The sequence below is a fragment of the Flavobacterium panici genome, from assembly GCF_903819335.1.
GTDB lineage: Bacteria > Bacteroidota > Bacteroidia > Flavobacteriales > Flavobacteriaceae > Flavobacterium > Flavobacterium panici.
In genome coordinates, this window is record NZ_CAIJDE010000059.1 from 1 (window position 1) to 48,951 (window position 48,951).

Below are 48,951 nucleotides of genomic sequence, written 5' to 3' on the forward strand. Positions count from 1 at the left end.
GTCTTATATTGATATTATCTGAACTTTTAGTGGCGGTATACTGATTTTTAACATGGTAAATTGGTTTAATTAACTTATAACCAAAAAACTATGAGAACAAAATTTAAGAATGCAGCAAGATTAATTGTCGTTTTTACGATTTTAATCACTTCTACAAAGTGTCAGACAGATGATCATTTAGAACAGGCAAATGATAAAACCCTTTTATCTGCCAAACAATGGTTTAAAAACTATGAAACCGAAGGAAATAATTATGCATTATTTCAGAATTTAAACTACAACTGGAGCGATGCAGCAATAACAAATTCAGAAGATGGGACAAAAATAATTATAGTTCCCATTAATGAAATCAAAAAAGACCCAAGAGAAACCTGGGAACAAAAACTGTATATTTATAAGCTAGGCGAAAATAATTACGAAGCTTCATTGATTGAAATATATCCTGATAAAAATAACACAGATTCAAATAGTTCGTTAATCGAAAGTGGAATTTTTTCTGGTTATATAAGTGTTGGGGATATCAAAAAAGGATTTCTAAAAGTGGCTAAGTTTGAAAATGGTCAACTTGTAGAAAATGGTATTATTAACCTGCGTTCTAAAAGTAAAACTGCTAAAGCCCCTTCAAATCAAGTTCCGTGTCCTGTAGGAACAGACTGTGATACAGATACAGGCGGTGGAGCAATAGATTTAAAAGAGGTAGTTGTAAACAATAACTATAAAGACCCATCAGGATATATTATAACATATAATTATGGCGGTGGTGGTTACACAGGTGGCATAACTCCCGCAGATTATACAAATCATGGAACTGGTGCCAGTGGTATTACAGCGCCAACACCTGCGGAAATTGCGGATGCTTTACAAAAGAAAATTGACGGTTCTAAACTAGATCCATGCCCTAAAGCTGTTTTAGAGCAATTAAAAAATGCAACAAATGTTGATATTGCAGCTATATTAGAAAAATTAGGGTCTAGTAAAGTATTTACAGTTACTATAGCATCAAGCTCAGTGATTTCTAGACCAGCATCAGCTTCTTCTACTGGGGTTCCAAATAATTATAACATTAGTATAAGTTCAAATTACACAAGTGCTACACGATTATTTAGAGCTTCAAATTTATTGCATGAAATGATACACTGCTACTTTTTTAGCCTAGTTGATGACTATACAGCTAAAAACAACCCAGCAATATTTAATGATTTTCCAACGTTATTTCAGAAATTTGTTGACAAAAAATATCCCGGCTCTAAAGCTTCTGCTCATCATGACGAAATGGCAAATACATATGTAAATGCAATTGGAGCAGCATTACAAGAATTTCAAACTGGATTACCAGTCCCTTATGGAGAAATTCCTAACCAAATCTATACAGATTTAGCTTGGGGAGGATTACAGGAAGCTCCAATATTCCAAGCAAAATTTCCTGAGGGAAGTTTAGAGTATAATAGAATTATTGGAAGATATAATGGTGAGAGTGTTAATTCTACTATTAACGGACAAGTTCCTATAGGAAAACCATGTACCATTAATTAATTTACAATATCATGAAAAGACTTTTTTTTTACTTAATTACAATAATAACATTATCAATTTATAGCTGTTCTTCAGTTAAGGAAGGCCTTTCACCTGTTAATGTATATTTAAATTTTAAATTTAAAAATAATGATACAGTTTTTGTCATTGAAAATAAGTTAAATAATAATTATGCAATAGATCTTCTAAAAGAAAGGTCTATTGCTGTAGTAACTAATAATACCAATGAAAATAGTGTTGGTTTGAAACCCCCACTATACACTGAAGAAAATTGGAATGCGATGAACCAAAAATACAGGCTTAAAAACACTGATGAAATTTGGTTAAAAAATACATTTTGGAATCAAAATGATTTTAAAAATGTTAAGATCAAATTTATAAAAGAAGATGTTTTTCCAAAACCATTCCTTTTTAATGAATACATGACAGAGAAAAAGAATGAAGTTATTGTGTTTTCATTTTCAGAACCAATTTTTTATAAAAATTCAGAGTATGTAATATTTGCAAAATCTGAAACTACTACTAAAAAACAATTTATTCAACCTAATTCTATTGTTGTTATGAAAAAAGAAAATGGGAAATGGATATTATTTCAAGAGATATATGATGGGAATTATTATTAAAAACAATACCTTTTTGAGTCATGAAAACATACATTATAATCATATCCTTTTTCTTTTTCGTGAGCTCTTTAATTGCTCAGGAAAAAGAAAAAGACACGCTTTTTTTTGGTATAGATAAATATTATACCATATCACCTACAATAACTCCAAATCTTAGTTACAAAACTTATTCTGACTGGATTGAAGTTACAAAAGAACAAATGGATCATACAAAAACTAATGGGTACATATCTTTTATTGGCGACGGTTATTTGACCAAAAATTTAAAGCCCAAAAAGATTCTATCAATAAAAGAATATATAGAAAACAGAAAATTCTATTATGATGGAAAATACAATCAAATAGTTGACAAATGGAAACTGAAAGATTCTTTGACTGATAAATATATTATATATTTTGTTAAGGGAGATGAATTTATACAGCCTAGAATTTTAGAATACAAGTCTTATTATCCAAGACGTGATAAAGATTGGAATGCTGTTCAAAACAAAGTAAAAGACACACTTTTTTTTAAGTTAGACAATGAATATGTTTATCATTGGGAAGATACACCGGAAGAATATTTCATTAAAGATTCGATGGGTAACGAGCGTTTTTTTTTCAAAAAAGCAGAAATATTAAAAACTTTAAAATCAAAAAAGTTGCTTAATCTTAAAGAGTTTGTGCAATCTTCCAGGTTTTATAATAAAGATAAACAACAAAAATTAAGTGATCACGATTTAGCTGATTTTCTTAGTGATTACATTATTTTTTTTGTTAATGAAAATAAATCTGAATTTATTCATGTAAATCCAACGCTGGTAGTTTATGATTAATATACAGTTGGTAAATCTTGTAATTAATTTAATTATGAAAAATTTTAAATATTTGTTTTTAATTATTTTTTATTGCAGTTGCTCGGTTTCAAAAGACGCGAATGTCTCAATAAATGATTATTTAGACTCTGCAATAAAAGATAAAAATGAAGAAATTATTGTAGTCAAAGAAAAAATCAATACTAATTCTATAATACAAATTTTTCAGGGTAATATATTAGTAGATAACAATACTAAAAAAACAGAAAGAGAAGGAGGAGTTCCTATTCCGTTATATAATGAAAATGACTGGTTAGTAATGAAAAAGAAATATGAAAATCAAAATACTGAATTTTGGCTTAACGTAGAAACATGGGACAGTAAAAACTTTGATTCAAAGAGAATTATTTTTGAAAAGCTTAAAAATTGTGTTGGCTCTTCTGTAATTGATAAATATTTAATAAAAGAAATTCCTGTTTATTCATTCTCGGAACCAATTATTTACAAAAATAAAAACATAGTAACTTTTGCTACTGCAAAGGGAACTACAAAATCATTTGGACTAGGTAGCGTCTATATTATTGTAATGAAAAAAGAAAAAGGAAAATGGATGGTAATAAATAAAACAGAAGAAAATGCTTTTTATTGAGAAATCTAAATAAACAAGAAAACCATTCAATTCGAATGGTTTTCTTGTTTATTTAAAGTTAGATAAAGTTCTATAATTATATTTTATGGAATAACTCTGCTATTTCAACATTCAGCGCTTTACTGATACGAATAAGCTTGTCAATACCCATAATTTGCTTTCCTAACATATACCTCCTTAATGCTTCGATATCTAAATCAGAATCGTGCGCAACGTGTCTTACTTTAAGATTTTTTACTTTAATAATCTCTTTTATATTATTTCCGACAGTTTTGACAGATTCAGGTACTTCAGTTTTTCTCATTTTCGAAGTTTATTCATTTGAAAATGGAGGTAACTCAAAATTAAATAAATCGCTAAGCGGTACTTCTAACGCTCGAACAATTTTAAATATAGTACTTACAGTAGGATTTGTTTTTACAGTTTCAATTCTGGCAATTTGTGATAATGTCATTTCAGCACGATAGGCTAGTTCTTCTTGTGATATACCCTTTTCAGCGCGTATTTCTTTTAGTCGCTTGGCCAGCAACTGTAAACCCTCTTTATCGAAGATTAATTTTCTAGGTTTAATATCATTCTTTTCCACTTATCAAAAAGAAGATATAAATAAGAAAAATATTATAGCACATGTGCTATAATTTGTATATTTGCTCATATTTTAAAAAATAAAAATATTATGGAAAAAAATGAAATGGAAAATGAAGAGAAATTTAAAAAATTAATGCGTTACTATTTTAAAACCTTAAAATCGGCGAATAAAGAAAATGAACATTATGTTGCTGAGGTTAAGTTCTCGAGTTACTACGAGCTTGGATGTGTTATTAATGAGATGCTAAAACTATGTATTTTGTGCGTGGATCATGACGTGCATAAAACTTCGGAAACTGATATAAGAACAAGTATTAATTTGTCTTTAATTTTAGAAGTTGTGCATCAGCTTTTTCCTCTAGATACATTTGAATTTTTGGATGAAATCGATGAAATGTTCCTTAAAAAAGTTCAAAATATAAAAGAATAATGAAATGTTTTTTGACTATTAAAAAAAGCCTTTCCTGATTTCGAATAATTTTTTTAGAGAGTATCAAATTTTGTATATTTATATATGTATTTATTTGATTGTTAAATATTTATAATTATTTTAAAGATATGAAAAACAATAATAAAACCTTGCCAAATGAAACGGATGAAATATTTTTAACAGACGGCGGACTCGAAACTACATTAGTTTTTCTCGAAGGATTTGATCTTCCGTATTTCGCCGCTTTTGATTTATTAAAAAATCAGGAAGGATATAACGCACTTAAAAATTATTACATCCGATATTTAAAAATCGCAAAAAAGTATCAAACCAATTTTATTCTGGAAACCCCAACCTGGCGCACAAATCCAGATTGGATCGAAAAGATTGGTCATCATAAAAACGAATTAGCCTTACTGAATGAAAAAGCCGTTATTCTTTTAGAAAATTTAAGAACAGAATTTCAAAACGATATAAATTCTATTTTAATAAGCGGCTGTATTGGTCCTCGCGGCGACGGTTATGTACCAGAAAATTGTATGAGAATTGAAGAAGCACAGCAATATCATACAGCACAAATAGAAGCTTTTAGTAAAACCTCAATAGATTTTGTTTCGGCACTTACCATGAATTATATTGAAGAAACTATTGGAATTGTTAAAGCTGCAGCATCTTTTAATTTGCCTGTGGTTATTTCTTTTACAGTCGAAACAAATGGCAAACTTCCAACGGGAATGAGTCTAAAAGATGCTATTGAAAAAGTAGACGAAAGTGTCAATATTCCGCCAATATATTATATGATTAATTGCGCGCATCCAACACATTTTTTAAATGAATTAAGCGAAAACAAAAACGAAAACTGGGTAAAACGTATCAAAGCTATTCGTGCCAATGCATCCTGCAAAAGCCACGCCGAATTAGACGAAGCCACAGAACTAGACAGGGGAGTACCCAAAGAATTAGGAAAAGAATATAAAACATTAAAAGATTCTTTCCCGCATTTAAATGTTTTTGGCGGCTGCTGCGGAACCGATGAAGAACATATTGTTGAAATTGCTAATGAATTAAAAAATTAAACTCCACTATGAAAAATAGCAGGAAATTTATCTTGGTTCGCAAAAACCAATTTCACTAATTCATAATTAGTATCCGAATCCAAAAGCGTATTTTCAATTTCTTTTACTTCGGATACTGTAGCCATTTTTCCAATCTTTTTTCCATGTTTGCGGAAAGAAGTACGAGTAAAACCATAAAGAATCCCATTTTCGATTATTGAAAATTGAAATTCATCATTCATTTCTCTTTTTTCGAGATCATAATTTCTCAACTCATAACGCTGTATGCTGAAAACCGAATCAAAATATTCTCCGGGCATGACATAGTCCGTATATTGTTTGATGAAACTATCTATGGTAAAGTTTGTCAATAAAGGATTAAAACTTTGAAATTCGATAAAATGTTCACCCGAAATTTTTTCAAGAGTATGAGCCGTTATCAAATCTGATTTTATGTCTTCACCAATTAATGATTCCGGTCGGTCAATTATTCTTAATCTGCCGTTCCATTTGCAATATTCTTTAACTTCCTCAGAATCGGTGTTGATTACAATACTTTCAAATTGAGTGAATTTCAGTAATTTTTCAATCATATACTCATACATGGGTTTTCCATTAAATGGAAGAAAATTTCTATTAGGTAAAACATGCAAAGGATACTCTTTTTGTATTGGTAAAAGGGCAGTAAGAAAATTGCTCATAGTGTCTTTATAAAAGAATTAAAAATGACGTTCATTTTATAAGGCTAATTTATAAAGATAGAATGAACTGGTTTTAGGTAGAAATACTTGATTTGAAGTAAGGACCTAAAGAATAAAAATAGTAAATTATTGGTTGTGTATTATCGGGTTGTTGAATCGATGAAGAACATATTGTTGAGATTATTGGTCAGTTGAAAGTTGTATAAAGTGTTTTCTTCGAATTGAATGTTTGTAGAAAATGAATATATTTGAAAATAAAGTTGACAACATTTTTAAAGAAAATAAATGCACACAATAAAACAGCGAAGATTATTTACGAAAAGAGAATATAATATTCTTGACAATAAACTGAATTATAAAACATCTTATATAGGAGGTGAAAGTGAAGGAATGGTTGCCTTTGAAAATTTGTCAAAAGAAAAAACGACTTACAAAACATCCAATAATATCATATTAGTACTTTCACTGCTTATTTTTGGAATTGCAGGAATCTCTTTTTATTTCCGCAATGATAAAGATTCTGACCCAGACGCATGGATAGTTTTTACATTTATAGCAATTGTTTTATTTACCGTATATTTTTTTATGAATGAAAATTCATGGAAAATTAGAACTCATAATAATGGATATCTCATTCTATTTAAAAAACACCCCAATCAAAATTTTGTTGATGAATTTATATCAACATTGTTTCTTGAGAGAGATAATTATTTGCGAGAAAGATATCTAAGCCTTGATCCTAATTTAAACTACGAAACACAGGTAAATGATTTGAGATGGCTGCGAAACGTTGAAGCAATTTCTAAAGATGAATTTGATAAATACTATTCAGATTTAAAATTATTATACGCACCAAAAAGAGGAGCAATTGGCTTTGATAGATAACATGAGAATTAGCACAAACTCTATTAAAAATAATCATCCTAATAAACAATCATTTCCCTTATGAAAATTACGCTCCAAATTTTAATAATCAGTATGCTGTTATTCTCTTGTCAAGAAAATAAAAAGGAGCTAAGTGAAAAACCACATAAAAAAGAAATTGTAAGTAAAAAGAAAGAAGATTTTGTATCGCCTGGAGAAAAAGTAAATGACGCAATAGCAGATCTTACCATTAAATTTTCTGATTTAACGATTTCAATGAGAGACGATGATACAAGCTGGAAAGATGAATATGAAGAAACCGATAATATTTATGAAACCAGAAAAGATACAGCCGTTTTTTATCTTGATCCGGGTTACTCTCTTGAAAGATCATTTAAAATTGATCAAGCTGAGTTTGATGAAATAGAATTGTATGGACAATTTGAAATAAACGTGGGAATTGATACAGAACGAGAACTTGATGTGCCGTTTTGCCTTATAGAAGATTGGAAAAGCTACACTTCTGAATGGACTAAATTTAAAGTCAATAAAAATGATTTGCAGCTCCCAATGATTGATGATAGAATAGACCGCCCAATAGATTTTACTATTGATGAACTCAAAACTGCTGTAGGGAAACACTGCGGTCCTGAATGGTTAGATGAAATCAAGAATATTAAATCTCTTGATAAAATAAGAACCAGCTTTTTTACAACAAGATACATTTATAAAATTAGAGCAAAGAATAGTAAAACAAACGCGATAGTTGAAAAATTCATTGTCTTTTATGCACCTACAAGCTGTTAGAATTTAACATCACTATTAGATTCAGTTCTAAAAACATCTAAAAATGAAAAACCTTATTTCGATATTTATTATTTTACTTTTAATGAGCTGTAGAAATACGGCAGAAAATGTTTCTTCAAAAAAAGATCGCAAAGATGAGGTTTCGGTAAAAGAACTTTCTCAAACTAAAATAGATACTTCTGTAAAAGTAAGTCCACCATTTATTCTTAATAATATAAAATGTAACTGGAAACAAATTGATTCTGTTTCAGGAGCAATTACAATAGAATTAAGAGACTATAAAACACAAAGGATTTTATTAAGCTATTCTGATTATTTTAAATCAGGAAATGATGTTAATGCAGAGGATTATTTTAACGAACATTTTCAGGATTTAAATTTTGATGGTTTTAAAGATTTTTTGATCACAAGCAGTGGAAGTACTGCCATGACAGATTTGGTAAACATATATTTGTTTAACGAAAAAACGAAATCATTTGAATTTTCTGAAGAGCTGTCAGACAATACAATAGACGAAGTAGATAAGGTTAATAGAAAACTTTCGACAAGTTCATTTACAATAGATAATGAAATTAGAAAAAAGCATTATTTTAATAAAAACGGCACAATAAAATATTCTGAAATTATAACCAGATTAGATCTTAGTCAAAACGATTCAGTTGGATATTATAAAGATAAATATGAAAAAATAGTAAACGGTAAAGTGGTTATCACAAAAGAATATACTATTATCAACTAACTAAGTTACATCATTTTCCCTTCTTTAGCATATTCCTTTTTAATTCCCTGAAGCAAATGATTCAGGTTGATACTTTTATTTTGATCTTCTAAAGTTCTCAAACAGGCATATTGAATTATATTTACAATATTCGCGCCTGTAATATCGTATTTTTTTGAAAGTTCGCTAAGATTTACATCTTCGGCAATCTTAATTCCTTTTGGCAGATTATTTTGCCACAGTTTTAAACGTTCGCCGTAAGAAGGCACTTCAAATTCAATTATAGATTGAAATCTTCTAGTAAAAGCGGTATCAATATTTGCTTTAAAATTAGAAGCCAGAATAACCAATCCCGGATGATTTTCGATACGTTGCAGCAAATACGAAACTTCCTGATTGGCATATTTATCGTGTGCATCTCTCACATTGGTTCTTTTTCCGAAAACGGCATCGGCTTCATCAAAAAACAGAATCCAGTCTTTATCTGTGGCTTTGTCAAAAAGAGAAGAAAGATTTTTTTCGGTTTCGCCAATGTATTTCGAAATCACCATTGATAAATCAATTCTATAAACATCTCTTTGCGTATATTTTCCTAAAAGTGAAGCTGTAAGCGTTTTTCCAGTTCCCGGCGCACCGTAAAACATCACTCTAAAACCGGGTTTTATCTTAGATTTCATATTCCATTCATGAAGTAAAATATCATTGAATTTAAGCCACGTTTCTATTTCTTTTATCTGATTTAAAGTAGAAGAATTGAGCACCAAATCATCCCAGTCTAATTGGGTTTCAATTAATTGAGCAGGGAAAATACTGCTAAGCTGTGGTTTTAGAATTTTTCCGGTAATGAATTTCTCGATGTATTCATCTTCTAAAATCAATAAACCGCTCAGTTTAGGTTCACCATTTGGAACAGCTTCTACTTTGATAATTCTTTTTTGATAAAGAAAAGACTGATTGTGCAGATAATCATAAAATGAAATTCGTTTATCGAGATCATTTCCCGCAATTAAAAACTGAGCCGTTTCGCCAGTTGGTAAAATGCCGCGATGGTTTTTGGTTTTTATTCCTCCAAATTCGGGCAATTCACCGCCATTTGGTAAATATTCGGCAATAACCGAACTTAAAAAATCGGGTTTCATATGAGGAACAAGAGCGAGTACCAACAAAAGAGTATCGATTTCTGTCAGGTTATTTTCGATGATGAATTCGTTTATAAACCCATTCGAATCAACTTGATTCAAAACAGGTTTTTCCATTGGGTTTTCGGTCTGAAAAAGGTTATCAAGCTGAAATACGAATTGGTTTTTTAGATAAGTGAATACATTTTCCATTTTATACTTATAATTCGATTGAAAAAAAAATCAAGTTTTGATATAGCTATAAATTAACATTAGGGAAAAGAAAGATCGGTACTTTTATTTTGTTAGCTTTTTAATCTAATTTAGCTAATTTGGTAAAATGCATTAAACTCTCCTTATCAATACTGCCATAATCATATTGGTCTTTTTTAATTATTTCTTTTACTACTTCATATTCAATAGGATCAAGTTTAAATAGTTCATTTAAAAGTCTTGAAATAAAAATGGGCTCATTGTGATATTTAATAAATAATTCATTAAAAATAATTACAACATAATCTCTATATTTTGAACTCTGTAATGCAAATTCGACCAGTACCTTAAATATAACAACTTTAAAATCCCATTCAATTTTTGGGTTTTTTATAAATTTTTCTAAATCTGGAATTATATCAAACCCCATCAATACAAGGGCTTTTGGCAATTCGGAACGAAAATCAAAAGCCTCTTCATTTTTTTCGTCAATTAATGCATCCAATAAAATAGGAACTGATTTTGTAATTTTTAATTGACCTAAAGCTCTCCATGCATGTCTTGAAGCAAAATCTTTTATAGTAAATCCTGAAATTGCATGGCTTAAATTTGAAGTTTTTACAATGTCGATTAGTTCGTTGGCATTTTTTTCTCCAATGTTCAATTCTTGAGCATAATTTGGCCAGTCTTTAGACAAATCTGTTTTTCCGAATTTGAATAATTTTTCTACTTCTTCTGAATATTTCTTTTTCATCTTACATAATAGTTATTACCTTCTTTGATTATTACATCATCTATTAAATTATTGATTGCATCTCTTATTATTGCATCTGTTCTGGAAAGATCTCTGGCTATTTCTCTATATCCTGTATAACTTGTTTTTTTGTAAACCTTTCCGTCTCTTTTAATTTGTCCTGAAATTTTGTTTCTCTTTAATAAATCTGTTACTAATTGCTCTGGCGGAGTAGCGGCTATACCTGTAATATTTGGAAAACTACCTGTTAAAGTCTGCGAATAGACTGAGTTAAGAGTAGTTCCATTTATTTCATCAATTTGGGCAGTTATAGATTGCGCAATATAAAAACCAAGTGCTAAAGTTAACTGTGCATTACTAGGAGATGGTAATGCAAAAATTGAATCATTTTTAGAATCTTGATAATAATTAACAGTCATTGAGTATTTTAAAATTTTTGATTTATTATCTTTTCCAAATTGCTCTGGACCATTATCCATATTTGTGTTTAAAGATTGTGTACCAAAAGCTAAATTGTCGTTAGTTGCTTTTCCATATAATGCAGCAGATAAAACGTGAATACCTTTAGTTTCAGATTGATTACCTGCATTTTTAGCTACAAAAGCATCTATAAAGCTATTTCCTGTCATTACACTTCTGTTTACTCTGGATTCCCCGGCTCCACTATCAGGTTGTTTTTTTGTTAATGGATTTGCAACAACTGTTTTTGGTCTTCCTTTATCCATAACAGTAGGCATAATTACTGTTTTTGGTGTAACTTTTTTAGGAGTACTTTTTTTAGTTAATTGAACATAATTATAATCCCAGGTTTCTCCGCCATCAGTTACAGAAGAAATATTTATAACAGATGCCTGATCTGTATTGACTTTGTTTTTAATGGCTTGAGCTTCATCAGCGGTAACTTCTCCTTCATCATTTTCTTTTTCAGTTTCAGAATCAATTTCCGCTAAAGCTCCCGCAAGTGGACCAGCTGGAGTTGCAGCTTCCGGTTCACCTCTTCCCATCACTCTGTCTAACAAAGCCATTCCCGTATCTACCGCTTTATTCACGAGCCATGTAAGCGCTTCATCAACCATTTGTTGTACAGAAATAATCATTTCGCCAATTCTTGCCCCAATTCCAGTTAAACCAACCTGATTAGCCAGGAATCCTATCACAACCGGCATAGCTTGTCCCATAGTTCTTTCGAGGTAATCTGCGGCTGTGGTGACATTGCCTCGGGCTAAATCAGCTACACCGTTGACAAATGAATTGACAACTTCGAGCATTTCACGCAAGTATTTTATAAAACTTTGTATCGCATTAAAGAACGCCATTGCACCGTTTATCACCGCCATAATTCCGGTTGGGTCTAACATGCTTAAAAGTCTGGCTGTAATTCTGTTCACAATGCGTTCCATGACAAAGTTTTTCACGGCATCGAGAACGGTATTCCACAAGTTACTAAGCTGTTCTTGTATTTTATCCCAAATAGCAGTCATACCTCGTTCCTGAACATCTTTAATGAATGTCCAAATACCTTCGAGTGTATTAATCATGCTGCGGATTCTGGCAACTCTTGCAGGCCCAATACGAGGATGTGCGGCGAGTTTTTCCCAGATTTTCTCCATCGAGATATTCAACACTTCCATTACCCAGGTAATAACACCTTGCAAAGAGAAATCACTAAGTACCGGAATATTGGCATCTTTTAACTCACTCATTAACCAGCCGGTTACACCATTTATTAAATGGGTTACAATATTGTCAAAGAATTGTATGAATCCTTGTTTTAGGGCTCGCAGTATATTTTTTAAGAAACCAATTGGATCTTTTTTAATGTCATCAATAGCTTCTAATGCTCTTGTAATGATATTTCCGATGAGGTCAAATGGGAAATTCATGATTTCGAGAATGGCTATAATAACGATTCGGACAATTTCTGCGACAAACGCAATTAATCGGCCTATAGGTTCTCCAAATTTATCAATGATTCTCAAGAAAGCATCTATAGGATGGATGAGGTCATTGATGCTCATAGAATCCCAAATGTCGGTAAACAATTGAATTATAGATTGCGGTGTCATGTTGAGCGTCGCTACTGCAGCTTCAATTTCGCCTACAATTCTGGCTATTGCACCAGATTCAACCATTTGTGCATATTGTTCTTCTCCACCGTCCATGAGGCTCATAAAACCTCGTATTAGATTTGGAACTGTGCGAGGTACAGCTTCTTGTGTAAAAGGATCTCTTCCAATAATTACTTTAATAAGTGAATAACCTCTTACAGTTGCAGCTTGAGAAGACAGCCATCCTAATAATGACTCCTTAACAAGTTCTAATACTTTTAATGCCACGCCTGAGGCAAAATCCCAAACCCTTTGCAGGAATCCTCCAGCTTGGGCTGCAAGTGCTGAAAGATTATCAGCAATATTGACCAAATTTGCAGGCTGAATAGCATCCCAGGCTGCAGTTATGAGTGCGCGAAGTTCACCTAACAATGAATTGAAAGTTCCAACCTGAGTGTCAAGCCAGTCGGCAGTTTTTTGCAGCGTGCCTTTTTCACGCATTTGCTCAAGCTCTGTTTGCTTGTCTATAAGTATTAAGAAATCTTCTAATATTTCAACCGTTGTGGCATTGACTGCTTCATCGCGTAACGGGTCGTATTTGATTATTTTTTTGATTAATGACCAGGCTTTGTTTTCTGCCAGTATAGGTTCTGCCACACCAATCAAGGCTTCTTTTATCCAGGTAATAACCTGATCTACTGTTGAACTTACAAAAGAAGTTATTCTGTTAACTACTTCATTAAATTTTTCAGTAACTAAGTCAATTATACCGGTATAAGGGAATGATATTTCGTCCCAAACCTCTTCAACTAAATCTAAAATACTGTCGATCGTTAATCCCAGTTCGCTTAATTTTCCTTCTACCCAGTCAAAAACCTGCTGCAAAATTCCATATTCCTGAAGCTTGTCGAATATAGCAGTTCCAAAAGGAACAAGACCCATTAAGCCTTCAACCAGATTAATTGGAGTTCGTTCTACATCAACTTGTCGCAGCGGATCATAACCAATAATAACGGTGAAAAGAGTATAACCCGGAACGTGTCGTGCCTCATTGATGATCCAGTCTGGAACTAAATCCAGGAACGAACCCTGAACCATTTCGGGAGCAGGGGATATAGGTTCCGGTTTTTTTCTAATGGCAGCTCCCTGTTGTACAGTATGTGTTAATTCATGAGCGAGTAAATGCTTGCCCTCTTTCGAATTTGGATTGTATTTTCCTTCGTTAAAATAAATATTGTTTCCGGTTGCAAAAGCCTGAGCTCCCAATTGCTTATTCATTTGAACAGCGTTAGAGTCATTGTGTATACGGACATTGCTGAAATCAGCTCCAATGCCGGATTCCATTTCGGTTTTTACTTTTCCGGATAGTGGAGAACCTCCGCCTTTACTGCTGTTTAAATTCGATTCTAAATTTGAGTTGTCGCCAGGATTCGCATCGGCAGCAGCACTTTTTTGTATTTGTTTTTCGTCGTCTTTAGCCTGTTTCTCTTCTTCTTTTTTCTGCTGTACATTTTCTTCTTCTCCTTTATTTTTATTTTGGATTAAAGGTTTGAGTGAAAGTGTATTTGTTTTTGAGGTAGTTTCTGTTTTTTTGACTTCTGTCTTATTCTGAATTGTCTCCTCTTTTTTCTGGATTTTATCTTCGAGTTTATGTTGAATTAAAGTTTTTGAAGAAAAAGCCGGATTAATTTCTCGCTTTTCTGGCATTCTGGAATCAAGTTTATTTTGGATTGATTCACCATTTAACTGCCCAACTGGTGTTATGGTTTCGGCTGCCGTTTTTTGCTGAATTTCTTTGTTTTGTTCTTCTTGCTTTTGAACATCAACCGCCAATTTCTTTTGCATTACCGGCGATGGCGAAAAGAAAGTGTCTGTTTTTGCTGTTTGTTTATTGGCAACTACTTTGTCTGCGACTCTATCGGCTTCTGCTTCAAATTTATCGTTAGATTTTCCTATATTCAATTTTGCCTGTACCCCAAAAAAAGATTCCTTCCCTTTGTCATGATGTGACGCAGAGTGCGAAGGATTCGTATTTGTTTTTTTGGTTAAAACTGGCATGAATAAATTTTATTTAATTGATACAGATGCTTTTATTAGTGCGTTACAAAATGGAGGAATTGTCAAAGAGATTGTATGTTTTCCTTTTTTTAAACCGGGCAATGAAACGAAAGTTGTTTTCTTTTTTGTTGTAGGATTAATTGTATCTCGCAATTTTCCATCTACATTAACTTCAAACGCATTGCAGCCGCCTGTTTCTGAATTATCATGTAAATCTTGTGCGACGATTTTTAAACGATTCTCGCATCCTTCTTCTGCAAAAAAAGTACCTGATATTTGATTAGTGAATGTACCTCCCAGAATAGCAACGAAATCTTTCCTGCTGCATGGCGGAGGTTCTTTTTTGCCTCCTTTTTCAGCGACCAGTACATTGTCTAACGCTCCTATAGTTTCCGGGCCAACAAGACCGTCAATTTTATTCAAATTGTTATCTGTTTGAAAGCCTATTACCGCATTTCGTGTTTCGCTTCCAAAATCTCCGTCTGCTCCAAATTTTGGTAAACTTTGACCTGCTTCCAACAACCCCTTCTGCAATTCCGCAACATAATTCCCTTTTTGACCAGTAGAGATCAGCATTTGATTATCATTGGCTTTTTCAAGCGGAGGGTTGCCTTTAAACTGTGGATTTTGGGGTCTCTCAGCTTGTAAATCTTCAGGATGGTTTTCAATAGATGATTTTTGTATTGTTCCTGATTTTTGTTTGGCTCCGGTTTGCTGCACCGTGTGGGTTAGTTCATGCGCTAATAAATGTTTTCCTTCCTGAGAACTTGGATTGTATTTCCCTTCATTAAAGTAAACATGATTACCATTGGTAAAAGCCTGCGCGCCTAATTCCTGACTCATTTGAACAGCACTGGCGTCGGTATGAATTTTTACATTACTGAAATCAGAGCCAAAGCCAGATTCCATTTCTTTTTTGGTTTTTTTGTCTAATCCGGTTCCGCTTCCTTTTGAGCTGTCGAGCTTTTTTTCTAAGTCATTGTTCTGAATTTCAGTTTCTGAATTTTGCTCTTTCTTTTGAACTGGTTTTTCTTCTTCTTTTTTATCTTTTTTCTGAACGTTTTTGTCTTCGCCCTCGCATTCGGCACATTTTTTTTGTACTTTCTTGTCTTCCTCTTTTTCTCCCTTTTTCTGTACTTTTTTATCTTCTTCCTTATCGGATTTCTTTTGGACTTTTTTGTCTTCTTCTTTTTCTCCTTTTTTCTGTACTTTTTTATCTTCTTCCTTATCGGATTTCTTTTGAACTTTTTTGTCTTCTTCTTTTTCCTTGCCCTTTTTTTGCAAAGGCTTTTCTTGTGCCAGATCTTGTTTTTGAACTGTTGAAATGGTTTCTGAAATAGGTTTTTGCTGAATAGCTTCTTCACTTCTTGATTGCAAGAGTCCTCCCGTTTTACGTTTGTTCACGACTTTATCAGCAACATTATCTGCTTCGGTTTCGTATTTGTCTCCTACAGTACCTGTGGTTAGTTTTTTTTGAATTTTTGGTCCAAAAAAAGGAGAAGAAGAGGGGTTAGCTATTTTTTTGTGTTCAAATTCTCTCATGATATATTATTTTACCATTTTTGGTTAATAATTTGTTTGACTAAACAAACTGCGGATTATTCGCGATAACATCTTCTTTCTCTAATGCGCTTTTGATTTGCATATACCAATACGGAAATATTTTAGAGAGCCGAAGTTCAATTTCATCAACAACATATTTTTCATATTTTTTCATTCCAAAAAAATGAGAATACCCAATAGTATCGGCGTATTTTCCTTGCTCTGTTATGTTTTCTCCTTTTAATAGTATTGCAGGATTATTGTTTTTATAGTTCAGTAACGATGCAAGAGTATATTGTTCTATTAAAATGCAGGTTTCATAACCTTCTTCTTTCAATGCAGAAAAGTTGTTTTGATTTTCAAGATATATTTTCTCTAAATCATAATAGCTTTTTATAAATTCATCACGGAGTTTGAGATCGTTAAAACCAAAAATTCCGCAATTATAGGAATAGCCTAAATTGGGATGCCAATAAGGTAAGTTATTGGTGTATTTATTAAAAAATTCTACCTGCTTCTTATAATGAATTTCATAAGTATCTTCTTTGCGTTCTACTATTACATCATCAAAACTAAAATCTATTTTTTTCTTAATAAATATGTCAGTGTCTACGTGAACAAATGGTTTTGTCTGCAGTTCCATGGCATTAATTTTAGATTTCATCCAAAGTTCTATTTTGTTGTCATTGTTCACTTTGGTAACAGCACAAGGAAGCATATACAGGAACTTAAAGCCTATTTCATCTACATAAAGTTCAATTTCATCATACCACATATGGCTGTATAATATACTTAGAGCTGTCATGTAGATCGTTTCCTTTAGTTTGTCTCCCATATCCCATCTGTTATTCATAATAGGAAGTACATCAAGGCTATAAATGATCTTGTGTGTTTGTTTCATATACAGCTATTTATAGTTTTTAAAAGATACCTTCTTTCTCTAATGCATTCTTTACTTCTTTGTACCAATACGGAAACAGTTTAAAAAGCCTGTTTTCTATTTCCTGAACAATGTCACTTCTATATTTTTTTTGACCTACAATGTGTGAGTAACCCATTTTATCTGCCAGCTGAAAATTTTCGAACAATGTTTTTTTCCACAGCAATAACGTTGGTTTAATATTATGATGAGCTAATAATGACGCAAGATTATATTGTTCTAAAACAATGCAGGGCTCTATTTTTGCTATTTTTGGATTATGATTTTTTATAAAAATTTCTTCTAAATCATAAAAAACTTTTAAAAACTGGTCCCGAAGTTCCAAATCTCTAAAACCTAATACACCACAGTTAAATGCATATCCTAAATCTGGTTTCCAATGGTCTAAATGTTGAGTATATTTATTAAAAAAATCTACACGGTATTGGTACATGCCGTATAATTCGTAATCGTTTTGTTCAACAATTACTTTATCAAAATCAAAATTTATTTTTTTCTTTATAAAGACATCATTGTCAAGATGCACAAACGGTTTGGTTTGTTTTTCCATCACATCAATTTTCGATTTCATCCAAATAACTTTGTCTTTATTACTGTTAATTTTAGTAACTCTGCAGGGAAGCATATAAAGAAACTTATACGCAGTGTCATCAGCATAAAGTTCGATATCCTGATACCATAAATGGCTGTATAGTATACTTAATGCAGTCGAATAAATCGTTTCTTTAAATTTATTCCCTTGATTCCATCGATTATTACTAACAGGAAATGCATCTAAGCTGTAAATTATTCTAGGCTCTTCCTTCATAAAATATTTTTTTTAATAGTATGAATTAAGTTTTTCTCTTCCAGAAAAGTTACATTGTTGTACAAAGAAGCTTTTCGGCTGTGTTTATATAATCGTCTCCATTCGTAATTTATTCCTGCTATTTTCGAGGTTTTTAGATGTATCTCATTATTATGAAATTTTTTCATTTCATTAAATGAGGAGTGCCATACCATTTTGCCCAAAAGAGGTGATTGGGTAAGGCTTAATCTCGAAAAATCATTTGGAAAATTATCTACATTTATTTCCTTGCCATAAATTTTGAATTTATAAACCAATGTTTCTCCGTTTTTGGTTCTGTAAAATTTAGAGGTGTATCTCTTTATGTCAACTTTATGCTTAATTGGGTTTAAATCTTCTTCGTTTTCATACATTATATCCAAATCATTTACGCGCATTTGATAGTACTGACGAAGGTTCAAATAATCGGCGATTCCTCCGCAAAAGGCGATTTTCGATAAATCAAGATTATCGAATACAAATCCTAACGCTTTTTGCTGTTCAATAAAAATATTTTTTTTATCGTATTCTAAAAAAGAGGCATTCTCAATATTCATACTTTTAATTTTTACCAGTTAACATATATGATTCGTTTTTTCCAGGCCAATTTTATAATGCTCAAATTCCAGCTTAATTTGTCTAATAAAATATCTTGTGTTTTTCGCTCTATAATTATTACAGGGCTGTCGTCTCCATTAATGTTCAGTTTTCCCGGGCGCTGCAAAAATTCGTTTTGCAGCAATTCTGCCGATGATGTTTTCATTATATCCCAATTGCTTAATACCGCCTGAAGCATTGCTTCTCCTTCTTTTTTCATTTCTTCAGAGAGTACAATGTTTCTTTCAATAGGCTTGGCTATTGGAATATTACATAAGAATTTTTCGAAGGCCATAGCGTTCTCATAATCCTGTTCTTTTCCTGTGGCTATATAATGCAAAAGGTGCGTGGCAACTTCGGGATTATTTATAGTATTGTCTTTATTGAGCAGTTTGCAATTATCAAAAAGAGATTTCAAAAAGGGATGAATCAATACTAAACCTGCATTGTCAAGATATAATTCGCTAATATCTGCAGCTAATATCTCTTGTTCTTTTTCTTCTTTTTCAAAAGAAAGCTCTTTTTTATCGATTACTTCTTCGTGATTATCCGGAGTTTTTTCTTTTGAGTTATTTGATAATGATTCGACATTTTTATCGTCGCTGTGAATATTTGCCTCTTTGTTTTTTGACAAAATCAATTCCGAATCGGGCGTTGACTTTTCATTATTTTCCTGAATTTTTTCTGATTCTATTGTTGTTTCAGTTTCAGTTTTTATTTCTGTCTCTGTCTCCGTTTTTATTGGTGTTTGGTTTTTTGGGAAAGTTTCTATTTCTCTTTCTGTTTTTATTTCCGTTTTTTTCTCTTTTAAAATAACGTTGTCTAGTTTTTTTTCGATAATCAAAACAATAGCATCAAGATTAGCCAGCAATTCGAGTTCGTTTTGGCTTTCAATCTGATTTTCAATTTCTTTTAGAAAAAGTTCTTTGTGTTCTAAAAAGTTGTTCTTTTTATGAAATTCAAATACACTGCAAATCAATCTGGAAAGCTTTTGTTTTACAATTGCATTTTTTGTTTCCAAAAGACTTAAAACAACTATTTCCCAGATTAAAAATCTTTGATTCGGGATCAATTGATTTTTTGCAATACTGGTTTCAATGTGTTTTTTTATTTCCTCAATCCTGATTATTTTGGCATTGCTGTCGGCACTGTTTTTTTTAAGCAATATTCCTTTTTTAATAATTGTTACAATTTGGCTGTCACTAAATTGTTTGATAAACCTTGTTCTTATAATTGGTTTTTGGACTGCATTTGTCCACTTAAAAAGAAAGGTTTCTTCACTTAAGATTTTATCAAGCGTAGTGTCTTCTACTATTTTGAAATCAGGGTTTAAGGTTGTCCACCAGGCATTTGTACCAGTTTCCAGGAAATAAAAAAAGCTTTCTATTTCTTTTTCTTGTGGTTTGATGACTTTATAGCCTTCTATATTTGCATCTTTTTTTTCAAAAACTTCTTCAACTTGTTTTGTGATTTTGTTTAGGATTTGTCCTTTAAAATCCTCAAAATCCAAATTTTGATTGATGGAAATATCAAGATTAAGTTTATCTAATTGTATGCTGTGCGAAGGATTTTTTGAATCTAATTCATTAAAATAATTTTCTAAAAACGAGAATATTTCCTTTTGCAAAAACGCATCAATATTGTCCTTGAGATAATACCCTTTTTCTTTAGAATTGGTATTTATCTCAAGGAAAACTTTATTGATTATATGTTTATTTGAATTTACCATCAGATGTAAGGTCTCCTATTTGTATATTTAAATTAGTCAGTATAAAATCGACTTTTGGGAATACTTTTAGCATGCTTGCTAAAAAGTCTTTCAATGATCCGTCCTTATCTGCATTGAATTTTATTTCTACGAAACTTTTAAATAAATTATTAAAAAGTAATCCTGCCGGGATAATCAATTTTTCAGATCCTTTAAGTGTTTCCGGATCCTGACATCTTAAAATAGTGTAATACAATGAAGTATTTAGCTTTATAAGTGTTTGTACGGCAGCAATCTGATTTAAATTTTGCAATCTAATGGCAGCAGCAACAACCGTAGATATAGAATTGAAATATTCCTGTGTGAACAATCCGGATATTTTAGCATTTGACTTACCGTTGATATAACTCGGAAGATCTTTTTGAACATCAAGAAATCTGCTTTCAGTATCAGAAATGAAGTTAACAGTTTCCTTATTGAATTTATTTAAAACGGAAGTTTCTCTTAAATTGGTAGTCGTTTCAATTGCCTCTTTCACAAATAAATCAGCATTGTCAAGACATATATTTACTTCAGGCACTTTTTTAAACTCAATTAATTTTGGCCCATCGGTTACTGAGCCACATTTGCCTTCGGCAGTTAATGCAACGAAAATAGAAGGTGCATTAAATGAAGAAACTGGCTTTATTATTGGATCTTTTTTATCCGTACTTATTATTTCCTTATCAATTTGCCAAGTATAAGTTGCGGCATTTACAGAGTTGTTGGTTAAGGTTAGATTTCCCAATGGATCGATAACAAAAGCAAAACTTGCAGTAGGCAGATCTAAAAGTGAAATTACAAGATTAGATGGTTTGCCGTCGATCAAAATCGTTACGCTTGTTACACCCGAAGGAACACCAGCCGGATTAAACTGAACTCCTCCTCTTGTTGTTACAATTCCTTCTCCAGAAATAACGGCCCCTTTTATATTTGGTTCAAGGGTAAGGATGACCGGTTTATCGTTTCTGCAAAAAGATACTTTGTTTACCAATTTTCCATCTACCAGTACTTTTGGGTCTTCAATTTCAAAACTCACAGGATGACTAACTTGAAATCCGCAGTTACCATTGTCTGCATTAAGAGTAACATAAAATGTGAATTTTTTTTGCGATTCACTATTGTACTTGTAAGTGTGTTTTATTTCTGTTTTATCATCGGCTACAAGAGTGGTTTTATCCCCAAAATCCCAGATATATTTATTGCCTTCAATATTTTCTCCGGTTACGGTAAAAGTAACTATGGTTTCGTTAACTCCTGAAGGTTTTAAAGGAACAGCAACAAAATCGAATTTTGGTTTTTCAAAAATGGTAATGGCGCATTCAGTATCAAAATTATTAACTGTAAATGTTATGGCTTGACCTATTAATTCTTTACTGACTAAATTTGGATCAAAAACAAGTAATCCATATTCATTTACTGTTACTCCTCCGTTTTGATCAGGTCGAACATTAGCTTTTACATAACCTCCTGCGGGAGATACTTTAAAAGGCAGAGGCGGTGTTTTGCTGTCAAAGCAAATTTTGTCTACAGGTAAAGTAAGTCCTATATTATTTTCGTCACAACATAAATACGGCAGCGAAAAATCAGCAACAACCGGATTTAAAATAGGGATACCTTCAGCAAATTTTTCAAAGTCACCGGTTAAAGATAGTCTGCGGCTTTTATTATAATAAGGTATTTTTTCTTCCAGATATATCATTATAAATGTACCGCCGGGAACTACGCCTGCTTTATGCTCGTAACCATGATTTTTGTTGAGGTAATATTGGGTAAACTTCTGGATCGTTTTATCCTGTTCATCAGCATTTACTGCCAGGATCATTATATTAAATCCCAGTCCGTTTTCTAATCTAATTTGTTGAATATCTTTTAAGGCTTCTTTGTAATTGCGGCCCTGATGTCCTTCAATTCTATAAAAATCACTGTCAAGATGTATTTCGAGTGGTTTTTTAGTATTCAATAAATCATCATGGTAACTAACATTGTTTTTTTGCAATCCTAAAATGGTTTTATCAAGATCCCAGGCATTAATAAGCGAATCGTTTACATTATTGTAAAACGGAATGGCTTTTTTGCCCAATTTACCTAATTGTAAAGAGGGTGTAATTTTTATAACATCGTATAAAGGATTGTAGTTTTCTAATAATTGTGCGCTTCGCAAAATAAGACTGTATATTCTTTGTCTGGCTGTGTCTTCGCCGTAGCATATATTTATTTCATCTGCTTTTTCTTCTTTTTTCTTTTTTTCTGAATCTTTACTAGGAACGGCATCCTCTGTAAGGCAGTCATTACAAGTGCTCAGGCTTTCTCCTGTAAGCAAAGGCGATTTGTAAAAAGCATGGCGGAATTCAAAACAAGGTTCTGTTTTTATTAGCTCGCCCAGCATTAAGTGTTTTGGAAAAGCATTAATATCTGGAGAACAATAACTATCGTCTATAGTAAGCAGCAATGCTCTGGTTTCGTTGTAAGTATCAACAAGATCGTTAAGAAGATCATACAGGTATTGAAAATCGGGAGGAAGTACCGGATTTCCTTCAAAATTAAATAGTTCAGCTATCTTTTTTTGAATAGACTCTGAAATGATTGGCATATTTAAGCCTGTCAGCAGCTTATTGTAGCCTTCCTGCAAATTCTTAACAACTTCGTTTTTAAAAATTCCTTTGGTAAAAGTTTGTTTTATGGCATCAAGATGAACAAAATCTTCTTTTTTAAGTACAATTCTGTTTGATTTTAGGTCTGGTAAATTATAGTATAAATTAGAATAATTGATTTTGCCAATCATACTGTCATGATTCATTATTTGTTTGGCAACGTCTTTGCTGACAATTAAAACTTTATAATTGCCTACAATTTCTAATCCCTGATTGTCACACGAAAGGCTTACGCATAGGTCAGATTCTTTTTCATAGGACTCCAGATACAAAAGAATTACGGCTTCTTTAAACTCAAATTTTGTATTTGCGGTAAATTCTGCTAAAGAAAAATAAGGGTCTTTTTCTTTTTTTTGCTGTTCTTCTGTCAAGAGTTCAAAAAGAGGCCATTGCTTGTTTGACCCATCATAAAAAAATGGTTTATAAGCCGCTTTTGTGTTGTCATAAATTTTGCAATGCGTATAGTTTTTGGAGTCAAAATCGATTTTTTTGTTTCCTAATGCATCTGCCTGATATAATTTAAAAAGATCACCATCTGTAGTTATACCAGTTCCCTGCGTTATTGAAATGGTTTTTTTATCCGGATCATAAGCCGGATAAAGTCCGCAAACTATACCAACGCCACTCAGGTAAATGCGGGACAGGCGATCCTGATCGTCAAAAAAATCTACTACCTCATTAAGGTTTCCTTCTGTAAGTACCTGATTCTTTGTGAATCGACGGTATTGTGTTGTTATTGTTGAAAGTTTTGCTGACATGGCAATAGTTTTTATAGTGATCCTAAATTCGTTTTTCCTAGTATAATTTTATCTGACAATCGCTCGTTTTCATCGCTGCAGTCAAAAAGTCGTCCTGTTGGGTAAACATTGTCCAGAACAGTTAACGCTTTAATAAAGCTGATTAATTGAGGTTCTGGCTGCTCTTGATTCAAATCGGTTTTGGCAAACAAATAGTCTTTGTATGTTTTTTCAAATTGAACAAGCTGGTTTTCTGCAGGGTCTTTTACATCTTTTTCCCTATAGCCAATCCAGCATATTTTTGCCAGTACGTGAGCGGGTAATTCTTCCTTAATTATTTTTTCGATATAATTTCTAAAATCGGTATTGGCAAATCGCAATGTATATCCCGGCAATACTACACTTACACGATAGGAGTAGGGATCTATTGGTTCGCAATTATCACATTCATCAGCGCAGATAGGCATGAAAGTATCCGGATTTACGGTTGTTTGATTTACATCCGGACGAAGCATCATGTGTTCTATCAAAAACATTCCTTCTTCTGTAAAATCTTCTTTCATGAAGTGAATCAAGTCCAGAATCGATTTTTCTAAATCTGCCAAATTAGTGTAGTATTCAAATCTGCGGGCAATAATGCGGTTCGGGTTTTTCTTGTCTTTAATTGCGGGATTTATAATGTCATAAGAATATTTTCCGGCATCTGACTTTTGAATTAAAATATTGTCAACAATAGATAAATCTGTTATTGTACCGTTTTTAAATGCCTCTTTTATTTTATATTCCCGAGTCTGAATAATTTGCAGTACGGCAAAATAAAGCTCCTTATTTGCTGCCGAAGTATCGAAATATTCTGCTGTTGAAGAAAGTACAATTTCCTTATTAGTGTCTACAATACGCCATCTGTAAACAGATTGATTGTCTGTGTCAATAAAATTGTACATTTCGACAAACGAATTAGAAAGATTCCTGCGACTGTAATCTTTAATACCAATGAGTCTCGAAATCCTTTTTTCGGCTCCCGAAACATTATTAGTATTCCATAAATTGGCAATGGGTTGTTTGTAATAATCAAAAGCATTGCCGCGCTCTTTGCTTACTATTTTATAATCTTTCAAAAAGTTTTCTTTGTCACGCAATACAACTTGATCTGTAGTGTTGCCATAAATGGTTTTGTTCACAAAGACGTATTCCGAGAAATTTTCGGCAAAACGGGACAAGAGGTGATCTAAAATTTTATTTCTTCGTTCAATATTATTATCCTGCTGATCAAAAAGCAGTGCTGTAATCGTTTCATCATTGTAATCTTCATATCCGTTTACAATGTCATCAGCGCCTTCAATGTCTTTAACAACTTGCGTAAAAAGGGTTCTGGTCAAATTTCCGCTTACCGAAAGCAATTCGCTTACCTGACCTAATTGTTTAAAATAACTTCCTAATATCTGATCAAAAAATAAAAGATATCCTTTTAATTGTTTTGCTTTAGCTTTACGTTCAACCGATGATCTGGAAGGAAGTCCAACTTCGCCAATACCATAAGTTTCAGGAAAATCATTTTGTATGGTTGTATAAAAATCAGTGTTCAGATATTCGCCATTTGGGATATCTAATTCTTTATCCTGACTGGCGTTTGTTGTAGCTTTGTCTTTTTCTGCTTTTATGGCGTCTAAATAAATTTTTACCTGAGCCTGATTGATATTGAGTGGCAATAATCCTTTGTTGTAATTGAAAACACTTTTAGCGCAAACAACAGGCTTTTCATAAGGTGAAAGGCAAATAAGCCATTTGTTTTCGAGATCATCACCTCCGCAATTCCCTAAAGAAATATCCTTAATCAGTACTACATCTGGAACCGACATTATTATTCTCATGATGTCTGAAAGACGTACTTCGTTTCTCAAATCGGCCGTAAGTAATTCTTTTGTATCAATAAAACCATTTTCTAAAGATGGACCGTCAAAAATTTCCAAAGTTGAATATCCTTTGTCAATCATTTGTTTTAGCGAATAAAAATTGACGGTTGTCGATAAGTAACTTTCCAGAGCGTCAATAACATTTGCATGAACCAATTCTTCATCGGCTTCCGTATCTACTTCAATATCTGCACATATTTTGATAGGGTAGTCTACCACTTTTTTTATTTCAACAAGATCTTCACAAAGGTTTCTGTTTGCATGATACTGCTTTCTTATTTTTTCTTTAACAGCTTCTATTTCTGAAGGTTTTGAGCTTTCAAAATCTACATAAAGATCATATAAACCACTGAGCTCAAAAGATTTTCTTAAATTATCTGGCAGGTTTTCATAATCCTTAACATCATAAGAAAGTTTATCTTTTTTGCAGTCCACATACACTGTTTTTTTATGTTTTGCAAGCCAGCAGTTTCTAACTCCTTTTATGTCGATAAATAGTTTTCTATAATCATTTTGCGTGACTGGACTTGATGACAATACTTCTGAGGCTTTAAAAAACTGTTTTGGAATGCCTTTATTAATGTCATTAGATTCTAAGATATTTTCTATTGGGAGATTTAATCTCATCCCAAGATCAGAAATGGCGTAGCAAAGCATCTCCAGCATCGTAATTCCCGGATCATGCTCGTTAAAATCAGTCCAAAATTTACTGCCAAAAGACTCTATGTATTCGATTCCTTTTTTTCTCAAATAAAAGAAATCCAAATCGTCCTCAGTTGCTGATTTTTTAGGAATGGTGATATGTTGGTTTAGTATCGACATTTTTCAGGTTCTTCTGGGGTTGTTATTGTACAAGTTATTATGTCAGTGCTGATAATGTGGTTTTTAACAGAGACTAAAATGTTTTTTGGGCTTGATGGGGACAGCGTAGTTAAAAAGTCTAAAAGATGTACATTAGCCTTGTTGTTTTCTGTATCTTCTAATGGCTTAGGATGTTCCTTATCTGTTTTCTTATCGATATATATTGCCATTTCAAGCGTAGATAAAAAATCTACGTAATATAAATTTTCGATATATTCAATTACTATACTTCGCTGCAGTTCAACTCCAAATATGATTTGTTTAGAGGTATCAAATGCCCAGGGAGATAAAAACTTTATAAGATCTTCGTTGAGCTGTTTCTTGTAAAAATTCTCATCGTATTGTGGATAAAACTTTACATCCAGTTTTATTATAACTTTTTCATAATCAGGATTAATAACTTTTGCAGACACTTGCATTGAGTTTTTAGAATTAATAAAACTCTCTATGCTGTTCAATGTGGCTGTGCTTACTCTTGGCTCATAAATATCGAATACATTTTTGTCTATAATATCCGGAATTACTACCAGCGTTACTTTTCCCGGCGATAAAAACGAGGTATTTGTACCCGAAATAAAAGTATGGTTAAGGCATTTTACTCTAAAAACAGATGGAAATTCCTGTAAAATAAGATGCTCATAATCCCAAAGTGTTATAGCTCTGTTTTTGTGACGCAGGCGTTCACTTACACGCAGATAATAGGAGGGATCAGACTCCAATGGTTTTCCATCAAATGAATTAAAGGGTTGTTCAATACTTTTAATTTGCGGAACTCTGGTAATTAATTTTGATATTGTTTTGGCAGGTAATGTGCTGTCTAAATGAGCTAAATTGTTGTTGTTATCAAAAAACTGGGCGGTAACAACCTGAGTTTTTACATCGATAACTTTGCAAACTGCATCATAATCTTTGTGCATTTTTGCTTTTACCCAAATGGTATCGGCTGGAAACAATGTATTGTCATTAGTTGCCTGCTTTGGAATGCTAAATTTTACGATACCTGATTTTAAAAAGTTATCGATACCATTTGCCAAAATTTCCTTATCCAGATTTTTCCAATAATTATCGCATAATATGTACCATTCTACTTTTTGTTTTCCTGTAAAAGTGGGAACGCTGATGTTTTCGCTTCCTTCTAATATTTGAAATAATAATGAAATTTGCTGTTGTATTTCGGCATCTTGGAGTCCTACATAAAATTCGCCTCCATCGCAATAATCCGGAACCAGACAATTTGTAGTTGGCGTTCCGGTCTCTAAAATTTCTTTATTGATGGCTTGTTTTTTCAAATAAGAATGCTCTTCACGCTGACCAAAAGGAGCTTCATGAAACAATTTTATTCGGTTAGACTGGTAGGCAGAAATACTAAAATCAGTAGTTTCTTCAGCAGAATAATTCAGGCTTATACTTTCTACAACCGGAGTGTAAGGCTCATTTGGGATAGGCGTTGTCGGATCTGTCGCCACATTCATTATTGCAAGAGTATATATTTTTGGAAATAACGAATGTAAAAATGATTGATTTAATGTCAATCGTATAGGACCACTTTTGTCAATGCCATAAGTGTTCCCTTTTACATTGATATTACATTCATATACTTTATCACCATCAGTATCATCAAATAAATTGACAATTTTATTTTGTTCATCCCAAACTTCTTTGTTTAAAACAGATAATGTTGCTTTAAAATAGCCCTCTTCAACAATTGGATCATTTGGGTTTATTTCAGGTGGTTCGGGTGTTTCTTCAACAGCTTCTATTGCATCATTAATTTCTATAGGAGCTTTTATTTCTGAATTGTTTTTTTTAGGAATTCCATCTTCAGGCTGGTTGGCATGCATTATTTTTTTAACGTTGTCCTTGATGAAAATGGCATCAAGAAAAATCTGTTTACTTATGGTTTCAAGAAAACTATTTTTGTAGGCTGCGTAATGAGTTTCAAATGATAATGGAGTGTTTTTCCACTTGATGTTAATATCTGCATCTATCCATTTTTTAGAAAAGATTTCGGGATAGTCTATTATAAAGGAACTGTTTTTTTCAGGTTGAGGTGTAAAAGGGTAAAAGGGTTTTGCTGCATTAAGTAAACCGTTATCACTTTCTAATAATAGCGATTTTACATCCTTAACCTCAACTTTTGCAGTAATGCTGGTGATTGTTTTTGTTACTAAAGCTCTAAAAAGAGTATGCCCTTTTACATCTTGTGTATTGATTAAAAATCGAATTACAGGAAGTTCTGTCGAGAAAAATTCGCCTAAAACTTTCTTATCGTAGTTAACAATTGCCGGATCATCTTTTGGCACCTGAAAAACCAATCTTAATTTGTTGGCGCCAATGCTGGAAGATTGATTTCCAGCCTTAAAAAGAACGGCTGTGCTAAGTTTAAAATTTCCAATCCAACCTTTTTTTCCACTGTACAGAATGCTGATGTTTTTTAAAAGATCATCTGTATTAAATGGATTATGAAAAGTTAAATTTTGATCAAAAGTAATTGTGATGTCAATATTTCTGTCGCCTTCCTTAAGATTAAATAATTCTGAAGCTATTGCAAAACCTAATTTTGCATCGTCTAATTCCGGGTATTTCTTTTCATTAGATGTATATCCAAAAGGAAACCAATAGGGAGCTTCTTCTTTTAGCGGTTCTCCTTTTCCGTCAAGGGAATTGGCAATTTCGCTGCATTTTATTTCACCCAAATCAACGTCATTATATACGCTTTTTAGATACGCTATATGGGCTTTATTGGCAATAAATTCTTCTGTGGTTTTGTATATTAATTTTTTGCCATCGGGATCTTTTCCGGCATCAAGTTCTGTATTTACTGCAATTTTTTCTTCGGCGATTTTTTTAGCCAGCTCAAAAATGATACTCACCTTATCTGCTTTTGCAGGCAGTTTTTCGATTTGCAGTATGTCTTTATAAAAAAAGTCTAAATGCTTTTTGGTAATAAGATTAAGTTTGTTTTGAGACAATTCCAATAATTTCAGGAAACACACAAACAATGTCATGTGAGGCGTAAGGTCCTGATTGAGATTAGAAGTAGATAATGTTTTGGTAATGCTTTCTTTTAAAACAGCATATTCTTTTTCTGTTCTTTTCGGAATACCATCCGGATGATCATTTTTTGAAAAACCGAAATAGGTAAAAAATTCCTGCCAATCGCCTTCTGGAGTTTTATCGTTATTCGTGTCGAAAAAGTTGACTTGTTTTGCAAAGTTATAAGCAAATAACAGCCAGTCTTCAATAGTAAAATCATGAAGTTTCAGGTTGCCCGGCTCTAGTGCGTCACTAAAGCGTTCTTCCTGATTAACTCCATTTCTTTTAAAAATAACATTGTCTATTTGGCTGTTGGTACTCATAGCTTATAAACTTTTAAATATTAGTGCCTTCTCCTTTGTAAAATGGATAAACTAGATTGCTTCTTGAGTTTGTACTTCTTATTCTGTAATCGATTATGACCAATAATTCTCCCTCTAAATCATCGCCTTGTGTGATGTCAATTTTGTCAACATCAATTCGGGGTTCGTAATATAAAATGGCCGTTTTTATGAGTTCTGAAACATAGGTTTTTAGTGTTCTGTCTAATGTTTCAAAAAGTAATTCATCCATATTACAGCCGTATCTGGGCAGCATAATGCGTTCACCGATTTTGGTAGAAAGCAATATCTCCAGACTGCTTTTAATATCTGCCTCATCAGATGTCATTACGACTGCTTTAGTGTTCTTTTTAAACTCTGGTGGAAAACTCCATCCAGTACCTAAAAAAGCTTCTTTACTTTCCATAATTAACCTATTAAAACGGTTGGACATCCTATTACAATTGTTCCACCATGCGCAGTTGAATCTCCCATTCTAGCGGCTGGTTTTCCTCCAATAAGCACTGTGCCTGAGCCCGCTATAATACTATCAGGTGGACCTGTACAAGTGATCATATCTCCCAAACAGGCTGCCGGCTGACCGCCTATCAGTACTGTAGGTGCGCCTGGCGGTAATATTGGACCGCCTACATGAGGAACAGTAGCTGTTACCATTGGGCAAACATGCATATCGTTAATTCTTGCGGCTGGTGCTCCCATAATTTATTATTTATCTGTTGGGTGTAATTTAATTTAACACATAGAATCATAGACTCTAACCACTTAAAAAAGGCGTTTCACTTATTTAAAATGGACATAAGCTGCTATGTGAAAGAAATGTATTTCTTTTTTGCATTCTTATTAGCTAAAAAAATCTATGTTTCTATGTGTTAAATGTTTTTTTTTGAATTGCACCCAACGGTTTATTATTTATTGTTAACCTTTAATCTAATAGTTTTAAGGACTTATAGTAATCGAAAGAATAAGCTAATTTATCTGTACAATACTGCCTTTTACAATCGCTACTGCTGCCGACGACATTTCTGCGCCAGCACTGCCTTCGGCTTTAAATTGGGCGGTTGCTTTTAGATTTACATTGGTGCCTTCAATTTTTACATCACCTGTTGCCTTTATTGAAATATCGCCCGCGCTTTCCATTTTTATTCCTGCGCTGTCAATGGTAATTACGTTAGAATTTTCGTCTTCAATAACTATAGATCCTTTGTCTTCGTCCAGCGTTATTTTTTTTCCTGCCGGAGTTTCAATGGCTATCGATTTTTTATCATCATCAAAGAGCACTTTCATTTCGCTTCTTGTAAAAATCCCTTTTTGATGGTTATCATCAGCTGCTTTTAGCGGAGCAGGTTTTGCGCTGCTGTGGAGCATTCCTAATACAATCGCATCATTAGGATCTTCGTTGATGAAGCCAATAATTACTTCGTCTTCAATTTCAGGTCTAAAAAAAGTACCTCTGTTGTCACCTGCATCCAGAGCAGCAACTCTGCACCAAATACCTTGTTCTTCGTTATTGATAATGGGTATTTTTACCAAAATTCTGTCTTCACCATCGGGATCGTCCTGAAGCTGGGTTACAATACCAATATGCAGTCCTTTTATGGATGGAATTATTCCTGAAGCCGACGGTGTATTGACATCATAAGTTTCAGAAAACCATTCCGGATTCAATCCAAACTGTGCGTTTACAGTCCAATTACCGTTTGCAATTTCATGGAAAACCCCTGTAATGTATGCTTTGCCATTAAAGCGATCTCCAACTCCTTCAAGTGTGATAATGGTGTTGGGTTTTACTGCGGGAATGCCTTGAAATTTTACTCTTCCGCGAACTTTTGATAGTTGTTGAAATAATAATTTAGCATCAGCCCAATCTTGCAATTCGGTATCGGTAACATGACCGCCGTGACGTAATTCTAAATTTTCCAGTTTTACTATATCGGATAAATCTGAAGCAGATAAATTTCCATTTAGGCTTACGCCGGGATCTTTGGCTTCAATTTCTAATAATTCCTGATTGGATGCATTCCAACTATAAGATGAAACTTTAGCAAACTGATTTCGAGCATCAATTTCGGCATCAAAATCGAGCATACTGCTGCCAAAAGAAACTGTTTCTACTGCTGCAGAAGCCAAATCTGGTTTTTTAATCGAGATTTTGCCGTTTTCAACAAAACATAATTTTCCGTTGGCTTGTGCACGGGAAACAATAAAATCCCAATCGGAAGTATTGTACTGCACTAACTCTTTGTGGCTATAATTAGTGCTTTCTACATCTTTTTCTAATCCGTAAGTGCCTATAATGTCTTCAAAAGCATCGCTGTCTTTTACGTCATAAAAATATTTGCTTTTTCTGCCAATGGTCATTTTTACTGCTTCGTCTTTGCATTCCACAATTAACAGGGACGAATTGTCTTTTATTTTTATGGAATGTTTTACAACTATTCCTTTGTAAATAGTTTCTTCGTCACTGTGATAGCCGGCTTTTATCTCTATTTTTTTTCCCGGAATGAGCAAATCTTCATTGCTTAATTTAAAATCTTGTGAGGCAGCATCTCCATCGGTCAAAATAATTTGCGCCATCGGTATTCTATTCACCTCATTATGAACTACAATGCTTATTACTTGGTAAATACCAGACAGCTCAGTTCCCTCAATGAGCAATTTGTGCGTTACTAAATCTGCACTTTTACTGGTTTGTATGACGCCGCTATTGTTCATCTATTGTTGTTTTTGTAGAGGAGGGAAAAATATTTTTTGACCAATTTTTAATTTTCTGAAATTGATAAGCTTGTTGGCTCTTGCTACTTCGAGATAATATTTTGAATCGCCATAGATCTTAAAAGACATTAAAGGAAGCGTATCGCCAGCTTTTACAATTCTGGTATGTGTTAAATCTGGAGATTGATTGTTTTGCTGTTTTGCTCTTAATTCATCCTCAACAACTCCTTTGAATTTTCCTTTTGCAATGGCTCTAATGGGTGTTCCATCTGGCCTGAAAAGTTTATATTCAATTGTCATTTCTGTGAGAGAACCTTTAAACAGCAGACTTCCCCAGGCAATTTTTAAATAGTTTGGCTTATGTTCTGTACCATTATATTCTAAAATTACCTTTCTAAAATGCTCAATGTCTTCAATAACACCATTTTCGGTCGTTTCCTTGCCGGCAATAACACCTGTTCGGTCAAAAACAAAATCCAATTCTAATTCCTCCGGAGCAATTGCTGTAAATCTTGGCGCAGGACTGCTTGTTCCGGCAGCTTGCGTGGTATCTTGCTCTATTTTGTAATGAAAAGTATATTTTTCGGGATTCATCAGAGTAATGAACTCTTCAATATCCGAAATTGGATTGTTGAATTGAGGATCGCTGTAAGCAATGATCTTCAGTTTTTTTAATTCACCATTAGTCGTTGTCATATCAGCGTTCTTTTTTTCGTTCAATAATTTTCATTACTTGCTCGACACACTCAGCCACATTGTCCTTTTCAGCAGATGATGATGAAGCAGAAGCTGGCTTTGCACCTGAACTTGAATTTTCGCTCACGTTTATTTTAATGTGAAGCTCTTTGATTTCAATTGGCATGATAAAATTATTTTTTGTGAAGCGTGAAATAATTATAAGCAAGCTCAAAGCTTTCAACAACAATTTTGCTTTCTAAAGCACTAAAATCTTCCACTGCCCATTTTACGGGATAGGCATGTATCACTTTCCAGTGCATTAAAGGCTCGTGGTCTTGATTCAAGAGTTTTACAGTTAAATCGACGGGCTTAAACTCGAAATTTTCTAATGCTTTTCTGCACCATTCAATTACGTCAGAGTCAATAAGTATCCCCCTTTTTAAAACCAAATTGGGATATTTGGTTTTAACGGGAAGTTTGTGTTTGAATCTGTTTTCTCCACCCTCGACAATTTCTTCTGTTTCAAGATCTACAGAAAGTCCTGATACAGATTGAAATTGATGGTCTTTTTCTTTTGTGCCCAGTTGATCAAATTCAACCAGAAAATGAAAGCCTACGGGTGGATAATAGTTAGCCATGACTAGTCATTTTGAATAGATAAACCTTCATGAACCAATTCTATTGACTCGATGGCTACTTCGTTTCCGTCAGCTTTTAAATCAGTTGACTGCACTTTTGTAGGCCACGCATTTTTTACTTTCCAGGTAATCACTGGTTCGTGCTCCTCATTAAGTAATTTGATGGTAATATCCCTTCTTTCGATGGTGTTTAGTTTTACTGTATTCCACCAGGCGTAATACTCATTATCGCTTTTAAAAGTGCCTCTTTTCATGGTAATGTTAGAGTACTTCTGCATGCCCGGCATTTTAATTTTGCTGTATTCCGGACTTGCACCCTGACGGTACTCAATAACTTCAGTTTCTACATCTAATCCGGAAACTTCTGTAAACCCTATTTTTGTTCCTCCCCAGTCAACTGAGAAATGAAACTTTGGTAATGGATAACTCATGATCTATATTTTTTTAATGATGATTTAATTAAGATTCCTGCATTTTGTGAGAGAAACGAAGAATGATGAACTCAGCCGGACGAACTACTGCCAGACCAATTTCGATGATCATTTTACCGTCTAAAATATCCATAGCAGACATGGTTTGTCCCAGCCCGATTCTAACATAAAAAGCTTGTTCTGGTTTGGCTCCTGCCAAAGCTCCGGCTCTCCATTGAAGAATTAAGAAATTCTCAATCATAGCTCTTACTCTTATCCATGTATTGGCATCGTTAGGTTCAAAAACAAACTGTTCGGTTGCTTTTTTAATAGATTCTTCGGCCATATTAAAGAAGCGGCGAACTGGTACATAACGCCATTCACTATCGTTACCGGCTAAGGTTCTTGACCCCCAAACCAAGGTTCCTTTGCCGGTAAAGGTTCTGATAGCATTGATAGATTTACCTGCAACAGTATCAATATTTAAATTGTCCTGAATGGTATTTGTTATTTGTACGGTTGGTTTTATTACATAGTTCAAACTTACATTTGCAGGAGCTTTCCATACGCCTCTGTCTCTGTCAACTCTGGCATAAACTCCCGCAATAGCAGAGCTTGGTGGAAGTGTTATTGACAGGTTGTAAATTTCAGTAAGTATCTTATTAAAAGTCGCATTGTCGATACTTTCTAAAGTGCTTAATTTTCTTCCGTTTAATGCGCCATTATTTACATCTTTTCCGCTAACAGATTTAATAGCATTTACAAGTGAAAGAAGGTTTGCTTTAATACCGGAAAAACTATTTGTAACTATCGTAATTGCAGTTTGAGTATTCAAATCAGTATAGTTTACCAATTTTTTTAATTCCTTATCAAAACTTACAGTATCTGTAGATATAATTTTAAGCATTTTAGCTGGTGTATTCTCATCCTGTATTTTTTTCTTTAATGTTTTTAAGTTTTTATATACAGAGTCAATTTTATTTGCAGCAGTAAAATTTGCATTAAATGCAGTCAGAGCACTTGTAATGTTGTTTGCAATAACGGGATCTTCATCAATTGTACTTATTGCTGCATTTGCTTCGTCGTTAAGCGAATTCCTCAAAAGAGATAAACTTTCTAAAGAAATTAACAAAGCATTTAGTTTATCTAAGAAAGCTCCTTTTTTTGCAGGATTACTAACAAAAGTTCCGCCTAAATCAAAACCGGTTGCATCATTGCTGTACATCTGTAAAAGTAAATCACTCATTTGACCGGAAATATCTCCGGGAACAGTATCAACGTCAATCAATTTAGCTACAGTAGCATCAATTCCTGTTGTTGGATTTTCGATAGTTGCCAGTCCTGCAGCGATTTGGTCATACGCTTTTGCCGTATAGGAGAAATGTTTTAATATAATTTTACTGCTGTCAAAAGCATAATCCAATATGGTTTCTAAGTGAGGATAATAAACTGCCCCGTATTTAATAGTATCTTTTTCAGAACTAATTTTATCTCTTAAATCATCTATATTAGTATCTGTTGGGCTTGATTCATCATAACTTAAAGTATCAATTAAGGTAAATCTGTCCTGCAGGTTTTGACATTGCATTAATGCATTATTGTATAATCCGTAGAAATCAGTTGTAGTTATACCGCTTACTTTTGTTGCATCAGGAAATAAAATTAGTGTTGGTTCGTCTACCTTTTCTAATTCTGCTAATCCGTCGTTTAATGCAGTACTGTTATTGATTGCTGTAATCTGAGTGTCTGCCTCATCTAAATCATTTCCATAACGCCCTACCGAAATAATGTAGCAAGGACCACCGCCATTTGCAAAGAACAACTGCAAGGAATAATACATCAAAAAAGGCTGTTTTGAAGTTGGCTGATCTACAACAATAGATCTTGTGTCTCCATTATCTGTTGAAACATCATTAATGGTAACACTAATTGTTGTCTCTGGTTTTGCAAAGCCAAAAAAGCGTTCGTATTCTAAAAGAGATGTTATTCTTGTTGGTTTCAATTTCAAATCTCCATTAATCTTGTTCGTGGCTTTTTCTGTATAGCCAATAAAAGCAGGAATCGCTGTCTCTACCTGGGCAACAGAAGGAGGAAACTTTACGATTTCCTCAACATATACTCCAGGCGTTTTGTAAGTTGTTGCCATAATTGATTTGTTTTTTAATTATTAAATAAATATTTCCGAATAGTAATCACTATTGATTTTTGTTATTGACTTTACAGATGGATTTGGGTATTGACTTTCTGCCGGTTGTGCAGGCGTAAAATCGGTAAGCGGGTCAATTTCAACAAAACCGGAGCGCGTTAATGGTTTTGCAGCATTGGTTTTAATTTCGGTTCCTGCTTTACGGTTGATATATTTCCAAAGTGTTTTCCGATTATCAAAATGAATTTTAAAATTTGGGCTTGTCATTTTGCCCAAATTATTTATGATGTTTCCTGAACTGTTGTCGCCTTTGGCTGTGAGCGAAATAATCCCAAAGACATTTTGTTGTTCTGACGGCTGCAGTGTTGAAATTAAATTGACAGTGGTTTCTTCAGATACTAAATACACATTTGAAATTAGCTTGTTGTCATTTATTTTTGGAAGATATTCAAATGAAACGGGTTCAGTTAATGGTTTGACATTACTGAAAAGATATGCCTGAGTAAGAGCAAAATCAAGATTAGTATAATTTTCAAATTGATAATCGTTTATTTTAATTAAAAACTTTAAGTTCAAATCAACAGGAACTTTTATAAATGGGTCCAATTCATCTTTCACTTTAACGTATACTCCGAAACCTGTTTTGGTTTTTTTGAATATCATTTTGTAGTTTTTAAGTACAACATTGGTTTCCAGAGTTGGTGTTATTGCTGTAAATGCTTCTGTATTAAAGGACTGCAGCATTTTTTCTTTATCAGCATTTGTCATACTTGTAAAAGTTTCTTCTCCATTATTCAAAAAATAATTATGAAGAAGTGTTACTTCAAATAGCAATTGATATGTAGCAGCAAAACTCATGATTGTTCTTTTCTTTTGGTTGTTCCTGAAAATTCACCAATAACTTGTCCTTCTGCCTGTACAATATTGCGTTCAATTTGTATCATACTCACTTTATATAAAGCAGATGGAAGCTGTTTACCTCCCAATGTTCCCCAGATATAATTTAGTTCTTCAAAAGTGGGAGTGTAGAGTTCAACCGTAAATCTAAAGTTGTCTACATTGCTCATTGCGCTAGTGCTTCTGTTAAAGATGGTATTGGCTTGGGTAAAAAGTTTTTTCCCCTGAAAAAATTCAATAATTTTTGAAATATCCTTAAGTGAGTTGACATATTTGTCTCTGTTAGCACTAAAAAGTATATACAGATTTAAATTGACGATACTGTTTCTATAAATTGTTTTAGTATTTTCAATAGTATGATTTGGGAAGTTTTTTAAAGCAGCTTCTTCGGCTAAATTAATTACGGTAAGTGCCACGCCATCTTTTAACAGGTCGGCAACATCATCTTTTTGTGATTCTAAAAAAGCAATATTCTCAGGAACAACAGATTTGTCCAGCCCAATTTCCTCGAGATAGCTATTTACTTGTTCTGCAATTATTTGTATTACTTCAAAAATCATCTTTTGATAAAATTTATTATAAATACTAAATGAAATGTTTACTGAATAAGAATATGATTCAGGCGCAGATTATAATTAGAAATGGGGGCTTCTGACTGTGCTTTAAACTTGGTATGAAAACAAGGCTGATAAGATTTGACTAAATTAGATAAATGCAAGGGTACCAAAAAAGGGGAAAATTCCCCTTTTTTTATTTATTTAAAATATTGGTTTTTAGTTAGTTGTGATGATATTAAGGCTTTGTTTTAATCCTTAGTAATATCAGTGGATTGAAGGAAAGAACATTCAAAAATTTAGGAAAGAAAAGAATTAAAAGTGGTCAAATTTTAGATTTGAAAGATGCATTTAAAAAGCTAATGTATGCAAAAACTAAAATTAAAATGGTGAGGTTCTATTTTTTAGGAGAGAATAATATTTTGTTTTCGATAATTTTTCGATTTATAAAATCTAAACAAATGATCATAAATAATAAGTTCATACATTCTTTGTTTTGAAGTGTATTGTCTATTAATCATCATATGAATATGACTTGCCAAAAAAGATTCTAATGGAATTTCAATTTTAGTTTTGATCTCTAAAGTTTTTTCAGCAATATTTTTAGATTTTTTATTTATAATTTTTGCAATTTCTTTCAAATTATCATTTGAGGTAGTCGATAAAAAATCATTTATTTGAGGATATAATGATTGGTACCTTTTAGACATTTCTTTTTTCTGTTCTTTATCTGTCTCAAATTCTATTTTGAAAGAAGTTTGTAAATTATCCATCAATGATAACTTCTCCATATCTGATAATTTAAAGGAATTTAAAAAAGAATCAATTGCATAAAAGCTAAATAATAGCGGAGTGTCCTGTTTAGTAAATTGAGATTTAAGTTTGATATAGCGTAAAATCATTTTGCTGTCTTCCCAAAAAAGGAATTCAGAATCTAACATTGTATTTTCGCCATATCTTTCTATTTCTCTTTTGTAAGTGTCTGTTTGTATGTTCCAGACTAAATTTTGCTCTAATAGCTCATTAAAAACAGAATAAAAAGATTTAATAACTCTAGTTAGATGTTTTGTATCGCTTATCAAAAAACGAATACGAAGATGCTCTTCTGTATCTCTGTAACGAATAAAGAACCATTTTTGGATGATCTTCTTTTTTTCTAATTTTAAAATGACAGGTTTTAATTTTTCTAATAAAATATAATCAGATGTTTTCACACCGGTATAAATTTTATAATATAACCATTCACTGCCCAGACAAAAATCTCTTTGCATTTTTATGCTTTTTCTTTGTAATAAGAAAGTATAATTTGATTGCAGAAAACAGCATCTTCAGTATTTTGAACTGCTGATTTTTCTGTAAACAAGAATTCTTCCAAAATAGTTTTTTCTTGATTTTTTCCTGATTTTAAAAATAATTCAATAGAAATTTCACTTTCAAAATCATACAAAAGTGTATTGTTAGAATTGCTTAAGGTTACATAGCGTGGAATATTACGCTTTATTCGCCATTCGGAAAACAATAAGATTAAATTGTCTTTATCTATTTTACAGAAACCAATGATTTCATCTTTTTTAATTATCCATTTTGCCTTTGAAAGTATAATTTCATTATAAATTACTCTTGGGAAAAAATTATATTGCGATGCTAAAACTCCCCAATTAAAAGTAGAAACTGGTTTTAAATTTTGTCGTTCCAGATCACATAAAAAATGATAAATAGGTAAAGAATTATTTAAAAAATTATGTGCATTTGATAAACAGGGAAGAATTTCTTTATTCTGTTTTTTAGAGCGAAGTATAACTCTGCCCGACTTAATCGAAATCGATAAATCGTTTAAATCCAGATTGTTTTCTCTCGAAACACCGGGAGCACATAAATAACTAATTTCGTAGTCTCGTAAAATTGGCCTTCTTATAATATTTCCTATTCTTGATTCTGGAATATGTACAATTTCGGCTAAAATTTTATCATCGTGATATTCATCTTCTTTTTGAATAATTTCTTTTGTAAGCTTGTGAATTTGTTTGTTTCCATTGCAAAATCTGCTTAATAATTTTGAAGCACTTGTATTTCCTGTTGATGTAAGAACAATATTGTTTTCATCAAAAACTTCTACAATTACTGAAAAAGTTGTAGGAGAATTTTTAAAATCAGCATCAAAATCCGGAAAATCTTTTTCTGAAAGTACAATAATTTCGTCGTTATTCAGAATACTATTTTGAAGCTTCGCCTGTAAAATAAAATCAGTATTTGTCCATACCTCATTTTTTTCAGATGTGTTTTTTGCTTTAAAAGAATAACTTTCGAGAATTTCATGAATATCATTCATTTCGTGATTTTCATGATAACCAATCCCAATTTCTGTATCTAATACAAAGCTTAAAGGCATTTCTGAAGATTCATATCTTTTGATAAAAGACTTTTTGAAATTTTCAAGATTTACTAATTCCCTGGAAGTCTGAATGCCGTTTAAAAATCGGATTGCTTTTAGTACTTTTTGAGAAACATCGGCATTTAATTTATTATTGAGAGCTGAAACATTTAGATCGGTCTGAAATAGATATTTTTCTTCATACTGAGTTCCAATATTATTGATCGTTTCCCTGATTTTTTCATAACTTCCCTGATTCGTAACCAAGTGTTTATCCAGATGAGAAAGGTTTTTTTGAAGGTCTTTAAAAAAAATAATTTCATTATTTAAGTGTGGAATTTTTTCCAAAATGGAGAAAGTTCTTTTCCATTCATCGTCTCCGGTTATCACGGCATCCAATTCGCTGACTAAAAATTGAAAAACTATTAATTGTGAAATGAATTCAAATGCTTCTTCCTTTTCAGATTCATCTTCTGCTAAAAACGCTATCATTTCGTAGATAGTAATTCCTGATTTTGCTTCAGAAAGAATTTTCTTTAGTAAATCTGATTTACGTATTGCTGAAATAATATGTTCCCGTTTTGTTTCGGCATATTTATATTCAATAAAACGATAAAATTCACCAACTTCGTAAATAGAAGAGTTTGGAAAAAATTTAAGATAAACTGCAATTTCTTTTCTTTTTGCAATATCCTGCAGTAGAGATACCCAATAATGCATATCAAATTGCGTAAAACGGCTGTGATTATTTTCAGTATCTAAAATAATATTTGTTTCAGTATCTAAATTTCCAACAGAACATCCTGCAAACAAACCAAATGGTGTACATCGTGACGAAATTCTCGCCATATACTTTAGAAAAGTAAGTTCGAACGCTTTTTTTTTATCATTAGATAATGTAGAAGTTCCAGACACCCATTTATCTAATCCACTTACTAATTCTGGTGAAGCTAAATTTATTGCTTCTCTAATTATTGGTGTATTGTATAATCTGAATGCTTTCTCTAAAGAATAATTTTCTAATAATTCAAGGTAATTTGACAGGGGAAACAAAGGGGTTCGAAGTACAAATTTCGAAAAGCTTTTTATTTCAAAATGAGGTTTCATTTTTTCTGCCTGCTTACTTTTTCTGCAAGTTTCATAGCATTATATGCATTTAAAACTTTGCCTGATTTAGATAATTCTGTAAATAAAGTTTGCTTGTCTTTTGTTCCCGGAACAATAACTTCGAGGTTATATGTTGTTCCTGAGTCTATTATGATTTGTTTGACCTGCTGTACTTTAAGTTTAGGATAATAAGACCATATAAGAGCGGCTACTCCTGAAACTATTGGAGCAGACAATGAAGTTCCAGAATCTGATTTATATTCATTATCCATAGCTGTTGTATAAATTTGTTCGCCAGGAGCAAACAAGTCTACATTTTGCTTTCCGTAGTTTGAAAAATTCGACACAAATGTTTTGTCTAATCGTGCCGAAACTGACCCAACATTAATAAAATTACCGCTTACTTCAGGTTTACCATCAAAGGTATTATCGCTTGGGTAATAAGGATTTTCATCAACATTGAAACGTTCATTTCCTGATCCGTGTACTAATAAAACATTATGTTTTTCAGCATATTTAAAGGCATCTGAAACCCATTCCTGATGTACTGAAAATTCTTTTCCAAAAGACATGTTAATGACTTTAGCACCATTATCTACAGCGTAATAAATTGCCATTGCAATATCTTTATCATTTTCATCTCCGGAATAAGAAATATTAAGAGGCATAATTTTTACATTTTCTGCCACACCTTTTACTCCTATGGTATTCTGACGGTTTGCCGCTATTATGCCGGCAACTTTTGTGGCATGTCCCTTAAGATTTTTAATTCCTTTTTTAGAGATACTTACATTTCCGCATCCGTATCCTTTTTCTAAAACATTTGGATTATCACCAATTACAAGTCTGTCGTTAAAGTCTTTATTTAAATTTTTATTTACTATCGAATCTAACTCAGCCTCACTTTTTTTAAGAGCTTCAAGAGTGCTCTCGCCATCTTCCATATTAATCATCATATAAAATATTAAAGCTCCCAGATCACGATCATCACTTTCTCGCCTTTGTCTGTAAGTTTTATCATTTATTTTATGTTTTTTATAAAGACTGTCTAATTGCTTATAAGTATAGTCTTCTTTTGGAAAAAAATGCTTTAAGGTATCTTTTACCAAAGGGAAAATTTTAACACTGTGGTTTAAACCACTTAACCATCTGTTGTAATAAATGTTTTCCTTCTCGTTAACTTTTAATGCTCTTTGGTATTCTTTGTAATTAGCTAAATTTTCTGGTTTAATCTGGTCTTCTGTTTTTCCTTTAAATTCAGGATCCCAATGCCTTATAAATCGAACAGATTCAAAGTTTCCCCAGGTAACGTAATCTTCTTTTTTGTTTGATGTGAAATTCCAACCATTTATATCATCTACATAACCATTATTGTCGTCGTCAATATTATTATTAGCGATTTCTTTTTGATTGATCCAAAACTGACCTTTTAAATCTTCATGATTAATATCTAATTGTGTATCTATAACAGCAACGATAACCTGTTGCTTAGATTTTTTTTTGTTTTCACTATACCATTTATTCAATGAAATTCCAGGTATACTGTCTTTTAAATAATCTTTTTGATACCATGTTTCTAATTGTTGAGACGTTAGTTTATTTTTATTAATAATTGGTATAGAAGATGTGACAGGTTCTTGTGAAGACTTACAACCTGATATGAATAGTATGAGTATGAAAATAAATGGGGGAAATTTCATGAGGAAAATTTAAAATATATTAGGTGTTTTTATTGTTTCCTCCAGTTACAACATCTGTAATGGTTTTATCATCTCCGGGTGCATCTCCGCCAACAATAGTTCTTAGGTTTTTTAATTTTGCAACTTCAAATTTTTCTAAATCAAATTTTTTGATTTCTTTTTTGTTTGTTTTCATGGTTTGTTGATTAAATATGTTTTTGCAAATATATAGGTGTATTCTTAAAATGCGGCTTATTGTGGCTTATGTTTATCGGAATTCAGGAATTTCGATAATAATTAGTTTTTAAAACAATGATTATTAGTGTTTTATTATTTGTTGTTCTCTTCCAGCTGTTTTAAGAAATAGGTTGGTTTTATGCCTGTTTTTTTATGAAAAGCAGCCGAAAATGACTCTGCATTATTAAAACCAAATTCAATTGCCAGAGCCTGAATAGTATATTTTCTAAGTTTATGATCCTGCTTCAAACAAGTTAAAGCATGTTCAATTCTTAATTCATTTATATACTGTATAAACGTCTTTTCTTTATAAATATTTACAATTTTAGACACATATTTGTTATTGGTGTCAAAAGATTCAGATATAGTCTGAATTGTAATATTCGAATCTAAAAAACCTTTTGAAGTTTCAAAATCAGTCAATTTTTTTAATATTTGATTAATAATATCTTCATTTATTCCAATAGTATCCGTTTTCGATTTGTTCTCTTCGAAAACTCCAATTTCTTCGAGTTTATTATTTAGTTCAATTTTTTCATCAGATTGCTGCATTATTTTTTCAAAACGAGAGCGATAGCTTTTTTTAAGTTTATATTGATAAATGCTAAAACCAGCCATTAATAATACTATAAAAATTAAAAAACCAATGCTCCAATACGATTTTGTATTGTTTATTTTAAGTGATTTAATGAGGTTTTCTTTTTCCTGCATTAAATTGGGTGTATCATATTCGATGTTTAATTTTTTTGTCAGCTCTTTATAATTGTTTTGTAGAATGCTATCGATATACATATACTTTGTTAAGTATTTTAATTGATTTACCTTATCATTATTATTTTTGAAATAAGAAATTAGATAAGGATAACCACTCATAAATTCAGGAGTAATTCTTTTTGTAACATTATATAAAGAATCTACTTTAATAAAATTTTTAATAGCTTCTTTTTTATTATTCAAACCGGCATAAGCTTTACCGGTATAATAATAACCAGCCAATGTATTTCCTTTATCTTTATAATGTATAACTTTTGGGAGAGCATTATTAATACTATCCAGAGCTTCTCCAAATTTTCTTTTGAAGATTAAATTAGCACCTTCATTTAAGGTAAAAAGAGCATTTAATAATTGGTTATTTGTTGCTTTTGTTTCAATAAATCCTTTTTTATTATAATAAGTTGCAGAATCTGAAATACTTAAAGCTTTGTATGCATCTGCAAGACCAAAAAGGACCAATTGATACGGATAAGAATAATTTGTTGATCTGACTTTTTTATCATTATAATAGTTGTAGCATTCTTTATACAAAACAAGAGCTTCTTTTACTTCCCCTAATTCTTCAGATTTTAAGGCTGCAATAGTAAATTTTGTCTCATAATATAAATCCGGATTATTTTTTTTAGCAATATTTTCAGCTATTAAAAAATTATCTATTGCTTCCTTATACTTAAATTGTTTTTTATAAATATGACCTTTTCCTGAATAGGCATAAGCAGGGAATTTTGGATCTGATAGCTCTTTTGTATAAAAAATAGCACTATCTAAGTAAACTATAGCTTTTTCATTTTCTGATAATAATGAAAGTAAAAAGTATCCTCTTGCTCTTTCGACAGGTTTATTTTCGCTTTTCGCTTTGTTTAAATAAGCATTTGCATAAGGCAGCTGTTTTGCACTTTTGTTTTCGTTTTTCCAATAAAGTTCCTTTAAATCTTCAAATGAAAGTTTTGTTAAATTCTTATTTATCGTCTGCGAATGTAGGTGGCTAGAAAATAATAATAAAAATAGTGGTAATAGAAATTTAGAATAAGGCATAAAGATCAGTTTCGTACAAAAATATAGTATAAGTTCAGAAACACAAGTCGAAATTTAATAAAAACAATATTTTTATATTGTATTGTCTTTCAGTTGTTTATGTTTTTGTTTTAACTGTATTCCTGAATTACGTGCCGAAATTCCTGAATTCAGATGTACATAGTTTGTGCAGTGTAAGAGCATTATATAGTTTTGGCTGCAGAAAAAACAAGATTTTATTTTGATCCAAGTTGGTAATAAAGAAAAAACTGTTTTTACTAAATCTAAGATTTTTTTAGCTCTATCTATTTCCACATTATTTAGTCATCAATTAATTGTCCGGACATTTAATATTAGTCTATAAAACAAGGTCTGATATCTTGGAATATAATTTCAAAATGAAAATAATCTTAAAAAATATAGCTAATAGATTGAATTGTAGAGATTAAAAAGCTAATAAAAGTTTGAATGCAATGTGTAATATTTTGCAAATGGCCAGTTGTAAGAGAAAAACATTTAAACAACAGTTGTGATAATTGGACAGGGAAACCTGTATAATTAATTTAATAATCAGTAATACTAAAGAAATATAAAATTATGAAAAATGAATATTTAAAATTTTCTGCGGGAAATTTAGTATGTTTGGTTGCCTTATTAGGAATAATTACACTAGCCAGCTGCGAAAATGATTTTGACAAAACCGAAAGCAATGATGCGAGCGCAGCGCTTGAAGAAATCGAAGTAGTTGATGATAATACAGTTAAAATTGAAAGTAAAGCAAGTTTGTTAACCATTTTTAAATCATACAAAGAAAATGTCGCTAACCAAAACAATTTTAATGATAAAATCAGAAAAATCCAGAACAAAGGTTTTAAATCCTTAACGCCTCTTTTCCGTGAAGGTGATAGCGAAGGTGTCCAAAAATTTGTGTTAGAAAAAAAGAAAAGAATTGCAAAGAGAAATGTTGAATTTGGAATTACCTCAAAACCAGGAGCAAATGAAGAAGTTGCTCTGGATGATGAATTGATTTCAGACCCGGTACTTTCTTCTCTTTTAAATGAAAACAGAGAAATCATTGTTGGTGACAGCTTGTATAAATATACAGAAACAGGGCTTTATTTTTGCCACGTAAATAACAAACAAAAGTTGTACGATTATTTAAATAAAACCAGTGTTACTAGTAGAATGAGTAAATTTACAAAAACGAGGATGACTGGTAAAGCAATGCCTCAAGTTGTAGTAGCTGATGATGGAATTAATCAATTTTTGCCTACACCGGCTTATATTCAGCCTATCGACCCTGGAAGTGGCGGAGGCGGCGGAGGCGGATATACTCCACCAGCTCCACCTGTTACTACAAGTCCAAAATTAATCAAACAAAATCTTGAGATTTCTTACATAGAAAAAAATAGTATTTGGGAAAAAGTTTTTGGTGCTTCTGATAAAGCTGAAGATTATTATAGCGATAACAGACGTATACAAGTAAGTTTCTGGAATCAAAATTATTATTTATTTTCATCGGTTGGCTGCAGCGCCAGACTTCAAAAAAGAGAAAAAACATTAGGAGTATCCTATTGGGAAAAATCGTATGCAGATATTATAGAATTAGGGGTAAATGATGTACAATATGATTACAAGTTTAATACTCCTGTTTATAATCAGGGAAGTTATAATTATAGTACAGTTTTTTTTGAATATAAAGGTGTAAAATACAATATTGATGGAAAGATTATTACTAAACTACCAACAGATGGTCCTAGATTTATTTTTGATACCGGAGATCCAGAGGAAGGTTTAACAATATTTATTCACAATAATGAATATGATTTACTTACAGCCAAGGAATTAAATAAAGCTATAGATGTGCTGGCTAAAGCATTTGCTACTAAGATGCCATCAACAGTTGATAAAGTGCTATTAAATGACAAAATAAAAAATGAAAGTTTAAAATATAATGTCCTTAAGGCTCCTTCTCTGAGTAATACGGTTACTTTTAAAACGCAAAATGTTAAATGGAGCCGAAATGACGATAATGCAATCACCAATTATTTTGATTTTAATTTTCTTCTTACCTGGAAAAGTACTTATGAAAATACTGAGGATTATTTAAACGGGCTTAAGGGCGCAACTTCATACTCAAATGTTTCTATAGATCTTTATGGAGCAGCTCTTCACAATGGAGAATGGAGAGGAAGAAGATTATTGTTAAGTAATTAATATATTTAAAATATGAAAATTAGGTTTAGTTTTTTATTACTATTAGCTTTTATAGTAAATGTTCATTCTCAGGATGCAACTACCAGTGTATCAAAGAATCAGTTTAAGGTAAATGTTTTATTTCCGGGCTTTGTTTATGAACATGGTTTTACAGAAAAAAACACACTCTATTCAGAAGTAAGTTTGGGATTTGGATATCGAAAAAGTAGTTATTATTATGAATCGACCTGGTCATTTTATCCTATGATTAATGAACAGTTTCGTCATTATTATAATTTAGAAAAAAGAGCTGATAAAGGTAAAAGAACAGCCTATAATTCAGGGAATTTTTTAGCATTAAATGCAACCTATAATTTTAAGCCAATCTCGACCAATAACAACTTTGGCGAATATGCTCCATCATTTACCCTGGCACCAGTATGGGGACTTCAACGTACATACAATGGGAAACTAAATTTGGAACTGCATTTGGGAGCAGGCATAAATGTTGATAAATATAATACAGAATTTGCTCCCGTTGCTAACTTCACTTTAGGGTGGGTAATTGGTAAATAATATGAGAAAGAAGATATTAATAATCGTGCTTTTACTATGTTATCATTATAGCAATTCGCAAATTGTGCGTCCTTATGCAGGGTTTGTAACTTATTTGCATACTGATTTTTCGAGTTCGGTTTTTCTGAGTTTAAAAACTGGGGGGGAATTTAAATTACTGAAAAACCTGAGACCGGAGATTGAAGTAAGCGGCATAATAGGTGCTCCTGAAGAGTTTGAAAGAAAAACTGAAAACAATATAGTTTACGAAAAATATTCAAGCTCTGCTACTGCTGTAAATTTTAGTATTTGCCCTAAAATAATTTTAGGAAATACAGATGAACTGAGTTCTTATTTTGTAATTCTTCCTAAATATTCAATTTCTAATATTGAAGCACATGGAAAAAGAGAAACTTTTAATAATGCAGGATTAGTAGTTAAAAATGATACTAAAATTGAAAAAGTATGGGACCAATCCTTTGGAATTGGGATAGGTTATAATTTTAACCTTTCAGATGAAAATCCTGACTCTCTATGTATTATTCTTGATCTTCAAGGAGTTGAATTAGGAAAAGCATTAGACAAAGTACGTGAAAGTGAAAGCAGAATAACCACCAAATGGACTTTTGGACTTGGATTTAATTATTATTTCAATTTAAAAAAGAAAAAAAGTTAAAAATCCCCGTCTAAGTTATTGGAAGAGAAATAGCTTAAAGCATTTATAAAAGAGACAACTTTTAGACTGCACCCAAAAGTTTAGACAAATTAATAATTAAGTTTTATAATAATGAGCTCGATATTGTATCGGGCTCATTCCTTTTAGATTAAGTTTAATT

At 32.2% G+C, this 48,951-nt stretch carries 41 protein-coding genes; 12 read left to right on the forward strand and 29 right to left on the reverse strand.

Features of this window, described 5'->3' with window-relative positions:
* The first annotated feature begins 90 nt into the window (after positions 1-90).
* The 4 genes from FLAPXU55_RS19285 to FLAPXU55_RS19300 are packed head-to-tail and all read left to right on the forward strand — an operon-like array spanning position 91 to position 3,599.
* Entirely contained in the window at positions 91-1,533 is a 1,443-nt protein-coding gene (locus tag FLAPXU55_RS19285; RefSeq protein ID WP_180860368.1) for a hypothetical protein, read from the forward strand.
* 11 nt (positions 1,534-1,544) lie between these two features.
* A complete protein-coding gene (locus FLAPXU55_RS19290) occupies positions 1,545-2,156 on the forward strand; it encodes a hypothetical protein (protein ID WP_180860371.1) in 612 nt (203 codons plus the stop codon).
* 20 nt (positions 2,157-2,176) lie between these two features.
* Positions 2,177-2,971: a hypothetical protein gene (locus tag FLAPXU55_RS19295; protein WP_180860374.1), complete on the forward strand. Its 795-nt coding sequence runs from the start codon at positions 2,177-2,179 to the stop codon at positions 2,969-2,971.
* A 34-nt stretch (positions 2,972-3,005) separates the two neighbouring features.
* A complete protein-coding gene (locus FLAPXU55_RS19300) occupies positions 3,006-3,599 on the forward strand; it encodes a hypothetical protein (RefSeq protein ID WP_180860377.1) in 594 nt (197 codons plus the stop codon).
* Between the two features lie 76 nt (positions 3,600-3,675).
* Here the strand turns inward: FLAPXU55_RS19300 and FLAPXU55_RS19305 are convergent, their stop codons facing one another.
* Positions 3,676-3,903: a helix-turn-helix domain-containing protein gene (locus tag FLAPXU55_RS19305; protein WP_180860380.1), complete on the reverse strand. Its 228-nt coding sequence runs from the start codon at positions 3,901-3,903 to the stop codon at positions 3,676-3,678.
* 9 nt (positions 3,904-3,912) lie between these two features.
* Positions 3,913-4,185, reverse strand: a complete 273-nt coding sequence (locus FLAPXU55_RS19310; RefSeq protein WP_180860383.1) for a helix-turn-helix transcriptional regulator — start codon at positions 4,183-4,185, stop codon at positions 3,913-3,915.
* A 90-nt stretch (positions 4,186-4,275) separates the two neighbouring features.
* On the opposite strand from FLAPXU55_RS19310, the gene FLAPXU55_RS19315 reads away from it, so the two are divergent.
* Both FLAPXU55_RS19315 and FLAPXU55_RS19320 read left to right on the forward strand, forming a co-directional pair.
* Positions 4,276-4,617, forward strand: a complete 342-nt coding sequence (locus FLAPXU55_RS19315) for a hypothetical protein (protein WP_180860386.1) — start codon at positions 4,276-4,278, stop codon at positions 4,615-4,617.
* A 128-nt stretch (positions 4,618-4,745) separates the two neighbouring features.
* Positions 4,746-5,693 carry a homocysteine S-methyltransferase family protein gene (locus FLAPXU55_RS19320; RefSeq protein ID WP_180860389.1) on the forward strand — a complete coding sequence of 316 codons (948 nt, stop codon included), beginning with the start codon at positions 4,746-4,748 and terminating at the stop codon, positions 5,691-5,693.
* On the opposite strand, the gene FLAPXU55_RS19325 is transcribed toward FLAPXU55_RS19320, so the two are convergent.
* Entirely contained in the window at positions 5,690-6,373 is a 684-nt protein-coding gene (locus FLAPXU55_RS19325; RefSeq protein WP_053470600.1) for a cytidylyltransferase domain-containing protein, read from the reverse strand. The genes FLAPXU55_RS19320 and FLAPXU55_RS19325 overlap by 4 nt on opposite strands.
* A gap of 285 nt (positions 6,374-6,658) precedes the next feature.
* On the opposite strand from FLAPXU55_RS19325, the gene FLAPXU55_RS19330 reads away from it, so the two are divergent.
* The 3 genes from FLAPXU55_RS19330 to FLAPXU55_RS19340 are packed head-to-tail and all read left to right on the forward strand — an operon-like array spanning position 6,659 to position 8,783.
* On the forward strand, positions 6,659-7,258 hold the full coding sequence (locus tag FLAPXU55_RS19330; RefSeq protein ID WP_053470599.1) for a cytochrome b/b6 domain-containing protein: 600 nt from the start codon (positions 6,659-6,661) through the stop codon (positions 7,256-7,258).
* Between the two features lie 60 nt (positions 7,259-7,318).
* Positions 7,319-8,044 carry a hypothetical protein gene (locus FLAPXU55_RS19335; protein WP_180860392.1) on the forward strand — a complete coding sequence of 242 codons (726 nt, stop codon included), beginning with the start codon at positions 7,319-7,321 and terminating at the stop codon, positions 8,042-8,044.
* Positions 8,045-8,087: 43 nt separating this feature from the next.
* Positions 8,088-8,783, forward strand: a complete 696-nt coding sequence (locus FLAPXU55_RS19340; RefSeq protein WP_180860395.1) for an XAC2610-related protein — start codon at positions 8,088-8,090, stop codon at positions 8,781-8,783.
* 5 nt (positions 8,784-8,788) lie between these two features.
* Here FLAPXU55_RS19340 and FLAPXU55_RS19345 read toward each other — a convergent pair whose 3' ends face one another.
* From FLAPXU55_RS19345 to FLAPXU55_RS19470, 26 genes are all read right to left on the reverse strand, one after another.
* Positions 8,789-10,093, reverse strand: a complete 1,305-nt coding sequence (locus FLAPXU55_RS19345; RefSeq protein WP_180860398.1) for an ATP-binding protein — start codon at positions 10,091-10,093, stop codon at positions 8,789-8,791.
* 100 nt (positions 10,094-10,193) lie between these two features.
* Complete coding sequence (locus tag FLAPXU55_RS19350) at positions 10,194-10,847, reverse strand: hypothetical protein (RefSeq protein WP_053470595.1); 654 nt, start codon at positions 10,845-10,847, stop codon at positions 10,194-10,196.
* A complete protein-coding gene (locus tag FLAPXU55_RS19355; RefSeq protein ID WP_235992109.1) occupies positions 10,844-14,953 on the reverse strand; it encodes an eCIS core domain-containing protein in 4,110 nt (1,369 codons plus the stop codon). Before FLAPXU55_RS19355 ends, FLAPXU55_RS19350 begins: the two co-directional genes overlap by 4 nt.
* Positions 14,954-14,962: 9 nt before the next feature.
* Complete coding sequence (locus FLAPXU55_RS19360; RefSeq protein ID WP_235992110.1) at positions 14,963-16,495, reverse strand: eCIS core domain-containing protein; 1,533 nt, start codon at positions 16,493-16,495, stop codon at positions 14,963-14,965.
* Positions 16,496-16,535: 40 nt separating this feature from the next.
* Positions 16,536-17,396, reverse strand: coding sequence for a DUF6734 family protein (locus tag FLAPXU55_RS19365; RefSeq protein ID WP_180860401.1), 861 nt, complete (start codon positions 17,394-17,396; stop codon positions 16,536-16,538).
* A 19-nt stretch (positions 17,397-17,415) separates the two neighbouring features.
* The gene (locus FLAPXU55_RS19370; protein WP_180860404.1) at positions 17,416-18,243 is read right to left on the reverse strand and encodes a DUF6734 family protein; all 828 of its coding nucleotides are present in this window, start codon (positions 18,241-18,243) and stop codon (positions 17,416-17,418) included.
* Positions 18,240-18,818: a hypothetical protein gene (locus FLAPXU55_RS19375; RefSeq protein ID WP_180860407.1), complete on the reverse strand. Its 579-nt coding sequence runs from the start codon at positions 18,816-18,818 to the stop codon at positions 18,240-18,242. Before FLAPXU55_RS19375 ends, FLAPXU55_RS19370 begins: the two co-directional genes overlap by 4 nt.
* Before the next feature lie 11 nt (positions 18,819-18,829).
* Positions 18,830-20,587: a contractile injection system tape measure protein gene (locus FLAPXU55_RS19380; protein WP_180860410.1), complete on the reverse strand. Its 1,758-nt coding sequence runs from the start codon at positions 20,585-20,587 to the stop codon at positions 18,830-18,832.
* A complete protein-coding gene (locus FLAPXU55_RS19385) occupies positions 20,571-24,017 on the reverse strand; it encodes a PKD domain-containing protein (RefSeq protein WP_180860413.1) in 3,447 nt (1,148 codons plus the stop codon). Before FLAPXU55_RS19385 ends, FLAPXU55_RS19380 begins: the two co-directional genes overlap by 17 nt.
* Before the next feature lie 11 nt (positions 24,018-24,028).
* Positions 24,029-26,731, reverse strand: a complete 2,703-nt coding sequence (locus FLAPXU55_RS19390; protein ID WP_180860416.1) for a hypothetical protein — start codon at positions 26,729-26,731, stop codon at positions 24,029-24,031.
* Entirely contained in the window at positions 26,719-30,129 is a 3,411-nt protein-coding gene (locus FLAPXU55_RS19395; RefSeq protein ID WP_180860419.1) for a baseplate J/gp47 family protein, read from the reverse strand. The genes FLAPXU55_RS19390 and FLAPXU55_RS19395 overlap by 13 nt, the downstream gene beginning before the upstream one ends.
* A gap of 13 nt (positions 30,130-30,142) precedes the next feature.
* Positions 30,143-30,553: a GPW/gp25 family protein gene (locus FLAPXU55_RS19400; RefSeq protein ID WP_053470587.1), complete on the reverse strand. Its 411-nt coding sequence runs from the start codon at positions 30,551-30,553 to the stop codon at positions 30,143-30,145.
* Between the two features lie 2 nt (positions 30,554-30,555).
* Positions 30,556-30,846 carry a PAAR domain-containing protein gene (locus tag FLAPXU55_RS19405; protein ID WP_180860421.1) on the reverse strand — a complete coding sequence of 97 codons (291 nt, stop codon included), beginning with the start codon at positions 30,844-30,846 and terminating at the stop codon, positions 30,556-30,558.
* 267 nt (positions 30,847-31,113) lie between these two features.
* Positions 31,114-32,859: a type VI secretion system tip protein VgrG gene (gene vgrG / locus FLAPXU55_RS19410; protein ID WP_180860423.1), complete on the reverse strand. Its 1,746-nt coding sequence runs from the start codon at positions 32,857-32,859 to the stop codon at positions 31,114-31,116.
* Positions 32,860-33,555 (reverse strand): CIS tube protein, encoded by a 696-nt coding sequence (locus FLAPXU55_RS19415; protein ID WP_180860426.1) that lies wholly within the window; start codon positions 33,553-33,555, stop codon positions 32,860-32,862.
* A 1-nt stretch (position 33,556) separates the two neighbouring features.
* Positions 33,557-33,721: a DUF5908 family protein gene (locus FLAPXU55_RS19420; protein ID WP_180860429.1), complete on the reverse strand. Its 165-nt coding sequence runs from the start codon at positions 33,719-33,721 to the stop codon at positions 33,557-33,559.
* A 7-nt stretch (positions 33,722-33,728) separates the two neighbouring features.
* Entirely contained in the window at positions 33,729-34,175 is a 447-nt protein-coding gene (locus FLAPXU55_RS19425) for a phage tail protein (RefSeq protein ID WP_007806489.1), read from the reverse strand.
* A 2-nt stretch (positions 34,176-34,177) separates the two neighbouring features.
* Entirely contained in the window at positions 34,178-34,606 is a 429-nt protein-coding gene (locus FLAPXU55_RS19430; protein WP_007806487.1) for a phage tail protein, read from the reverse strand.
* A 28-nt stretch (positions 34,607-34,634) separates the two neighbouring features.
* Positions 34,635-36,731 (reverse strand): phage tail sheath C-terminal domain-containing protein, encoded by a 2,097-nt coding sequence (locus FLAPXU55_RS19435; RefSeq protein ID WP_053470583.1) that lies wholly within the window; start codon positions 36,729-36,731, stop codon positions 34,635-34,637.
* A gap of 21 nt (positions 36,732-36,752) precedes the next feature.
* Entirely contained in the window at positions 36,753-37,589 is an 837-nt protein-coding gene (locus FLAPXU55_RS19440) for a hypothetical protein (protein WP_180860432.1), read from the reverse strand.
* On the reverse strand, positions 37,586-38,188 hold the full coding sequence (locus tag FLAPXU55_RS19445; RefSeq protein ID WP_180860435.1) for a DUF4255 domain-containing protein: 603 nt from the start codon (positions 38,186-38,188) through the stop codon (positions 37,586-37,588). The genes FLAPXU55_RS19440 and FLAPXU55_RS19445 overlap by 4 nt, the downstream gene beginning before the upstream one ends.
* Before the next feature lie 398 nt (positions 38,189-38,586).
* Entirely contained in the window at positions 38,587-39,453 is an 867-nt protein-coding gene (locus tag FLAPXU55_RS19450; RefSeq protein ID WP_053470580.1) for a thiopeptide-type bacteriocin biosynthesis protein, read from the reverse strand.
* 2 nt (positions 39,454-39,455) lie between these two features.
* Positions 39,456-41,660, reverse strand: a complete 2,205-nt coding sequence (locus FLAPXU55_RS19455) for a lantibiotic dehydratase family protein (RefSeq protein WP_053470579.1) — start codon at positions 41,658-41,660, stop codon at positions 39,456-39,458.
* A complete protein-coding gene (locus FLAPXU55_RS19460) occupies positions 41,657-43,360 on the reverse strand; it encodes a S8 family serine peptidase (RefSeq protein WP_082356374.1) in 1,704 nt (567 codons plus the stop codon). Before FLAPXU55_RS19460 ends, FLAPXU55_RS19455 begins: the two co-directional genes overlap by 4 nt.
* A 19-nt stretch (positions 43,361-43,379) precedes the next feature.
* Entirely contained in the window at positions 43,380-43,535 is a 156-nt protein-coding gene (locus FLAPXU55_RS19465) for a hypothetical protein (protein ID WP_165590670.1), read from the reverse strand.
* Positions 43,536-43,669: 134 nt separating this feature from the next.
* Positions 43,670-45,385, reverse strand: coding sequence for a helix-turn-helix domain-containing protein (locus FLAPXU55_RS19470; protein ID WP_053470577.1), 1,716 nt, complete (start codon positions 45,383-45,385; stop codon positions 43,670-43,672).
* A gap of 576 nt (positions 45,386-45,961) precedes the next feature.
* Here FLAPXU55_RS19470 and FLAPXU55_RS19475 point away from each other — a divergent pair.
* The 3 genes from FLAPXU55_RS19475 to FLAPXU55_RS19485 are packed head-to-tail and all read left to right on the forward strand — an operon-like array spanning position 45,962 to position 48,791.
* A complete protein-coding gene (locus FLAPXU55_RS19475) occupies positions 45,962-47,581 on the forward strand; it encodes a hypothetical protein (RefSeq protein ID WP_180860439.1) in 1,620 nt (539 codons plus the stop codon).
* A 12-nt stretch (positions 47,582-47,593) separates the two neighbouring features.
* On the forward strand, positions 47,594-48,136 hold the full coding sequence (locus FLAPXU55_RS19480) for a hypothetical protein (protein ID WP_053470575.1): 543 nt from the start codon (positions 47,594-47,596) through the stop codon (positions 48,134-48,136).
* Between the two features lies 1 nt (position 48,137).
* The gene (locus tag FLAPXU55_RS19485; protein WP_123959147.1) at positions 48,138-48,791 is read left to right on the forward strand and encodes a hypothetical protein; all 654 of its coding nucleotides are present in this window, start codon (positions 48,138-48,140) and stop codon (positions 48,789-48,791) included.
* Positions 48,792-48,951 lie beyond the last annotated feature (160 nt).

Bases quoted from the DNA above. Each gene is read 5' to 3' on its own strand.
- FLAPXU55_RS19425 (WP_007806489.1), bottom strand. From the start codon at position 34,175: ATGGCTAACTATTATCCACCCGTAGGCTTTCATTTTCTGGTTGAATTT.
- FLAPXU55_RS19315 (WP_180860386.1), top strand. From the start codon at position 4,276: ATGGAAAAAAATGAAATGGAAAATGAAGAGAAATTTAAAAAATTAATG.
- FLAPXU55_RS19335 (WP_180860392.1), top strand. From the start codon at position 7,319: ATGAAAATTACGCTCCAAATTTTAATAATCAGTATGCTGTTATTCTCT.
- FLAPXU55_RS19375 (WP_180860407.1), bottom strand. From the start codon at position 18,818: ATGAATATTGAGAATGCCTCTTTTTTAGAATACGATAAAAAAAATATT.
- FLAPXU55_RS19385 (WP_180860413.1), bottom strand. From the start codon at position 24,017: ATGTCAGCAAAACTTTCAACAATAACAACACAATACCGTCGATTCACA.
- FLAPXU55_RS19415 (WP_180860426.1), bottom strand. From the start codon at position 33,555: ATGACAACGACTAATGGTGAATTAAAAAAACTGAAGATCATTGCTTAC.
- FLAPXU55_RS19480 (WP_053470575.1), top strand. From the start codon at position 47,594: ATGAAAATTAGGTTTAGTTTTTTATTACTATTAGCTTTTATAGTAAAT.
- FLAPXU55_RS19355 (WP_235992109.1), bottom strand. From the start codon at position 14,953: ATGCCAGTTTTAACCAAAAAAACAAATACGAATCCTTCGCACTCTGCG.
- FLAPXU55_RS19345 (WP_180860398.1), bottom strand. From the start codon at position 10,093: ATGGAAAATGTATTCACTTATCTAAAAAACCAATTCGTATTTCAGCTT.
- FLAPXU55_RS19465 (WP_165590670.1), bottom strand. From the start codon at position 43,535: ATGAAAACAAACAAAAAAGAAATCAAAAAATTTGATTTAGAAAAATTT.
- FLAPXU55_RS19455 (WP_053470579.1), bottom strand. From the start codon at position 41,660: ATGAAACCTCATTTTGAAATAAAAAGCTTTTCGAAATTTGTACTTCGA.
- FLAPXU55_RS19420 (WP_180860429.1), bottom strand. From the start codon at position 33,721: ATGCCAATTGAAATCAAAGAGCTTCACATTAAAATAAACGTGAGCGAA.
- FLAPXU55_RS19370 (WP_180860404.1), bottom strand. From the start codon at position 18,243: ATGAAGGAAGAGCCTAGAATAATTTACAGCTTAGATGCATTTCCTGTT.
- FLAPXU55_RS19320 (WP_180860389.1), top strand. From the start codon at position 4,746: ATGAAAAACAATAATAAAACCTTGCCAAATGAAACGGATGAAATATTT.
- FLAPXU55_RS19470 (WP_053470577.1), bottom strand. From the start codon at position 45,385: ATGCCTTATTCTAAATTTCTATTACCACTATTTTTATTATTATTTTCT.
- FLAPXU55_RS19435 (WP_053470583.1), bottom strand. From the start codon at position 36,731: ATGGCAACAACTTACAAAACGCCTGGAGTATATGTTGAGGAAATCGTA.
- FLAPXU55_RS19290 (WP_180860371.1), top strand. From the start codon at position 1,545: ATGAAAAGACTTTTTTTTTACTTAATTACAATAATAACATTATCAATT.
- FLAPXU55_RS19365 (WP_180860401.1), bottom strand. From the start codon at position 17,396: ATGAAACAAACACACAAGATCATTTATAGCCTTGATGTACTTCCTATT.
- FLAPXU55_RS19485 (WP_123959147.1), top strand. From the start codon at position 48,138: ATGAGAAAGAAGATATTAATAATCGTGCTTTTACTATGTTATCATTAT.
- FLAPXU55_RS19445 (WP_180860435.1), bottom strand. From the start codon at position 38,188: ATGATTTTTGAAGTAATACAAATAATTGCAGAACAAGTAAATAGCTAT.
- FLAPXU55_RS19460 (WP_082356374.1), bottom strand. From the start codon at position 43,360: ATGAAATTTCCCCCATTTATTTTCATACTCATACTATTCATATCAGGT.
- FLAPXU55_RS19340 (WP_180860395.1), top strand. From the start codon at position 8,088: ATGAAAAACCTTATTTCGATATTTATTATTTTACTTTTAATGAGCTGT.
- FLAPXU55_RS19475 (WP_180860439.1), top strand. From the start codon at position 45,962: ATGAAAAATGAATATTTAAAATTTTCTGCGGGAAATTTAGTATGTTTG.
- FLAPXU55_RS19405 (WP_180860421.1), bottom strand. From the start codon at position 30,846: ATGGGAGCACCAGCCGCAAGAATTAACGATATGCATGTTTGCCCAATG.
- FLAPXU55_RS19395 (WP_180860419.1), bottom strand. From the start codon at position 30,129: ATGAGTACCAACAGCCAAATAGACAATGTTATTTTTAAAAGAAATGGA.
- FLAPXU55_RS19305 (WP_180860380.1), bottom strand. From the start codon at position 3,903: ATGAGAAAAACTGAAGTACCTGAATCTGTCAAAACTGTCGGAAATAAT.
- FLAPXU55_RS19295 (WP_180860374.1), top strand. From the start codon at position 2,177: ATGAAAACATACATTATAATCATATCCTTTTTCTTTTTCGTGAGCTCT.
- FLAPXU55_RS19380 (WP_180860410.1), bottom strand. From the start codon at position 20,587: ATGGTAAATTCAAATAAACATATAATCAATAAAGTTTTCCTTGAGATA.
- FLAPXU55_RS19390 (WP_180860416.1), bottom strand. From the start codon at position 26,731: ATGTCGATACTAAACCAACATATCACCATTCCTAAAAAATCAGCAACT.
- FLAPXU55_RS19440 (WP_180860432.1), bottom strand. From the start codon at position 37,589: ATGAGTTTTGCTGCTACATATCAATTGCTATTTGAAGTAACACTTCTT.
- FLAPXU55_RS19400 (WP_053470587.1), bottom strand. From the start codon at position 30,553: ATGGAAAGTAAAGAAGCTTTTTTAGGTACTGGATGGAGTTTTCCACCA.
- FLAPXU55_RS19285 (WP_180860368.1), top strand. From the start codon at position 91: ATGAGAACAAAATTTAAGAATGCAGCAAGATTAATTGTCGTTTTTACG.
- vgrG (WP_180860423.1), bottom strand. From the start codon at position 32,859: ATGAACAATAGCGGCGTCATACAAACCAGTAAAAGTGCAGATTTAGTA.
- FLAPXU55_RS19430 (WP_007806487.1), bottom strand. From the start codon at position 34,606: ATGAGTTATCCATTACCAAAGTTTCATTTCTCAGTTGACTGGGGAGGA.
- FLAPXU55_RS19350 (WP_053470595.1), bottom strand. From the start codon at position 10,847: ATGAAAAAGAAATATTCAGAAGAAGTAGAAAAATTATTCAAATTCGGA.
- FLAPXU55_RS19450 (WP_053470580.1), bottom strand. From the start codon at position 39,453: ATGCAAAGAGATTTTTGTCTGGGCAGTGAATGGTTATATTATAAAATT.
- FLAPXU55_RS19360 (WP_235992110.1), bottom strand. From the start codon at position 16,495: ATGAGAGAATTTGAACACAAAAAAATAGCTAACCCCTCTTCTTCTCCT.
- FLAPXU55_RS19330 (WP_053470599.1), top strand. From the start codon at position 6,659: ATGCACACAATAAAACAGCGAAGATTATTTACGAAAAGAGAATATAAT.
- FLAPXU55_RS19325 (WP_053470600.1), bottom strand. From the start codon at position 6,373: ATGAGCAATTTTCTTACTGCCCTTTTACCAATACAAAAAGAGTATCCT.
- FLAPXU55_RS19300 (WP_180860377.1), top strand. From the start codon at position 3,006: ATGAAAAATTTTAAATATTTGTTTTTAATTATTTTTTATTGCAGTTGC.